42 protein-coding genes (1 of these 42 running past the window's edge) are annotated in these 44,322 nt (G+C 68.3%); 12 read left to right on the plus strand and 30 right to left on the minus strand.

Going from position 1 to position 44,322, the window contains the following annotated elements:
- Positions 1-70: the 3' portion of a hypothetical protein gene (locus MYA_RS32385; protein WP_014726258.1), read on the plus strand. 125 nt of this gene lie to the left of the window's left edge; 70 of the gene's 195 nt are visible here — the last part of the coding sequence; its start codon lies beyond the left edge, outside the window; it ends in the stop codon at positions 68-70.
- Between the two features lie 118 nt (positions 71-188).
- Here MYA_RS32385 and MYA_RS28430 read toward each other — a convergent pair whose 3' ends face one another.
- The gene (locus MYA_RS28430) at positions 189-869 is read right to left on the minus strand and encodes a GntR family transcriptional regulator (RefSeq protein ID WP_011880625.1); all 681 of its coding nucleotides are present in this window, start codon (positions 867-869) and stop codon (positions 189-191) included.
- 525 nt (positions 870-1,394) lie between these two features.
- Between MYA_RS28430 and MYA_RS28435 the strand changes: the two genes are divergently transcribed.
- Positions 1,395-2,336, plus strand: a complete 942-nt coding sequence (locus MYA_RS28435; RefSeq protein WP_014726259.1) for a dihydrodipicolinate synthase family protein — start codon at positions 1,395-1,397, stop codon at positions 2,334-2,336.
- 90 nt (positions 2,337-2,426) lie between these two features.
- On the opposite strand, the gene MYA_RS28440 is transcribed toward MYA_RS28435, so the two are convergent.
- Both MYA_RS28440 and MYA_RS28445 read right to left on the minus strand, forming a co-directional pair.
- A complete protein-coding gene (locus MYA_RS28440; RefSeq protein WP_034194427.1) occupies positions 2,427-3,239 on the minus strand; it encodes an alpha/beta fold hydrolase in 813 nt (270 codons plus the stop codon).
- Between the two features lie 78 nt (positions 3,240-3,317).
- Positions 3,318-3,749, minus strand: coding sequence for a hypothetical protein (locus MYA_RS28445; RefSeq protein ID WP_014726261.1), 432 nt, complete (start codon positions 3,747-3,749; stop codon positions 3,318-3,320).
- A 175-nt stretch (positions 3,750-3,924) separates the two neighbouring features.
- Here MYA_RS28445 and MYA_RS31865 point away from each other — a divergent pair, with 175 nt between their 5' ends.
- Complete coding sequence (locus MYA_RS31865; RefSeq protein ID WP_050991264.1) at positions 3,925-4,209, plus strand: hypothetical protein; 285 nt, start codon at positions 3,925-3,927, stop codon at positions 4,207-4,209.
- A gap of 247 nt (positions 4,210-4,456) precedes the next feature.
- On the opposite strand, the gene MYA_RS28455 is transcribed toward MYA_RS31865, so the two are convergent.
- From MYA_RS28455 to MYA_RS28490, 8 genes are all read right to left on the minus strand, one after another.
- Positions 4,457-5,644: a YncE family protein gene (locus tag MYA_RS28455; RefSeq protein ID WP_041494415.1), complete on the minus strand. Its 1,188-nt coding sequence runs from the start codon at positions 5,642-5,644 to the stop codon at positions 4,457-4,459.
- A gap of 114 nt (positions 5,645-5,758) precedes the next feature.
- Positions 5,759-7,261 carry a M81 family metallopeptidase gene (locus MYA_RS28460; protein WP_014726264.1) on the minus strand — a complete coding sequence of 501 codons (1,503 nt, stop codon included), beginning with the start codon at positions 7,259-7,261 and terminating at the stop codon, positions 5,759-5,761.
- Positions 7,258-8,538 carry a Zn-dependent hydrolase gene (locus MYA_RS28465; RefSeq protein WP_014726265.1) on the minus strand — a complete coding sequence of 427 codons (1,281 nt, stop codon included), beginning with the start codon at positions 8,536-8,538 and terminating at the stop codon, positions 7,258-7,260. The genes MYA_RS28460 and MYA_RS28465 overlap by 4 nt, the downstream gene beginning before the upstream one ends.
- A 34-nt stretch (positions 8,539-8,572) precedes the next feature.
- The gene (locus tag MYA_RS28470) at positions 8,573-9,274 is read right to left on the minus strand and encodes an ABC transporter ATP-binding protein (protein WP_034194424.1); all 702 of its coding nucleotides are present in this window, start codon (positions 9,272-9,274) and stop codon (positions 8,573-8,575) included.
- A complete protein-coding gene (locus MYA_RS28475; protein ID WP_041494416.1) occupies positions 9,271-10,038 on the minus strand; it encodes an ABC transporter ATP-binding protein in 768 nt (255 codons plus the stop codon). The genes MYA_RS28470 and MYA_RS28475 overlap by 4 nt, the downstream gene beginning before the upstream one ends.
- Positions 10,035-11,075, minus strand: coding sequence for a branched-chain amino acid ABC transporter permease (locus MYA_RS28480; RefSeq protein ID WP_041494417.1), 1,041 nt, complete (start codon positions 11,073-11,075; stop codon positions 10,035-10,037). The genes MYA_RS28475 and MYA_RS28480 overlap by 4 nt, the downstream gene beginning before the upstream one ends.
- The gene (locus MYA_RS28485) at positions 11,072-11,932 is read right to left on the minus strand and encodes a branched-chain amino acid ABC transporter permease (protein WP_014726266.1); all 861 of its coding nucleotides are present in this window, start codon (positions 11,930-11,932) and stop codon (positions 11,072-11,074) included. The genes MYA_RS28480 and MYA_RS28485 overlap by 4 nt, the downstream gene beginning before the upstream one ends.
- Positions 11,933-11,999: 67 nt before the next feature.
- Entirely contained in the window at positions 12,000-13,208 is a 1,209-nt protein-coding gene (locus MYA_RS28490; RefSeq protein ID WP_014726267.1) for an ABC transporter substrate-binding protein, read from the minus strand.
- Between the two features lie 229 nt (positions 13,209-13,437).
- Here MYA_RS28490 and MYA_RS28495 point away from each other — a divergent pair, with 229 nt between their 5' ends.
- Positions 13,438-14,286: a FadR/GntR family transcriptional regulator gene (locus MYA_RS28495; RefSeq protein ID WP_011880639.1), complete on the plus strand. Its 849-nt coding sequence runs from the start codon at positions 13,438-13,440 to the stop codon at positions 14,284-14,286.
- A gap of 10 nt (positions 14,287-14,296) precedes the next feature.
- Here the strand turns inward: MYA_RS28495 and MYA_RS28500 are convergent, their stop codons facing one another.
- Genes MYA_RS28500 through MYA_RS28510 form a run of 3 tightly spaced genes read right to left on the minus strand, consistent with a single transcriptional unit; the run spans position 14,297 to position 18,622 of the window.
- Positions 14,297-15,721, minus strand: a complete 1,425-nt coding sequence (locus tag MYA_RS28500) for an aldehyde dehydrogenase family protein (protein ID WP_014726268.1) — start codon at positions 15,719-15,721, stop codon at positions 14,297-14,299.
- 36 nt (positions 15,722-15,757) lie between these two features.
- On the minus strand, positions 15,758-17,155 hold the full coding sequence (locus MYA_RS28505) for an aspartate aminotransferase family protein (protein WP_034194422.1): 1,398 nt from the start codon (positions 17,153-17,155) through the stop codon (positions 15,758-15,760).
- A 54-nt stretch (positions 17,156-17,209) separates the two neighbouring features.
- On the minus strand, positions 17,210-18,622 hold the full coding sequence (locus tag MYA_RS28510; protein ID WP_034194421.1) for an APC family permease: 1,413 nt from the start codon (positions 18,620-18,622) through the stop codon (positions 17,210-17,212).
- Positions 18,623-18,869: 247 nt separating this feature from the next.
- On the opposite strand from MYA_RS28510, the gene MYA_RS28515 reads away from it, so the two are divergent.
- A complete protein-coding gene (locus tag MYA_RS28515; protein WP_014726269.1) occupies positions 18,870-19,949 on the plus strand; it encodes an AraC family transcriptional regulator in 1,080 nt (359 codons plus the stop codon).
- 74 nt (positions 19,950-20,023) lie between these two features.
- On the opposite strand, the gene MYA_RS28520 is transcribed toward MYA_RS28515, so the two are convergent.
- The 6 genes from MYA_RS28520 to MYA_RS28545 form a co-directional block, all read right to left on the minus strand.
- Entirely contained in the window at positions 20,024-21,271 is a 1,248-nt protein-coding gene (locus MYA_RS28520; RefSeq protein ID WP_014726270.1) for an MFS transporter, read from the minus strand.
- A gap of 285 nt (positions 21,272-21,556) precedes the next feature.
- Positions 21,557-21,886 carry an H-NS histone family protein gene (locus MYA_RS28525; RefSeq protein WP_011880644.1) on the minus strand — a complete coding sequence of 110 codons (330 nt, stop codon included), beginning with the start codon at positions 21,884-21,886 and terminating at the stop codon, positions 21,557-21,559.
- A 373-nt stretch (positions 21,887-22,259) separates the two neighbouring features.
- Positions 22,260-23,204, minus strand: coding sequence for a dTDP-4-dehydrorhamnose reductase family protein (locus MYA_RS28530; protein ID WP_014726273.1), 945 nt, complete (start codon positions 23,202-23,204; stop codon positions 22,260-22,262).
- 171 nt (positions 23,205-23,375) lie between these two features.
- The gene (locus MYA_RS28535; protein ID WP_011880646.1) at positions 23,376-23,789 is read right to left on the minus strand and encodes a DoxX family protein; all 414 of its coding nucleotides are present in this window, start codon (positions 23,787-23,789) and stop codon (positions 23,376-23,378) included.
- A gap of 324 nt (positions 23,790-24,113) precedes the next feature.
- The gene (locus MYA_RS28540; RefSeq protein ID WP_014726275.1) at positions 24,114-25,157 is read right to left on the minus strand and encodes a lysozyme inhibitor LprI family protein; all 1,044 of its coding nucleotides are present in this window, start codon (positions 25,155-25,157) and stop codon (positions 24,114-24,116) included.
- Between the two features lie 173 nt (positions 25,158-25,330).
- Complete coding sequence (locus MYA_RS28545) at positions 25,331-26,224, minus strand: LysR family transcriptional regulator (RefSeq protein WP_011880648.1); 894 nt, start codon at positions 26,222-26,224, stop codon at positions 25,331-25,333.
- Positions 26,225-26,352: 128 nt separating this feature from the next.
- Here MYA_RS28545 and MYA_RS28550 point away from each other — a divergent pair, with 128 nt between their 5' ends.
- Complete coding sequence (locus MYA_RS28550) at positions 26,353-27,078, plus strand: pirin family protein (RefSeq protein WP_011880649.1); 726 nt, start codon at positions 26,353-26,355, stop codon at positions 27,076-27,078.
- A gap of 62 nt (positions 27,079-27,140) precedes the next feature.
- The gene (gene wrbA, locus MYA_RS28555) at positions 27,141-27,743 is read left to right on the plus strand and encodes an NAD(P)H:quinone oxidoreductase (RefSeq protein ID WP_011880650.1); all 603 of its coding nucleotides are present in this window, start codon (positions 27,141-27,143) and stop codon (positions 27,741-27,743) included.
- Between the two features lie 516 nt (positions 27,744-28,259).
- On the opposite strand, the gene MYA_RS28560 is transcribed toward wrbA, so the two are convergent.
- The 6 genes from MYA_RS28560 to MYA_RS28585 all read right to left on the minus strand — a co-directional run bounded on the left by MYA_RS28560 (position 28,260) and on the right by MYA_RS28585 (position 32,569).
- Complete coding sequence (locus tag MYA_RS28560) at positions 28,260-28,589, minus strand: hypothetical protein (RefSeq protein ID WP_011880653.1); 330 nt, start codon at positions 28,587-28,589, stop codon at positions 28,260-28,262.
- Between the two features lie 287 nt (positions 28,590-28,876).
- Positions 28,877-29,611 (minus strand): LrgB family protein, encoded by a 735-nt coding sequence (locus tag MYA_RS28565; protein WP_011880654.1) that lies wholly within the window; start codon positions 29,609-29,611, stop codon positions 28,877-28,879.
- Entirely contained in the window at positions 29,608-29,979 is a 372-nt protein-coding gene (locus MYA_RS28570; protein WP_011880655.1) for a CidA/LrgA family protein, read from the minus strand. The genes MYA_RS28565 and MYA_RS28570 overlap by 4 nt, the downstream gene beginning before the upstream one ends.
- 275 nt (positions 29,980-30,254) lie before the next feature.
- Positions 30,255-31,289, minus strand: coding sequence for an alpha/beta hydrolase (locus tag MYA_RS28575; RefSeq protein WP_011880656.1), 1,035 nt, complete (start codon positions 31,287-31,289; stop codon positions 30,255-30,257).
- 72 nt (positions 31,290-31,361) lie between these two features.
- Positions 31,362-31,787, minus strand: a complete 426-nt coding sequence (locus tag MYA_RS28580; protein WP_011880657.1) for an organic hydroperoxide resistance protein — start codon at positions 31,785-31,787, stop codon at positions 31,362-31,364.
- A 215-nt stretch (positions 31,788-32,002) separates the two neighbouring features.
- Positions 32,003-32,569, minus strand: a complete 567-nt coding sequence (locus MYA_RS28585; RefSeq protein ID WP_011880658.1) for a TetR/AcrR family transcriptional regulator — start codon at positions 32,567-32,569, stop codon at positions 32,003-32,005.
- A 201-nt stretch (positions 32,570-32,770) separates the two neighbouring features.
- Between MYA_RS28585 and MYA_RS28590 the strand changes: the two genes are divergently transcribed.
- Positions 32,771-34,624 (plus strand): ABC transporter ATP-binding protein, encoded by a 1,854-nt coding sequence (locus MYA_RS28590; protein WP_014726277.1) that lies wholly within the window; start codon positions 32,771-32,773, stop codon positions 34,622-34,624.
- Between the two features lie 58 nt (positions 34,625-34,682).
- Here the strand turns inward: MYA_RS28590 and MYA_RS28595 are convergent, their stop codons facing one another.
- The 3 genes from MYA_RS28595 to MYA_RS28605 form a co-directional block, all read right to left on the minus strand.
- On the minus strand, positions 34,683-35,141 hold the full coding sequence (locus MYA_RS28595; protein WP_041494478.1) for a hypothetical protein: 459 nt from the start codon (positions 35,139-35,141) through the stop codon (positions 34,683-34,685).
- Between the two features lie 76 nt (positions 35,142-35,217).
- Positions 35,218-35,877, minus strand: a complete 660-nt coding sequence (locus MYA_RS28600; RefSeq protein ID WP_014726279.1) for a hypothetical protein — start codon at positions 35,875-35,877, stop codon at positions 35,218-35,220.
- A 151-nt stretch (positions 35,878-36,028) separates the two neighbouring features.
- Positions 36,029-36,988, minus strand: a complete 960-nt coding sequence (locus MYA_RS28605; RefSeq protein WP_041494418.1) for a LysR substrate-binding domain-containing protein — start codon at positions 36,986-36,988, stop codon at positions 36,029-36,031.
- A 57-nt stretch (positions 36,989-37,045) separates the two neighbouring features.
- On the opposite strand from MYA_RS28605, the gene MYA_RS28610 reads away from it, so the two are divergent.
- The 3 genes from MYA_RS28610 to MYA_RS28620 all read left to right on the plus strand — a co-directional run bounded on the left by MYA_RS28610 (position 37,046) and on the right by MYA_RS28620 (position 40,084).
- Entirely contained in the window at positions 37,046-37,957 is a 912-nt protein-coding gene (locus tag MYA_RS28610) for a DMT family transporter (protein WP_034194413.1), read from the plus strand.
- Positions 37,958-38,540: 583 nt separating this feature from the next.
- Positions 38,541-39,695: a branched-chain amino acid ABC transporter substrate-binding protein gene (locus MYA_RS28615; RefSeq protein WP_014726283.1), complete on the plus strand. Its 1,155-nt coding sequence runs from the start codon at positions 38,541-38,543 to the stop codon at positions 39,693-39,695.
- Positions 39,696-39,781: 86 nt separating this feature from the next.
- Positions 39,782-40,084 (plus strand): hypothetical protein, encoded by a 303-nt coding sequence (locus tag MYA_RS28620; RefSeq protein WP_014726284.1) that lies wholly within the window; start codon positions 39,782-39,784, stop codon positions 40,082-40,084.
- Positions 40,085-40,179: 95 nt separating this feature from the next.
- Here MYA_RS28620 and ydiJ read toward each other — a convergent pair whose 3' ends face one another.
- Positions 40,180-43,230 (minus strand): D-2-hydroxyglutarate dehydrogenase YdiJ, encoded by a 3,051-nt coding sequence (ydiJ, locus tag MYA_RS28625; protein WP_014726285.1) that lies wholly within the window; start codon positions 43,228-43,230, stop codon positions 40,180-40,182.
- 153 nt (positions 43,231-43,383) lie between these two features.
- Between ydiJ and MYA_RS28630 the strand changes: the two genes are divergently transcribed.
- A complete protein-coding gene (locus MYA_RS28630) occupies positions 43,384-44,274 on the plus strand; it encodes a LysR substrate-binding domain-containing protein (protein ID WP_014726286.1) in 891 nt (296 codons plus the stop codon).
- Positions 44,275-44,322: the final 48 nt, after the last annotated feature.

Below are 44,322 nucleotides of genomic sequence, written 5' to 3' on the forward strand. Positions count from 1 at the left end.
GGTGGAAGGCCAGCCATGCACGGTATGCGGCGGCACCGGCAAGGTGTTACAGGGAATCGGCGGCGGCTAGGCGGCATCCCCCATACGCATCAGGCTGCGCCGATGCGCTGCGGGAGCGCTGTGGGAGACGAGCGCGGCGCTTCCATGCCGCGTTCGCGGCCCCGCTGCGCGGACCGTGCGCGGCTGCTTCAGCGGCCTAGGCGTCGTTCGCGCAGGAACGCGTTCAGTTCGCCGCCCGCGTGCTCGATGTGGCGCTTCAGCAGCGACGCCGCAGCGCGCCCATCGCCCTTGCGGCACAGCGCGACCAGTTCCGCATGCTCGGACTCGGCCACGTCGCGCGCGGCCTCCGACAGCGACAGCTGAACGCGCGTGTAGCGATCGGTCTGCTGCAGCAGCGATGCGACGATCGCGGCCGTCTTCGGCTGCTCGGCCCGCGACAGCAGCAGTTGATGCAGTTCGGTGTTCAGCTCGCCCCAGCGGCCGGACTGGCTCGCGTGCAGCACCGCGCTGTATTCGTCGAGGATCGCGTCGAGCCGCGCGAAGTCTTCCGCCGTGAGCTTCGGAATCGACTTTTTCAGCAGCACGGGCTCGAGCAGCGCGCGCAGCTCGAACAGCTCGGTGATGTCCTCGGGCGACAGCTCGGAGACGATCGCGCCCTTGTGCGGCAGAATTTTCACGAGCCCTTCGCTTTCCAGCTGCACGAGGGCTTCGCGCAGCGGGATGCGGCTGATCCCGAGCTCGGTGGCCAGCGCGTCCTGGCGAAGCTGGTAGCCGTCGACGTACTCGCCGGTCAGGATGCGACGGCGCAGTTCGTTCGCGGCGGCCTCGGCACGCGTGGCGTAGACGAGGGCGGGGCGTTTGTCGTTCATGTTGCGGTTCGGACCAGGGATGGCGGCAAGGCTTGCGCCGACGCGCCGGTGAATATTGCATATTTTCTACGATAGTAGCAGAGCGGCGGAGCGGCCAACGCGGCCGGCAGATCGGCTCGGCGAATCGCGCCGAATGCAGCTGGCGGCGGTCGCATGCCGACTGGCCGCGCGCTTACTTCATGCATCCCGGCGCACGCGGTGAAGGTTTGCGCGGAGGCGATCCGGTACGCTCCGCGCGCCCTTCCCCTCTCATTCCAGCCCATTCCCCCGCCCATTTCCAGCACGTTCCCCTTCCCTTCCTCACGCCCTTTTTATTTTATATTGTATAAAATATCCGAACTCACTAGAATGCACTCGTCGATGGCTGACTCTCGGGCGAAACGGGAGGCACCGTTTCGGCACCGACGCGAACGAGAGGCGGCCGGCCACGGTCCGGATCGGGCGAAGCCCCACGATCCGGCGCGCACGCGTACCGCCCAGGTTGCCAGCAATGGCAGTTCACCTATCTGAATGTGAGGAAACGAGATGAGCGAGAACATTTTCACCGGCACCATTCCGGCCCTGATGACGCCGTGTACCGCCGAGCGCCAGCCGGATTTCGACGCGCTGGTGAAGAAGGGCAAGGAGCTGGTGGCGCTGGGCATGCGCGCGGTGGTGTACTGCGGCTCGATGGGCGACTGGCCGCTGCTCACCGAAGCGCAACGCCAGGAAGGCGTCGCGCGGCTGGTCGCAGCCGGCGTGCCGACCATCGTCGGCACGGGCGCGGTGAATTCGAAGGAAGCCGTCTCGCACGCCGCTCACGCGGCGAAGGTCGGCGCGCACGGGCTGATGGTGATTCCGCGCGTGCTGTCGCGCGGCGCATCGCCGGCCGCGCAGAAGGCGCACTTCTCCGCGATCCTGAAGGCCGCGCCGAACCTGCCTGCGGTGATCTACAACAGCCCGTACTACGGCTTCGCGACGCGCGCCGACCTGTTCTTCGAACTGCGCCGCGAGCATCCGAACCTGATCGGCTTCAAGGAATTCGGCGGCGCCGCCGACATGCGCTATGCGGCCGAAAACATCACGTCGCAAGACGCAAACGTCACGCTGATGGCCGGCGTCGACACGCAGGTGTTCCACGGCTTCGTCAATTGCGGTGCGGCCGGCGCGATCACCGGCATCGGCAATGCGCTGCCGCGCGAAGTGCTGCAGCTCGTCGACCTGTGCAAGAAGGCCGCGCAGGGCGACGCCGTGGCGCGCGTGCGCGCGAAGGAACTCGAAGCGGCGCTCGCCGTGCTGTCGTCGTTCGACGAAGGCTGCGACCTCGTGCTGTTCTACAAGCACCTGATGGTGCTGAACGGCGACACGGAATACACGCTGCACTTCAACGAAACCGATGCGCTGAGCGACGCGCAACGCAACTACGCTGAAGCGCAGTACACGCTGTTCCGCAACTGGTACGCGAACTGGTCGAAGACGATCGCGTAAGTCGGGCGCCGCTGGTTCGGCGATCGAAGCAAGCCACGGCCCGTTCCGTGGCTTTTTCATTGGCGCGGGGATGAAGCGCCGCCGCCCGTGTCAGCCGGCCGTGCGCTCGAGAAACGCGAGCATCGCCGCATTGAAGCGCGCCGGCCGCTGCAGCGGCGCGAAGTGGCTGACGCCAGAGAGAAGCGTCAGCGTCGCGCCCGGAATCGTGTGCGCGAGGTATGCCGCATGTTCGGCGCGGATGAACTCGTCGTGCTCACCCTGCACGATCGCGACCGGCACCGTGATCGCCGCAAGCTCGGACGCGCCGTAATTCGGTTGCGTGCGCATCATTTCGCTGACGGCCGCGACGAACGCGTCGAAGTCGCCGGGTGTCGCGGACAGGCGTGCGTAGTCCTTGCGGTGCCGCGCGAAGCAACGGTCGATCAACGCGCTCGGCACGAATTCCTTCGTCCCGCTCGGATCCATGTTGCACGCGAAGAAGAAGACGCCCGCCGCCCGCTGCGGCGTGCGCGCGGCCAGCACCAGCGCGACGCATGCGCCATCGCTCCAGCCGACGAAGCGCGCGCGCTCGATGCGCAGCGCGTCGAGTACCGCGCGCACGTCGGATGCCATGCATTCGTACGAATAGGGGCGCGCATCGCGCGTGCTGCGGCCGTGGCCGCGGCTGTCGATCACGATCGCGCGGTAGCCGGCCGCGAGCAGCGCCGGCACCTGGTGGCCCCAGTTGCCGCCGTGGCCGAGGCCGCCGTGCAGCAGCACGACGGGCGGCCCATCTCCGAACGACGCGTGCCAGATGCGCGCGCCGTCATGGTCGAGCCATCCTTCGGCGTCGGCCGCGGGCAGCGGCGGCCCGCCCTGCTCTTCGAAACGGACGAGATCGTCGTCGGTGAAGTGCGCGCTCATCGTGGTGCCGTCCTTGGGGAGAGACGAGCTTGCGATTCTAATGCGCGAAGCCGCGCGTCGGCGCGGCGCGCGACGCATTCAGGCCTGCGTCGACACCAGCGAGCCCGACGTCGATCCGGACGACTTCTGGATCGCCTGCGCGAGCTGCGCGATCGCCGTCGACAGCGCAGCGGAGATCGTGCTCGCTTGTGCGCCGAGCGACTGCTGCTCGGTGGCTGCGGCGGGATCGTTCTTCGCGCGCTGCGCGACGGTCGCCATTTGTTGCTGAATCTGCGCGAGCTGTTTCTGCAGGCGCTCGATCAGCTGTTTCAGTTGCTTGACCGCGGGATCCTCGGACGACGACGACGACGCCGATGCGCTCGACGCCTGACCGCCGTTGGCCGGCGCGGCGCCGGCAGCGGCAGCCGTCGCGCCGCCCGTCGGCGACGATGTCCCGGCAGCCGTCGAGTTGGCCGTCGGCGTGGAAGCCGCAAGCGGGGTTTGCGCGGCGGAAGAAGGTTCGATCTGCATTGTGTCGGTCCGTAGTGGGTCGGCGATTGCCGTCGATTGAACAGGCGAATACCTTGCAAGCGGATAACGGCATTCGTCGTACCAAACTTTAGCCGCGCGACGCAAAGGGGCCAGACAGACGCGCCGGGTACGCTGGTAAAATTCGAGTCCTGCCTTCCGCCGGACCGCCGCTCGATTGCGTCTCGCCGCGGCCGGCCCGCAACCGCGTATCGAAGCCCGCCGTATCGCGCGCATCGGCGGCGTCGCGCCACGCGAGCGGCAGCAAGCGCCTCCACGGCACGGCGACGGTTACGCCCCCTTCATCACGTATCACGAGGAATCCACGATGGCCCGCATCGGCGCCTTCTGCCTGACGACTTGGCTCGCCGCCGCGATCCTGTATTTCGGCCAGCATTCGCTTGCGATGATCGCGCTCAGCGGCGTGGTCGTGTTCGGCGGATTCGATCTGCTGCGTCCGTAGCGCTTGCGGGCTAGCGGCGTGCGCCGAGATGCGCGTCGACCCGGCGTGACGCGCTGACCGACAGCTTCATCGCCGGACGACGCGCCGGCCCCAGCCCGTATCAGCCCGTATCAGCCCGTATCAGCCCGTCTCAGCCCGTCTCAGCCCGTCTCAGCCCGTGGAACGCGCGCCGCTCGAACCGGCTGCCGTGCCGTGCGGCCCGCGTGCGCGCGCAGGCGGGCGCATCGCCCGCCGCACGCTACCCCGTTCAACGCGGCAAGGTCCGCAGCGACGACGGCCCGCCCGACAGCGCGATGCGCGTGCCCGTATCGCGCAGCTTGCCGCCTTCCACCGCATACAGCGCGAGCTGCCGCTCGACGTTGAACTGCACGATCACGTGCCGGCTGTCCGCGGTGAACGCGATGCCCTGCGCGGCTTCGCCGCCCGGCGCCTCGCTCGTCTGCACCGCGCGGCCGGCGCGGATCTCGAACAGCACGACCTTGCCGCGCTTGTGGCGGCCGGGATTGTCGGGCGTCAGGTTCGAGCCGTCCATCGCCTGCACGGCGATCCATTTGCCGTTCGGCGAGATCGCGACGCCTTCCGGCAGCGACGGCACCGTCAGGTACTGCACCGTGCGAAACGGCGTGTGCGACACGTCGATCAGCGCAACCGAATCGGCGTCGCCCGCGAGCGTGCCCGTATAGCCGGGCAGCCCCGCGAGGCCGACGTTGCTGACGACGGCCCAGCGATCGTCGCTCGACACGTCGATCGTGTACGGCGCGACGCCGGTGCTCAGCCGCGTGCCGCTGTCGGTCACCTTGCCGTCGTCGACGTTCAGCACCGCGACGCCCTGCTCGTCGCGCAGCGACACGAGCGCATGCTTGCCGTCGTGCGTGAAGCTGATCCCGGCGAGGCGCTTCTTGCCGATCTTCAGGCCGCCGTCGAGCGTGACCTGCGTGCCGTCGATCCGCAGGATCGACACGCTGCCGTCGACGTTCGCGACCAGCGCGAGCCGGCCCGACCGGTCGATCGCGATACCCTGCGGATGCGTGCCGAGCTCGATGCGCGCGATCGTCGGCAGCGATGCGTCGAGCGTCACGACCTGCACGAACGTGTCGTACGCGAGCTGCTTCGCGGCCGGGTCGTAACGCGTGGGCGCACCGACCAGCGCGAGCTTCGCGTCAGGCGTGATCGCCACCGCCTGCGGCGGCCCCTGGATGCCGTTCTCGACGTCCACCTGCAATGCGATCTTGGGCGGAAACACGCTGGCGTCGAGCAGCGTCAGCGTGTCAGCGGGCGGCGACGCGAGATAGGTGTCGCGCCCTTCGATGCGCTGGTACTTGCCGTCGTTGCCTGACACGATCCAGTCGGCCGCATGCGCGGCGACGGCGGTCGTGGCGAGCGTCAACGCGGCGAGCAGGCGGGCGCGACGAAGGTGGAAGCGTTTCGAATGCATGGCGTTCGGTTCTCCGGTCGGTTGCAGACGCAAGAATGCGCGCGACCCAGCTGCTCGACGGGCCGGTGCAATCGCATGATGCATGAAGGCGCGCGCCGCCGTGCGCGCCGGTTCTCACGCGCTGCGCGGCCCCGCGCCGTCCCACCGGTCGACGCCATCGAGCGGATACACGGGCCGCGCGAGGCGCTCGTAGCGGAACAGCGCGTAGTCCGACCCGGTCAGGCCGCGGCTGTCGCATTCGACGAGCGCGGCCGCGATCGGCACGAACACCGGCCGGCAATACATGCGCGACTTCAGCAGCAGAAAGCGTGCCCGGCGCGGATCGATGCCGACGCTCTCGAACACGCCGAGATCCCACGGCTCGTGCGTGCGCTCGGTCACCACCAGCGTCGCGACGCCGATATCGAGCACGGCGGCGCGGCCCATGTAGGCGCGCTGGCCCGTATAGGTCGGCCCGGTGATCACGTATTCGCCGTCGGTGATCGCGCGCACGACGCCGGTCGCGCGAAACGGCGTGCGCCGCGCGCCACCATGCGACGGCATCCGGTTGCCGATCGGCACCGTGACGGTCGCGCCGACGCCCGCATCGATCAGCGCGGCGACCGCGTCGGGGTCGCACAGCGGCCCGCTGACGATCCCGTCGAGCCCTTGCGCGAGCGCGGCCTCCAGCAGGTCCATCGTGTCGCACGGGCCGCCCGACATGCAGTTGTCGCCGTGATCGAGCATCAGCACCGGCCGGTCCGCACCGCGCGCGAGCGCCGCGGCCTGCGCGACCGATTCGGCGAGCGGCGCGCTGCGATACACGAACGCGTCGCGCGCGTCCCAGATCTGCCGCGCAATGCGTTCGGCCACCGCGTCGGCCGCCGCGCGATCGCCGTCGCCGACCACGACGACGCTCACGCACGGCGCGGGAATGTCCGCGAGCGAGAAGCCCGCCAGCACCGACACCGCGAGCATCCCGTCCGCCTCGGCCGCGCGCGCGGCTTCGAGCGCGCGCCGCATCGCGCCTTCGGCGCTCGCGCTGCGCAGCGTCGACGTCAGCAGCGGCGGCTGCCGCCACGCGAGCACCGGCCGCGCACGGCCATGCAGTCGATCGAGCAGCAAACGCGCCGCGTGCTCGCCGGTTTCGTACATGTCGACGTGCGGATAGGTCTTGAAACTGACGATCACGTCCGCGTGGTCGATCATCTTCTGCGTGACGTTCGCATGCAGGTCGAGCGCGACCGCGATCGGCGCGGCGGGCAGCAAGGCGCGCACGCGCGCGAGCAGGTCGCCTTCGCCGTCCGCGCTCTGCTCGGCGACCATCGCGCCGTGCAGATCGAGCATCACCGCGTCGCAACCGGGCGCCGCGGCGACGATCGCGTCGCAGATCGCCGCATAAGCGTCGGCCGCGACCGGCCCGCTCGGGTTCGCCGCCGCCGACACCGGCGTGACGATCTGCGCGCCGGCGCGCTCGGCCGCGTCGATGAATGCGGCCATCGCCGTGCGCATCCCGCGGTTCGTGCGATACGCGTCGTCGCCCCAGTCGGGGCCGTTGCGGCCGAACGCGGCGAGCGGCGTCGGCACCGGCGAGAACGTATTCGTCTCGTGGTTCATCCGGGCGATCAGGATCTTCATCGCGTGCAGCCCTCCGCGAGGCCGGCTGCGGCGAGCATCGCATGGAGCAGCACGTTGCAGCCGGCCTCGAGATCGGCTGGCGCCGCGTCCTCGATTTCGTTGTGGCTGATCCCGTCCTTGCACGGCACGAAGATCATCGCGGCGGCCGCGACACGCGCGAGATACACGGCATCGTGGCCGGCCCCGCTGATCACGTTCATCGACGACAGGCCCAGCGCATTCGCGCCCGCGCGCACCTGTTCGACGAGCGCCGCGTCGAACGGCTGAGGCGCGAAATACACGACCTGCTCGACGTCGATCGGCATGCCGGCCGTCGCCGCGAGATCGTCACACGCGGCGCGCAGAGCCGCATCCATCGCCGCGAGCGTCGCATCGTCGGCCGCGCGCAGATCGACCGTCAGCGTCACGCGGCCCGGAATCACGTTGCGCGAATTCGGATGCACGTCGATCCAGCCGACCGTGCCGCGCCCGTGCGGCGGGTGGGCGAGCGCGATGCCGTTCACCGCGCGCACGAGATCGGCCGCCACCAGCAGCGCGTCGCGCCGCAACGCCATCGGCGTCGGGCCGGCGTGCGCCTCCATCCCGTGCACGGTGACGTCGTACCAGCGCTGCCCGAGCGCGCCCTCCACCACGCCGATCGTCGTCGCATGCGCCTCGAGCACCGGCCCCTGTTCGATATGCGCTTCGAAGTACGCGCCAACCGCATGTGCATCGCGCACGTCACCCGCATAGCCGATCGCTGCGAGCGCATCGCGCACGGCGATGCCGTCGCGATCGCGTTGCGCGAGTGCATGCTCGAGCGTGAACGCACGCGCGAACACGCCGGACCCCATCATCACCGGCACGAAGCGCGAGCCTTCCTCGTTGGTCCACACCGCGACCTCGAGCGGCGCGCGCGTGCGCACGCCCGCGTCGTCGAGCGTGCGCAGCACTTCGAGGCCCGCGAGCACGCCGTAGTTGCCGTCGAACTTGCCGCCGGTCGGCTGCGTGTCGATATGGCTGCCCGTCATCACGGGCGGCAGGTCGTCGCACGCACCCGCGCGGCGCGCAAAGATGTTGCCGATCGCATCGATGCGCACCGTGCAGCCGATCTCCTTCGCCCATCCGACGAATAGGTTGCGCGCGTCTCGATCGCGCTCGGTGAGCGCGAGGCGGCAAACGCCGCCGTTGGCGGTCGCGCCGATTTGCGCGAGCCGCATCAGGCTGTCCCATAGCCGCGCGCCGTCGACGCGCAGCCCGAGCGCCGCAACGCCCGGTGTCGAATCCTGAACTTGCATCGGTGGAATTCCTCGCAATGAACGGGCACGGCGCTTATGCGACGCCGACGCCCAAGTAACGATCCTTCACGTCGTGATCGGCGGTGAACGCCGCGTTGCTGCCTTCGTAGACGATCACGCCCTGTTCGATCACGAAGTGACGGTCGGCAAGCTGCGTGCACACTTCGAGGTTCTGTTCGACGAGCAGGATCGACACGCCGGCCGCCTTGATCAGCTTGAGCTGCGCGACGATCTCCTCGACGATTACCGGCGCGAGCCCTTCGACCGGTTCGTCGAGCATCAGCAGCCGCGGGTGATTCATCAGCGCGCGGCCGATCGCAAGCATTTGCTGCTCGCCGCCCGACAGCTGCGCACCGCCGTTGCGGCGGCGCTCCTTCAGCCGCGGGAAGATGCGATAGATGTCGTCGAGCTGCCACGGCGAATCGCGACGTGCGCCGAGCCGCAGGTTTTCCTCGACCGACAGCAGCCGGAAAATCCCTCGATGCTCCGGCACGAAACACAGGCCGCGTGCGGCAATCCGGTGCGCGGGCTGACCGGACATCACCCGGCCCGCGAACGTCACCGTGCCGCCGCTCGGCGCGACGACCCCCGCGATCGTCTTGAGCGTGGTCGATTTGCCCGCGCCGTTACGCCCGAGCAGCGTCACCGTTTCGCCGTCCCGCACGTTGAGCGAAACGCCCTGCAGTACGTGGCTCTTGCCGTAGCACGCGTGCACCGCCTTCACGTCAAGGATCATGCGCGGCCTCCGGTGATCATGTTGCCGAGATACGCGCTGCGCACGCGCGCGTCCCCGCGAATCGCCTCGGACGTGCCTTCGACCAGCACGCGCCCCTGCTGCATCACCGTGATCGTGTCCGAGATGTCCATCACGATTCCCATGTTGTGTTCGATCAGCACGACCGTGTAATCGTCGCGCAGGCGGCGGATCAGCGTTTTCATGTCGTCGAGGTCGTCGATACCCATGCCGGACGTCGGCTCGTCGAGGAAGATCGCGCGCGGCCGCGCCGCGAGCGCCATCCCGACTTCGAGCCGGCGCTGCTGGCCGTGCGACAGCACGCCGGCCGCCGTGTCGGCGAACCGCTGCAGGCCGAGCCGATCGAGCACGTCGTCGACGACACCCTGATGTGCCCGCGCGCCAAGGGGCGGCGCCCACGGATTCAACGCGCGCCGCGACTCGACGCCTTGCGCGGCGACGCGAAGGTTCTCGCGCACGCTGAGGTTCGCAAACAGGCTCGTCACCTGGAACGAACGCGCGATACCGCGCCGCACACGCTTGTGATCGGGCTCGCGCGACACGTCGTGACCGTCGAACAGGATCGAGCCGGCGGTGATCGGCACGGTGCCGGTCAGCGTATGGAACAGCGTGGTCTTGCCTGCGCCGTTCGGGCCGATCACCGAATGAATGGTGCGCGGCATGATCCGCAGATCGACGCCGCCCAGCGCCGTGAACTTGCCGTAGCGCTTGACGACGCCGCGCGCTTCCAGAATCGCTTCGCTCATCGCTGCTCCCCGGCCGCGGCCTCGGTACGCCGGGCGCGCCGCAGCGATGCCGCGACGCGTTCGCCGACTCCCCACAAGCCGCGCTGCATGAACAGGCTCACGGCGATCAGCACGAGCCCGAGCAACAGCAGCCAGCGCGGCCATAGCGTCGACAGCCAGTCGGCGAACAGCACGTAAGCGGCCGACCCGAGCACCGACGCGAACAGGTTGCCGGTGCCGCCGATCACCGTCATCACGAGGATCATCTCGCTCGTGTGATAGTCGATGTTCGACAGCGGCGCGATGCCCGTCATCAATGCATGCAGCGCGCCGGCGAGGCCGGTGACCGCGCCCGAGATCACGAACGCCGCGAGTTTGAAGCGCCGCACGTCATAGCCGGCCGCCGCCGCGCGCGCCTCGTTGTCGCGGATCGCGAGCAGCGTGCGGCCGAACACCGAGCGCGACACGCGCAACAGCAGCCAGAACACCGCGACGAACACGACGGCGACGAAACCGTAATAGCGCCACGGCGAATCGAGCGGCACGAGCGGATGGCCGAATACCGACAACGCGGGGCGCGGAATGTCGAGCAGCCCGTTGTCGCCGCCCGTCACATCGGGCGTCGTATAGGCGACGAAGTAGAACAGCTGCCCGAACGCGAGCGTCAGCATCACGAAGTAGGTGCCGCGCTGCCGGATCGAGAACCAGCCGACCAATGCGGCCGCGGCGGCGCCGAGCGCGGCGGCCGCAACCAGCGCCGCAGTCACCGACTCGACGCCGTGCGTCAGCACCACGCCCGCCGCGTAGCTGCCGAGCCCGAAGAAGATGCCCTGGCCGAACGACAGCAGCCCCGTGTAGCCCAGCAACAGATTGCAGCCGAGCGCGGCGAGCGCGAACACCAGCACCTCGGTCGCGAGCGAGCCCGAGTCGAGCGCGAGCGGCAGCGCGCCGGCCACCGCCACCGCGAGCCAGCCTTCCGGCCGCTGCAGCGCAGCGCGCCACGGCGGCACACGCGGCGACGCCGCATCCGACGGCAGCGATTTCGACGATTCGATCATGCAGCCCTCCCGAGCAAACCGTTCGGACGCAGCAGCAGCACGGCCGCCATCGCGACATAGATCATCAGGCGCGCGCCTTCGGGCCACAGCGTGCTCATCAGGCTCTGTACGATGCCGACGAGCAGCCCGCCCACCAGCGCGCCGAGAAAATTTCCCATCCCGCCGACAACGACCACGACGAACGCGACGCCGAGCGCCTCGATCCCCATGAACGGATCGACGCCGCGGATCGGCGCGGCCAGGACGCCCGCGAGTGCGGCCGTCGCCGCGCCGAGCGCGAACACGAGGCTGAACACGCGCGTCACGTTGATGCCGAGCAGCGACACCATTTCCGACGACTCGCTGCCCGCGCGCACCGTGCTGCCGAGCCGCGTGCCGTCGAGAACCCACCACAGCAGCGCGGCCAGCACTGCCGTGAAGCCGATCACGAACAGCCGGTATTTCGGATAGACGAAGCCGCCCCAGATCACGACGCCGCTGAGCGCGTCGGGCGGCGGTACGTTGTCGCCAAGCGGGCCCCACGCGAGGATCGCGCACTCCTGCAGCACGAGCGCCAGGCCGACCGTCGCGAGGATGTGGAATTCGTGTTGCTGTGCATACACGTGACGCAGCACGAGCTTTTCGACGATCCATGCGAACGCGCCGACGACGAGCGGCACGACCGCGAGCGCGGCCCAGAAATTCGCCGACCATTGCAGCGCCTGATAACACAGGTACGCGCCGAGCAGATAAAACGCACCGTGCGCGAAATTCACGAAGCGCAGCAGGCCGAACACGATCGACAGGCCGACCGCGAGCAGGAAGTACAGCATGCCCACGCCGATGCCGTTGACGATCTGCAGCAGATAGACGTTCATGGCTTCCGTATCGGTAAGGAGGAGGAACGGTGGTCGGCGCGCAGCCGCCGCGAACGCGGCCGGCGCGTCACGCGAGCTTGCAGCCGGTCTTGTCGACGGGCAGGAACGACTGCCCGGAGCTGACCACGTCCGCGTAGTCGTCCGCGTTCTTCATCCGGCTTTTCGGCTTGCCCTTCAGCAGGTAGTAGTTCTTCAATACCTGGTGGTCGCCCTTGCGGATTTCCTCCGGACCCGTGAGCCCGTCGTACTTCATCCCCTCCATCGCGGCGATGACCTTCTTCGGCTCCGCGGTGCCGGCCTTCACCATCGCGTCGAGCAGGATCTTCGAGCAGATGTACGAGCCCGCGAGGCTGTAGTTCGGATTGGCCTTGAACGCGGCGTTCGCGCGCTTCACGAGATCGCGGTTCAGCGGCGAATCAATGCCGTGCCAGTACTGCGCGCCGAAATACACGCCGTCGCAGATGTCGGGGCCGAGCGCCTCGAACTGCTCGAGCCCCGACGCCCATGCGAGCAGGATCGTGCAGTTGCGCTTCATCCCGAAGCTCACGGCCTGACGCAGCGTGTCCGATGACTGCGAGCCGAAGTTCAGGATCAGCAGCACGTCGGGCTGCGCGGCGGCTGCATTGGTCAGATAGCCGCTGAATTCCTTCTCGGCGAGCGAGTGATAGCTGTTGCCCACATGCTCGATGCCCTTTTCCTTGAAGATCGCCTTCGCGGCCGACAGCAGCCCGTCGCCGAACACGTATTGCGGCGTGATCGTGTACCAGCGCTTCGCTTTCGGCAGCATGCCGATCAGCGGGCGCACCGTCTGCTCGATCGCGCCGAAGGTCGGCACCGACCAGCGAAACGTCGCGTCGTTGCAGTCCTTGCCGGTGATCTCGTCGGCGCCGGCCGTCGTGATGAACACGCCGCCCGCCTTCTGCACTTCCTTGCCCATCGCCAGCGATTCGGATGACAGAATGCCGCCCGCGAAGAAGCGCACGCCCTTCTGCTGCGCGATCTCCTGCACGCGCCGCACGGCCGTCGCCGGCTTGCCCTCGGTGTCGAGCGCCGTGTATGCGAGCGGTGCGCCGAGCACCTTGCCGTATTGCCTGACGACGAGCTGCATGCCGAGATCGGCGTACTTGCCGTTCGCGGCGAACGGCCCGGACATCGGCACCGGGCAGGCGAGCTGGATGGACGAACCCTGTGCGAACGCGGCGCGGGACGCCATGCTGCCGAGCGCCCCCGGCACGGCCGACAGCGCGGCCAGTTTCAACAGTTCTCGGCGATTCAAGTTGACGCTCCTTGGTGAAGGGGACACACGCGATGCGACCGACTGCCAAACCGTGCCTGCGCGCTGCAGGATGCCCGCCGCCGGTTCATTCTATTTATCATGATAAATAGAATGAACCGGATGCTAGAGTTGATCAAAATTGGTGTCAATCAGGCAAAATTCCGTACCTCGCGCCGGAACGGATCGTCGACGATGACGCGGCGCGCAGTCAGACAAAGGAGTCTTCAAGATGGTCATGGGCCGAGCCAGGGCGGGCGTCGCGGTCGCAATCAAGCAGCCGAAACGGGCCGATCTCGTCGCCGAGGAGATCAAGCGGCTGATCACGGAGAAGGATCTGAAGCCGGGCGACCGCCTGCCGCGCGAAGCCGAGCTCCAGCAGCTCTATGCGGTGAGCAAGAGCACGATCCGCGAGGCGCTGAAGTCGCTGGAGGTGCAGGGGCTGATCAAGGTCACGACGGGGCCGTCGGGCGGCGGGATGGTCGTCGAGGTGCCGCTCGACCGCACGCTGCAGTTGCTGCAGAACTACCTGTTCTTCAAGGACGTGACGATCGACGACATTTATACGGTGCGCAAGCTGCTCGAACCCGAGCTCGCGGCCGGCGCCGTGCCGCACCTGACGGAGCGCGACTTCACGGCGCTCGAAGCGAACATCGCGTGCTGCGACGGCGCGTCGGGCGTGCACGATCGCGGCCACATGCTGCGCCAGCGGCAGGAGGACACGACGTTCCACGACATCCTCGCGGCTGCGAACCCGAACCCGTTCCTGCGCTTCAGTTGCGAGCTGATCAACGAGATGATCCGGCAGTTGATCGAGTTCCGGAACGACACACCGCTCACCGAGCACAAGCGCTTCGGCGAGGCGAACGTGTCGATCCACAAGGCGATCCTGCAGGCCGCGCGCGAGCGCGACGTCGAGCGCGTGCGTGCGCTGATGGTCGAGCACATGACCGACGCGCCGAAGCACGTGAAGCGGATGAAAGGCAAGCTGCGTGGGCGTCTGATCCTCGATTCCGAAATCCGTCGGCGGGCCGCGTCGCCCGTTGCGAGTGCGGACGCGGCCGGTTCCGACGACGACTGACCGCCACCCCTCACGCGTACCCCGTCGTGCCCTTCGTTTCCAGGTATTCGACGAGGCCGAACTCCGCATACTCGCGCCCGTTGCCCGAACGCTTGTAACCGCCGAACGGCGCGGCCGGGTTCCACGCCGGATAGTTGATGTGCACGTTGCCCACGCGCAGCCGCGCGGCGATGCGGCGCGCGCGCTCGAGGTCCTTCGTCTGCACGTACGCCGCGAGCCCGTAGACCGAATCGTTCGCGAGCGCGACCGCTTCGTCTTCGGTCCGGTAGGTCAGGATCGACAGCACCGGCCCGAAGATCTCCTCGCGTGCGATCGTCATGTCCGGCGTCACGTTCGAGAACACCGTCGGCTTCACGTAGAAGCCGTCGCCGAGCCCGTCGGGCCGCCCGAGCCCGCCGGCGACGAGCGTCGCGCCTTCGTCGATGCCGCGCTGGATCAGCTGCTGGATCCGGTCGAACTGCGTGCGGCTGACGACCGGCCCGATCTCCGTCTCAGGCGAGCGCGGATCGCCCACGACGGTGCGCGCGGCCTCCCGGCGCGCCGCCGCCTCGGCCGCGGCCAGCTGATCGACGTGCACGAACATCCGCGTCGGCGCGTTGCACGATTGCCCGCTGTTGCTGAAGCAGCTGCGCGCGCCGAGCGTCACGGCGGCGTCGATGTCCGCATCGGGCAGGATCAGGTTCGGACTCTTGCTGCCGAGTTCCTGGTGCACGCGCTTCACGGTATCGGCCGCGGCCTTCGCGACCTCGACGCCCGCACGCGTCGAGCCGGTGAACGACACCATGTCGACGTCCGGATGCCGCGACAGCGCATCGCCGACCTCGTGTCCGTAGCCGTGCACGAGGTTGAATACGCCGGGCGGCACGCCGGCTTCATCGAGGATCTCGGCGAACAGGATCGCGCTGAACGGCGCGATCTCGCTCGGCTTGAGCACCATCGTGCAGCCGGCCGCGAGCGCCGGCGCGACCTTGCACACGATCTGGTTGATCGGCCAGTTCCACGGCGTGATCAGCGCGCATACGCCGATCGGCTCGTGCGACACGAGCAGCGAATCGACCTGCGTGCTGAACCGGAACGCGCGCAGCGCACGGATCGTCTGCTCGAGGTGTGCGGTCCCGACCGCGGCCTGCGCCGCGCGCGCGAACGCGAGCGGCGCGCCCATCTCCTGGCTGATCGTGCGCGCGACTTCCTCGTAGCGCCGCTGATAGATGTCGAGCACGCGCTGCAGCAGCGCGACGCGCGCGTCGACGCTCCAGCGCGAGTAGGCGTCGAACGCCTGCTTCGCCGCGCCGACCGCGCGGTCGACGTCGGCCGCACTGCCGATCGCGAGCCGTGCATACGGTCGCGCGGTCGCGGGATCGATCACGTCGATGGCGCGCGCGTCGGCCGGGTCGAGCCACTGCCCGGCGATATAGCTCTGTTCTGAGGTTCGCATCGAATGCTCCTGGGTCAGCAATAGCGGGCGCCGCCGTCAGCGCATCGCGCGCGCATAGGTGTCGGCGAGGATGTCGCGAATCTTCGCGACGAACCAGACTATCTCATCGCGCGACATCACGAGCGGCGGCGAGAACTGCACGATCGGCGTGCCTTCGTGGTCGACGCCCGCGCGGCACAGCAAGCCCGCTTCGAAGATCGCCGGCGCGAGCAGCGTCGACACGAACGCCTGCGCGCCGATGCCCGCGGCCCAGCGGCGCGCGGCCTTGTCGGTGACGAGCTCGAGCGAATAGTGGTAGCCGTCGCCGCGCACGTCGCCGACGCACGGCAGCTCGAGCAACCCGTCGAGCGTGCGGCGGAATACGGCCTGGTTGTCGCCGACGTTTTCGAGCACGCGTTCGCGCTCCATGATCGCGAGGTTCGCGAGCGCGGCCGTGCACGCGACCGGATGGCCGCCGTAGGTCGCACCGTGCAGGAACATCTGCTGCGGGCCGGCGAGCACCGTATCGACGACCGCGTCGCTCGCGATCACCCCGCCGAGCGGCACGTAGCCCGACGCGATCCCCTTCGCGAACGTGATCAGGTCCGGCTGCAGCCCGTAGCGCGTCGAGCCGAACCATTCGCCGAGACGGCCGAACCCGCAGATCACTTCATCGGCGACGAGCAGCACGCCATGCCGGTCGCACAGCGCGCGCAGCCCTTGCGCATAGCCGGCCGGCGGCGTCAGGCTGCCGCCCGCGTTCTGCAGCGGCTCGACGACGATCGCGGCGACGGTGTCCGGCCCCTCCTGCACGATCAACGATTCGATCTCGTCGAGCAGATGGCGCGTGAACTGCGCTTCCGTCTCGCCGTCCGGCCGCCCGTAGCGCTTCGTGTTGCTCACGTGCCGCACGCCCGCCATCAGCGGCTCGAAATGCTTGCGGAAGTTGGTCATCCCGTTCAATGCGAGCGCACCGAACGACGTGCCGTGATACGCGACGCGCCGCGCGATGAACTTGCGCCGCTGCGGCTCGCCGCGCGCCTGGTGATACTGGCGCACCAGTTTGATCGCCGACTCGTTCGACTCGGAGCCGCTCGACGTGAAGAACACGCGGTTCAGGCCGTCCGGCGCGAGCGTCGCCAGCTTGTGCGCGAGCCGGATCGCCGGTTCGTGGCCGTAACCCCAGTTGGTGGCGAACGGCAGCCGCCCCATCTGCTCGCGCATCGCGTCGCCGATCTCGGCGCCGTGGCTGTAGCCGAGCTGCACGCAATACAGCCCGGCGAGCCCGTCGAAGTAGCGCTTGCCGTTGCGGTCGACGAGCCAGCAGCCTTCGCCGCGGTCGAATACCGTCAGCGCCTGGTCGCGATACGCATCGGCGTGCGTGAAGTGCATCAGCAGATGGCGCTTGCCGAGCGCCTGCAGGTCCGCTTCGAGACCGACGTCGATACCGTTCATGGGTCATTCCTCCTTCAGGGTTGCGAAACCGGCGGCGGCGAGCCGCGCGGCCGTTCAGTTCATCGACAACGTCGGCGCCGGCCGCGTGAAGCCGCGCGTGAGCCACAGCAGCTGGCAGAACCCGAGCGCGAGCCAGCCGAGGCCGACGTAGAAGGTCTGGCGCGACAGGCCCGACCACAGCCACACGTTCATCGCGAAGCCGAGCGCCGGCAGCACGCCGTACCCGATCCAGCCGGCGACGCGGCGGTGTTCCGGGCGCACCAGGTAGCTGCGCATCACGCACAGGTTCACGACCGCGAACGCGACGAGCGCGCCGAAGCTGATCATCGTCGACGCGAGATCGAGCGTGATGAACAGCGCCGACAGCGACACGGCGCCGACCGCGAGCGTCGCGCGCACCGGCGTGCGCAGCCGCGCATGCAGTTGCCCGAACACGCGCTCGGGCAGCACGCGGTCGCGGCCCATCGCGAACAGCACGCGCGTCACGCTCGCCTGACCGGCCATCGCGCTCGCGAAGCAGCCGGCCACGTAGACCGCGACGAACAGCGCGGACAACGCGCCGCCGCCGATGCGCCGCATCAGTTCGAAGCTGGCCGAATCGAGATCCTTGAACGCATGCCAGTCGGGAAACACGACCTGCCCCGCATACGCGATCAGCATGAACAGCAGCCCGCTCGCGAGCGTGCACAGCAGGATCGCGCGCGGCACCGTGCGGCGCGGCTCGCGGGTTTCCTCCGACAGCGTCGATACCGCATCGAAGCCGAGGAACGACAGGCACAGGATCGCGGAACCGGCGAAGATCGCGTGCGCATCGCCATACGCCGGCAGCGCGAGCGCCGGCTCCAGCCCCGCGCCGGCCGCGACATGCGCCGCGGCCGCGACGAACACCGCGATGAACACGAGCTGGCTCGCGATCAGGATCAGGTTCACGCGGTTGACGAGCCGGATGCCGACGATGTTCAACCCCGTCACCAGCACGATGCTCGCGACGATCCACACGCTGGCCGGCACCGCGGGGAACAGCTGCTTCATGTAGATGCCGATCGCGAGGTAGCTGATCATCGGAATGAACAGGTAATCCATCAGCAACGCCCAGCCGACCATGAAGCCCGCCGACGTGCCGAAGTTGCGGCTCGCGAACGTGTAGGCGGAACCGGCGCTCGGCATCAGCCGCACCATGTGGCCGTAGCTGCGCGCGGTCAGCAGCATCGCGACGAGCGTGACCGCATACGCAATCGTCAGATGTCCGTTGGTCTCGCGTGTGACGATTCCGTAAGTCGTGAACACCGTCATCGGCAGCATGTACGCGAGGCCGAAGATCACCAGCGCGAACAGGCCGAGCGCCGGGGCGCCGGGCCGGCCGGGCGGGCCCGCGTCGGTGTCGGTGTCGGCGTGCCCGTTCGCGTGCGCTCGCACGTCGTCCGTCACTGCGCTGCGCGCATGCTGCGCTGTCCCGGTGTCTTCCATGGTGTCCTCACTTGGCTGTCGTTCATGACCTCAACACACGTGTCGTCGGCAATGCGGCATCGCAGGCATTGCGCGATTCGGAAACGAGTGTGGTGCGCCAAAAACTCGACGACGAATGAGAAAAGCGGACGTAATCGGGGGATATTTCCGGACGCGTGGCAACGGCCCATTGCGGGCCGCGCAGCGCTCTGGCGTTTCGCGGGCATTCCCGCTATCTTCTATGCGAACCCGTCGCCGCCCCCGCACCATGGACAGCCAGTCCCATCGACATCGACGCCGCGCCGAGCGCGGCCTGCGTTCGGCCGCCAGCCAGGACGACATCCCCGCCACCGTGCACGCGATCGCGGTCACGCTCGACGAATGCCGCGTCCGGCATCTCGACATCGCCGCGGTGCTCGACGGCACGGGCCTCGGCGCGGCCGAAGTCGCGTCGCCGAACCTGCACGTGAATCGCGGCCAGGAGCAGCGTTGCTTCCGTAACCTGCTGCGCTGCAGTGGCCTGCCGTCGATCGGTCTCGCGATCGGCGCGCGACTCCATGTGTCGACGCTCGGCCTCGCCGGCTACGCGATGCTGATCAGCGGCTCAGTGATGCAGGCATTCGGCTGCATGGGACGGTTTCCGCTGTTCATGGGGCTGTATTTCGACGTGCGCGGGCACACGCATGCGGACGGAATGAGCGTGACGATCGAGCGGTACAACGGCGAACCCGACATCGAGGTGTTTCAGACCGACATGTGCCTGTCGAGCCTGCGGCTGATCGTGTCCGATCTGGTCGGCAAGCCGGTATGGCCCGCGCAGCTGCATCTCGCGCGCCGCACGCCGCGCAACGCTGCGGACTACGCGCGCCACTTCCGCTGTCCGGTCGCGTTCGGCGCAGGCGAAAACCGCCTCGTGTTCACGAGCGTGGACGGCTCGGAAGCGCCGCGGCTCGCGAACGAAGTCAGCTTCAATGCGCTGCATCAGCAGTGCGAAGCGCTCGAGCAGCAGTGGGCCGCATCGCTCGGCACGCGCTTCGCCGATCGCGCGAAGGCGTTGATGGCGCGCGACCTCACGCGCTTCAAGTCGATGACGTCGCTCGCGGATGCGCTGTACGTGACCGAGCGCACATTGCGGCGCCGACTCGACAAGGACGGCATCACGTTCCAGTCGCTGCTCGACGACGTGCGCCATCAGGAGGCGGTGCGCCTGCTCGACGAGCCGACGCTCAGCGTGGCGGCCATCGCAGAGCGGCTCGGCTACAGCGAACCGCGCAGCTTCCGGCATGCGTACCGGCGCTGGACCGGCAGCACGCCGCGCGCACGCGCGGATGCGGACGGCGACGCCTGACGCGCAGCGCGTGACCGCGCGCAGTTCAGCGCATCATGCGACCACGCGCAACGCAACGCGCGATGGCGCGTGCGTCATTCGAGTTCGACGCCGTTGAGTTCGGGGATCAGGAACAGCGTCGCGGCCATGTCGAGCACATAGAGGCCGGCGAGCAGCGCGATGGCCGTCTGAAACGAGTAGTGCGCGGCGAGTGCGCCGACCGCCACCGGCCCGAAGCCGCCGACCGCGCGGCCGATGTTCCACAGCACGTTCTGCGCGGTGGCGCGCGCGGCGGTCGGATAGCCTTCGGACATCAGCGTGCCGTAGCCGCCGACCATCCCGTTCACGAACATGCCCATCAGCGCACCGGCCCACAGCATCGTCGTCGGGTCGGACAGCCGGGCGTACGCGATGACGGTCGCGACCGCGCCGAGCTGGTACAGCAGGAACGTCGGCTTGCGGCCGATGCGATCGGCGAGCTGCCCGAAGGTCCAGACGCCGATCATCATCCCGACGACGGTGACCGCCGTCCACAGGCCGGACTTCGTCAGCGAAAAGCCCATCTGCTTCGACAGGAAGGTCGGCAGCCAGATCATGATGCCGTAGTAGCCGAAGTTCTGGACCGAGCACAGGATCGCGATGCCGACGCTCGTGCGCGCGGTGCGCGCGTCGGCGACGAGCATGCGGAACGCGTTGGTGCGCGGCTGCGTAGCACGCTGCATGAACGCTACGGGCTCGTGCAGCCGGTTGCGCAGCGCCCATGCGAGCAAGGCGGGCACCACGCCGAGCGCGAACATTCCGCGCCAGCCGATATGGCCCAGCAGCAGCGGCGTCAGCAGCGCCGCCAGCAGCACGCCGGCCTGCCAGCCGAGCGCCACGTAGCACGACACGCGCGCGCGTTTGGCGGCCGGCCACGCTTCGGCCGCGAGCGCCATGCCGATTCCGAACTCGCCGCCCAGGCCGATGCCGGCGATGGTCCGGTAGACGAGCAGGTCGCGAAAGCCCTGGGCGAATGCGCACAGGCCGGTGAAGATCGCGAACAGCATGATCGTCCAGGTCAGCACGCGCACGCGGCCATAGCGGTCGCTCAGGGCGCCGAACAGAATGCCGCCCGCCACCGCGCCGATCAGCGTCCACGTGACGAGCGCCCCGCCCTGCGCGGGCGTCAAGTGCAACGCCGCCGTGATCGCCGGCAGCATGAAGCCGAGGATCAGCAGATCGAAGCCGTCCATCGCGTAGCCGATCGCGGCGCCCGCGAGCGCCTTCCACGCGTAACGCCCGGCCTCCTCGACGCGCGGCGACGCCGCGTCGCCGAGCGACGAAGGTTCAAGGTTGGCTGCCATGGTGTCCTGCCGCAAAGGTCCGGGCGACAGTCTGAGGCCGGTTCGCGCGCGCGACGGCGCGGTGACCGTGCGCGGACGGAAAGGGTCGCGGCTGCCGGCTCACCGAAACGGAAACGGGCAACCGCGGGTAATGGAACTGAAAGACGGAACTGAAAGACGAAACTGAACGACGTCGATGCCGGCGGCGGCGCTGTCAGGCGGCACGCCGACGGCAAGGGATGAAGCATGCGAGCCGCGGCTCGCGTGGGCCGGACGGCGCCGGCACGCGACCGGCGCCGCGCGGCGTCAGCCCTGATCGTCGCCGGGCCACCAGGTTTTGGCTTCGCGATCGACGAGCAGCGCGTCGAGGTCCTTGCCTTCGAGCCATTTCGGCCGCGGGCCGCGACCCGACCACGAGCGGCCGGTCGTCGGATCGTAGTACTTCGCAGGCGCCTTGCGTTTTCGCTGCACGATGTAGCCGAGCGCGCTCAGCACTTCCTGCTGCGTGATACCCAGCAACTGAACCTGCTCCCTGAATGCCGCGAGCGCGGCCTGCTTTTCTTTCTGCCTGGCTTCCGACAGCTTGATGTTCAGGTCCCGAAGTTGTGCTTCGAGGTCCTGCAGAGCCTGAGTCATGTATTCATCCTCTTTGGGCATGTTTTTATTCAAAGAACCTCCGATGGCCGAACCGGCCGTGAAGTTCCGCCGATCCGTATTGCGATATGTGGATCGCCAGACCGGAGCCGCAAGGTCTGCGATGTCCACCGGCGGCTATGCCATCGTCGAACGCTGCGGTCGCGGCACGCGACGCGCGGTACGCCGCGCTCGAACGCGCGACGAACGGTCGATGGCGACCTCCTCGCCACCGGTCGCCGCGCCTCGTACGGGCACGGCATGGCGCGAATGATAGCAGCGTGCATGCTCGGTGTTTGAGGACTTTTGCGCGGCGACGGCGCGGCGCGGTCCGGCGTCGAACGTCACGGCGTCGCGACATCGCGGGGCGCGACGCTCACGGCAGCGGCGGCGCGTCGGCCAATACGGCGAGCAAGCCGGCGTCGAACGGCGTCGCATGGTCGATGCCGAGCGCGCGCACGCGCGACGCATCGAGGTGGCAATCGTATGGGCGCGGCGTGGCATCGGTCGGCGCATGGATCGGCGCGAGCGCCGCGCGGTGCCCCAACGCGGCCGCGAGCCGTTGGGCGATGTCGTATTTCGTCATCGGCTCCTCGGCCGACCAATGACGGATGCCGGTGACCGGCGCGCCGGCCAGATGGCGCAGCGTCAGGTCGCGGATGACCTGCGCGACGTCCGGCGTGTACGTCGGATAGCGGATCGCCCACGCATCCATGCGCGCCGGCTCGGCGCCCGGCTGCGCGGCCGCGACGATCGCCGGCACGAGGCTCGTGACCGCCGACTCGCGCCAGTCGACGATCGGCCCGTACAGCAGCGGCAGCCGCAGCACACACGCGAGCGGCGACGCGGCGAGCAACGCCGCCTCGCCGTCGAGCTTCGTGCGGCCGTACACGTTCAGCGGATTCGGCGTGGCGTCTTCGCGGTACGGCGCGGCCCGGCCGTCGAACACGTAGTCGGTCGAGATGCCGAGCGTCCATGCGCCGTAGCGCGCGGCGAGCGCGCCGATGCGCGCCGGCGCGTCGACGTTGATCGCACGCGCGGCGGCCGGGTCGTTCTCGCATACGTCCGGACGACGCTCGGCCGCGCAGACGATCACGGCGGACGGCCGCCGCGCATCGAACAGCCGTTCGAGCGCGGGCTGGTCCAGAACGTCGAGACGGGCGGTGTGTTCCGGCGGCAACGCGACCCGCCGGGCGCCGGCGGTATCTGCGTTCCGGATGGTCGCGACCAGCGTCAGCGACGCTTCGCGCGACAGCGCGGCGGCAACCGCACGGCCGAGCAGGCCGGACGCGCCGATGAGAAGGATGGTCGGTTGCGACACGGTAGCCAACGATGAATGGAAACGAGGCCCACCAATCTATACGAGAACCTGCGTCGGATGGCGATTTCGCGCGCAACGCGCAACACGCGGCGGCGCACGACGAAAAAAAGCCCGGTGCGCGATTGCTCGAACGCACCGGGCCCGCCATGCGGCAGCGACTGCCGCGCCAGCTTACTTGCGGTCGAACGAATACCGCCCCGGCCCGGTGAGCGCGAGCAACAGCAGGCCGCCGATGATGCTGACGTTCTTGTAGAAGTTGATCATCGCGACGTACTGATCCATCCCCTGCAGCGCCCAGTAGCGATGCCCGATCAACGCGGTCGCGAGCGTGTACGCCGCGAACAGCAGCGCCAGCGGCCGCGTGTAGAAGCCGACTGCGATCAGCGCGCCGCCGACCAGTTCGACCGCCACCGCGATCACCGCGGACAGCTCGGGAGACGGTGCGCCCGTCGACGCCATGTATGCGACCGTACCGGAGAAACCGGTCAGCTTCTGCCAGCCGAACAACACGAACAGAATCATCATCAACACGCGAGCGGCCAGCAGCAGCTCGTCCTTCTTCGACTCCAGCGATACGTAACGCATAACAATCACCTTGAATTGACGGTTCGACGCATCCGGCACCGACGGCCGCCGAAACGGCGAACGCATGGATCGGTACCGAACCCTCCTCGCGCGATCGGTGCGGGCGCCCCTGCCCGCTTCCGACGAATCCGTCCGGTGGCGCGATCTCGGCGCTGCGGAGCGGTTCAGGCGAAGCACGGGTGCAGTCTACTGTCTCAACGGGAATCATCAATCCGTCAAAACAAGATTCGCTGTCACCCTCCGGTGGACAATTGTCACGTGACAAACGCAGCGTGTCGGCCGCGTGGGCCGATTGCCGCATCGCTTACCGCGTCACTTACCAGGTCACATCAGGTCGATTGGATAGCTGCTGTCGAGCTTGTCGTGCCACGCGCGCAGCGTTTTCGGCACGGTCTTTTTCCACGCCGGGACGTTCGTGTAGTAGCGCATCCGCACGTCGTTGTGGGCGTCGAACACGAGGAGCCCGATCCACAGATCGGTGCCGCGGCGCATCACGATCGCGGCGTTCGTCGTCGCGATGCCGCGCACCCAGTACGACGTCACTTTCGCATTCAGGCCGTCGAGGTCGCGCTCGTCGTCGCGGTTATTGATCGTGTCGACGAGCGTCTGGTAATCCGCGCCGAGCAGCTTGTGCGCGATCGCATCCTGCCGCGCGTCGTCCAGCACCTTCAACGTGACGAGATCCGCCGGCGGGCTCGCCTGCGCCTGCGACGCCGTCACGTAGTCGCCCGAATAGACGACGCCCGCGCCGGCACCGCAATCGGCGTCGCTGCCCTGCTGCGTCACGCGCACGCGCGATCCGTGACGGCTGAAGTCGAGCCGGCATCCGTCCTGCCGAAACGTGCCGGCGTCGCCGTGCAGCGCGAGATCGCCGGCCAGATCGCCGGTGTTCGCGCCGTTGTTGCCGCTCAATTCGAAGTGAAGATGCGGCGCCGTGCCGGTAATCGTCAGCACGCCGCCGAGGGACGGGTTGGCGCTGTCGCGATACCAGGTCTGCTGCCGGCGGTCGGGCGCGAGCGGCGCGCCGTTCAGGACCGCCAGGCGCTCGCGATAGCGATCGGCGATGCACGAGGCGTCGCCGCCGCAGCGATCGCGCTGCGCGAGCCATTTCAGTTGGGCGGCCTTCAGCGCGGCCGTATCGCCGCCTTTCGCGCGCGCCTTCTGCCATGCGGTCGCGAGTTGAGTGTCCAGCGCGGACAGGCGTGCGTCCGCGCAGATTGCGTGTTCGGTCGGCGAAGCGGCCTTCGCACAGTCGAAACCGGCCGCATGGGTGGCCATCGGCAGCGCGGTCAGCCATGCGGCCGCCGCGAGAACGTGCGGAATCGCGTGGCGCGACGCGCGGGCGGGAAGCGCTGCGCTCGCGCGCATGCCGGCGTGAGGATTCGATCGGTTCGGAAGGATCATGGCGTTGGATCGTCGCTGGAGCGCGGGACCGCTGAAACGCCGGCCCGCCGAGTTCGGGGAAAGGCGCGCGACACACGATGCGACGTGCGCAACGCGGGCCCCAGCGTAACGCGAACCGGCCGCGCCATCCAGCTGCGCTATGCAGCCGATACCGCGTGTCCGAGCCGCTCGGCGAGAAACCCGATGAACGTGCGCAGCGTCACGAAGCCTTCCCGATGCTGCGGGAACACCGCGTTCAGCGTGAGCGGCGCCGGCGCATACGCATCGAGCACCGGCACCAGCGCGCCGCCGTCGAGCGCGGCGCCGACGATGAACTCCGGCAGCAGCGCGATGCCGAGCCCGGCGGTCGCCGCATCGCGCACGACCTCGCCGTTGTTCGCGACGAGCGGGCCTTGCACGTCGAAGGTGCGCGCCACGCCGTCGACCCGGAATTCCCAGCCGACGCGCCGCTCGCGCCCGTACATCAGGCACGTATGGCCGGCCAGCTCCGCGGGCGACGCGGGCGTGCCCTGCCGCTCCAGATAGGCGGGGCTCGCGCACGCGATCATTTTCCATGCGCCCAGCGGACGCGCGATCAGCGTCGAATCCTCGAGCGCACCGATCCGCAGCACGAGGTCGAAACCTTCGCCGATCAGGTCGACGCGCCGGTCGGTCAGGTCGAGGTTCAGCCGCACGGCCGGATGCGCGCGCAGGAATTCGGCGATCAGCGGCGACACGTGCGTGATGCCGAACGACAGCGGCGCGCTGATCTTCAGCGACCCGTGCAGCTCGGTGCTGCGCACCGACATCGCCTGCTCGGCGTCGGCGACTTCCGCCAGGATCCGCTGCGCGCGCGCGTAGAACTCGTGACCCGACTCCGTCACCGCGAGATTGCGCGTATTGCGATGCAGGAGCCGCACGCCGAGCGACGCTTCGAGCGCCATCGTGCGCCGGCTCACGAACTGCTTCGACAGCATCAGTTGGTCGGCCGCGGCCGTGAAGCTGCCCGCGTCGACCGTCGCGACGAAGATTCTCAGATCGTTGAGTTCCATATTGTCCACTCCAAGGTGACAGTCATTATCATCACGGCCATTTATTTGTCAAATCGATTGACCTAAGATTCATCTCAACGAACGGCCGGCCCCACTTCCGAGGGCCGGCGACACCAAGGACACGCATCATGATCGAGACTCGTGCAGCAAACCAACGTGGCCGTGCCGAGCATGGCTGGCTCAGCTCCCGTCATACGTTTTCGTTCGCGAATTACTACGATCCGAAGCAAGTCGGCTTCTCCGACCTGCTGGTGATCAACGACGACCGCGTCGCGCCGGGCCGCGGCTTCGGCACCCACCCGCACCGCGACATGGAAATCCTGTCGTACGTGCTCGAAGGCGCGCTGGAGCACAAGGATTCGATGGGCACCGGGTCGGTGATCGTGCCGGGCGACGTGCAGCTGATGAGCGCCGGCACCGGCGTGCGTCACAGCGAGTTCAACCACTCGCCGGAAACGCCCGTGCACTTCCTGCAGATCTGGGTCGGGCCTGCCGAGAAGGGCGCCGAGCCGCGCTATCAGCAGACCAATATCGCGGCAGCGGACAAGCGCGGCAAGCTCACGCCGATCGTGTCGCCCAACGGTGACGCCGGTTCGCTGAAGATCCGGCAGGACACGCGGATCTACGCGGGCCTGTTCGACGGCGACGAGCGCGCGACGCTCGAGCTCGCGCCGGACCGCTATGCGTACGTCCACGTGGCGCGCGGCAGCGTGACGGTCAACGGCGTGACGCTCGGCGAAGGCGACGGCGCGCGCATCCGCGACGAACGGACGCTGACGTTCGCCGACGGTCACGACGCCGAGGTGCTGGTATTCGACCTGCGCCCGGTCGAAGTGACGGCCGACTGGGCATGACGCCCGTTCGGAACATCCGGCCCCGCCGCGCGCGGGGCCTTTTCTAATCGGAGATTCGCAACATGGCCAAGGTACTCGTCCTTTACTACTCGTCCTACGGGCACGTCGAAACGATGGCGCAGCACGTCGCGGAAGGCGCGAAATCGGTGCCCGGCGTCGAGGTCACGCTCAAGCGCGTGCCGGAGACCATTCCCGTCGACCAGGCGAAGGCGATCGGCGTCAAGGTCGACCAGGCCGCGCCGGTGGCTACCGTCGACGAACTCGCGAACTACGATGCGATCATCTTCGGCACGCCGACCCGCTTCGGCAACATGGCCGGCCAGATGCGCACGTTCCTCGACCAGACCGGCGGCCTGTGGATGAAGGGCGCGCTGGTCGGCAAGATCGGCAGCGTGTTCGCGTCGACCGGCACGCAGCACGGCGGCCAGGAAACGACGATCACGTCGTTCCACACGACGCTGCTGCACCACGGGATGGTGATCGTCGGCGTGCCGTACGCCTGCAGCGGGCTCGTCGACATGAAGGAAATCACCGGCGGCACGCCGTACGGCGCCACGACGCTCGCCGGCGCGGACGGCAGCCGCCAGCCGAGCGCGAACGAACTGGACATCGCGCGCTATCAGGGCAAGCACGTCGCGCAATTGGCGGCGAAGCTCGCGGCCTAATGCTGGCGGGGGTGCGGCTGCGTGGCTGCATCGCTGCGTGGCTGCCCGCCTGTAGCACACCGTAGCTCGGAGCTCGGGGTTTGGGCTCGTCGCTTGGCGCTGGTAACTCGTAGCTCGTAGCTCGTAGCTCGTAGCTCGTAGCTCGTAGCTCGTAGCTCGAGTGTGTAGCTCGCAGCGCGTCACTTGCAGCCCGGAGTGCGTAGCTCTCACCGTATCGCTTGCAACCCGGAGGCCGGAGTGCGTAGCTCGCAGCGCGTCACCTGCAGCCCGGCGCCCAGAGGGTGCAACTCGCAGTGTGCCGCTTGCAGCCCGGAGTGCGGAGCTAGTAGCTCGCAGCTCACCGGTCATAGCCCCCGCCCGCCGCGCGTACCGCGTCGCTCGGTAGCCGGTGCCGGTAGCGCCATAGCCCGTAGCCGCGCGCCTCCGTACGCGCCGCCCAAGCCGCATACGCAGCGCATACAAAAACCAACGGCGCCGGTTTCACCGGCGCCGTCTCCTTACCTCGCTCCCCGCCCGTTACTGCCCCGATGCCGGCGCGGCCGGCACGCTCTTCGTCGCGGGCGCCTTCTCCACCGCGTTCTGCGGGTAATTGCTCTGATCGTTGGTCAGCCGGTAGCCGCTGCCCGTTCCGATCGCCTTCAGGTCCTTCGCGTGGCGCGCGCGCGCCGCCTTGCGGGCGGCCTTCTTCTGCGCCTTGTCGAGCTGCTTCTGGGTCGGCGCGGATGCCGAAGCCTGCAGCGGCGCCGACGCCGCATCCTGTGCATATGCGGCCGGCGCGGCGGTCAGCAACAGACCGAACGACGCCGTGATTGCCGCTGCCACCGAAACCACGCGAGACTTCGTCATGGCCGGAACTCCTTGTCGATTGTTGGTTGTGGGTCGAACGCCCGCGTGCGATGCCGGCGCCGATGCAACGTTAGCCGATCGCCGGAAAAATGTCCGTGCGAGTTTCTGAATTCTCCTGATAACGGCCGCGATACGTCGGCGGCCCGCACATTGTCCATGCCGGCCCGAGGCGCTTGCCGCCGCGCCGCCGATTCGCACCGCGTCGCACGACACGCCGCATCGCGGCCTGGCCGCCGTGCGCGCAAACCTCGCGAAAGCCGCAGCCGGCGAGCCGCCGCCGCCCAGCCTCAAATCCACCGCGACAACACCGGCAGCAGGATCGGCACGATGAACGCGGTGAGCACGCCGTTCAGCCCCATGCCGAGTCCCGCGAACGCGCCGGTTTCCTCGCCGATCTGAAACGCGCGCGCGGTGCCGATCCCGTGCGACGCGACGCCCAGCGCGAAGCCGCGCACGGCCGGCTCGTCGATGCGCAGCACGTTCAGGATCGCGCGCGCGCACACCGCACCGAAGATGCCGGTCGAAATCACCAGCACGGCGGTGAGCGACGGAATTCCGCCGATCTGCTGCGCGACGGCCATCGCGATCGGCGTGGTCGCGGATTTCGGCGCGAGCGACGCAATCGTCTGATGCGACGCGCCGAACAACGCCGCAACGCCCACCGCGGAAACGATCGCGGTCAACGAGCCGGCCAGCAGCCCGACGAGCAGCGGCAGCGCGGCGCGCCGCAGCTTCGACCACTGGCGATACAGCGGCAGCGCGAGCGCGACGGTCGCCGGGCCGAGCAGGAAATGGACGAACTGCGCGCCCTCGAAATACGTCGGATACGGCGTATGCGTGACGGTCAGCAGCCCGACGATCAGCGCGACGGCGATCAGCACCGGATTCGCGAGCGGGTTGAAGCGCGAGCGCGCATAGACGGCCTGCGCGATCAGGTAGGCGATCAGCGTGATGGTGAGGCCGAGCAGCGGCGTGGCGGCGAGATAGACCCAGATCGCGCCGAGTTTCGGGAAGGCCGTCATCGTGCCTCCCCCGCCGTGCCGGACGCGGGCCGCTGGCGCCGCAGCAACGCGCGCGTGACGAGCGCCGTGACGGCGATCGCGAGCGTCGTGCTCACCGCGAGCGCGACGACGACCGCGAGCGCATCGCCGCGCACGCGGGAAGCCGACACCATGATGCCGACGCCGGCCGGCACGAACAGCAGCGACAGATGGCGCAGCAGTTCGAACGCGGTCGGCTCGATCGCGTCGGCCACCTGCGGGCGCAGCATCACGAAGCCGAACAGCAGCAGCATGCCGATCACCGGGCCGGGCACCGGTATGCCGAACAGATAGGACACGCCTTCCCCGAGACACTGGAAGGTCAACAAGACCGCGAACGCCTGCAGCATCAAACACTTCTCCCGAACGTGGCCGCGCCGGCGTGCCGCCGCGCGCGCGATGGGCCGGCCGCACCCGGCGCCGGCATGAACGATACGCGCGATCGTACCAACAATGAATGCGCCGCGCCCGCGCGCGGGGCCGTCACGCTGCCGGTTCGATCCGCTTCGCGATGCCGCGCCTCGCCGCACGCGTCCCGCCCACGCAAAAAAGCGGCGGGCCGAAGCCCGCCGCTGTGCCGATCGGCTTAGGCGTGTTCACGCCGGCGCGAATGCCGCTCGCCGCGTTACTTCAGCCGCGCCGCGATTTCGTTGCCCATCGCCTTCATCGCGGCCTTCGTCGGCGCGTCGTTGGCGAGCGCGTTGAGCAGGCCGAAATCGTGGATCGTGCCGTCGTAACGCGTGGTCGTGGCGTCGACGCCCGCTGCGTCGAGCTTGCGGCCGTACGCTTCGCCTTCGTCACGCAGCACGTCGAACTGCGCGACCTGGATCAGCGCCGGCGGCAGGCCCTTCAGCTGCGCGACGCTCGCGCGCAGCGGCGACGCGTAGATCTCGTCGCGTTGCGCTTCGTTCTTCGTGTAGGCGTTCCAGAACCACTTCATCAACGGCCGCGTCAGGAAGTGTCCCTGCGCGTATGCGCCGTACGAGCCGGTGTTGAAGTCGTGATCCGTGACCGGCCACAACAGCCCCTGGAAACGGATCGCCGGGCCGCCCTTGTCCTTCGCCATCAGCGCGACGACCGCCGCCATGTTCCCGCCGACGCTGTTGCCGACCACCGCGAGACGGCTGCCGTCGACGCCGATCTCCGCACCGTGCGCCGCGACCCATTTCGTCGCCGCATACGCCTGGTTGATCGCGACCGGGTAATGCGCTTCCGGCGACGGCGTGTAGTTGACGAACACCGCGACGGCGCCCGATTGCACGACGAGATCGCGCACGAGGCGCTCGTGGGTCGGGAAGTCGCCGAGAATCCAGCCGCCCCCGTGGAAGAACATGAACACCGGCGGCGTGCCGCTCACCTGTTGCGGCCGCACGATCGTGATCGGCACCGACAGCCCGTCCTGCTCGATCGTGCGATTCGACACGTCGATGCCGGACAGATCGACCTTCACGCCGCTCTGCGCATCGACCAGCACCTGACGCGCCTTCTCGGGGCTCAGTGTCTCGAGGCCCGGCCCCTTCTGGCCGTTCAGCACGGCGAGGAACGCGCTCGTCGCGGTGTCGGGGCGAACGGCTTGCGCGGATGCCGCGGTGGCGGCCGATGCGCCGGACCACGTGGCTGCGACGACGGCGGCGATCAACAGCGGCTTGACGATCTTCATGATGAAACTCCCTGGCTCAATCGGTATGCAACGGATGGACGGTGGACTGCGTGGTAGCGGAATCGGGCGCGATCAGACGAGCGTCAGCGTGACGTCGATGTTGCCGCGCGTCGCGTTCGAGTACGGGCAGACGATGTGCGCGCGATCGATCAACGTTTGTGCGGTTTCGCGGTCGAGGCCCGGCAGCGAGATCTTCAGTTCGACCTCGATGCCGAAGCCGTTCGGGATCGCGCCGATCCCGACGCTGCCCTCGATCGCGGCATCCGCGGGGATCGCGATCTTGTCGCGCGCCGCGACGAACTTCATCGCGCCGATGAAGCACGCGCTGTAGCCGGCCGCGAACAGCTGCTCGGGGTTCGCGCCCGCGCCGCCCGCACCGCCGAGCTCGCGCGGCGTGGTCAGCTTCAGGTCGAGGCCGCTTTCCGGCACGGTCGCACGGCCGTCGCGGCCGCCGGTGGCTTTTGCATGAGCGCGGTAGAGAACTTTTTCGATCGACATGACAGACTCCTTTTCAACGATGAGTGAGTGAACCAACTTGCAAACCGGGGCCGCGCGCCGGCGGTGTCGCCGCCGGCATTGCGTTTGTTTATCTACTCATAGATAGATAAACCAGCCCAAAAAGTGCGGATGCTTCGTCCATCCGCTTCAAAAAACTATCTACTACAAGATAGACAACCAACCGCAACAAAAAGCGGTGCAAACATGCCCGGCGCTCAAGCCCGGACCTTCCACACCGCCTCCACATCTTCGAGGCGCGCCCGCGTATGAAACAGCCGGCTGGCCAGCACGCTGCCCTGAAACGCCGCGAACAGCGTGCGCGCCGCCGATTCCGGCTTGCCGCTGAACTGCAGCGTGCCTTCGGCCGCGCCCTGGGTCAGCAGCTCGGCGAGCCACTTTTCGTTCGCCTTGAAGAACGCCTGCACCGCTTGCCGCACGTTGTCCGGCAACGATTCGATATCGGCCGCCAGCATGCCGCAGAGGCAGATCCGGTCGCCGTCGCCGAGCGTGCGCCCGAACAGCTTCGTGTACAGGCTCAGCTTCACGTCGGCCGGCAGCGCTGGATCGATCGTCCGGATCGCCGCGAGCACGTCGTCGCTGTAGGCCGCTACCGCTTCCAGCACGAGGTCGTCCTTCGACGGGAAGTAGTAGTGGATGCTCGACGTCTTCACGCCCACCAGATCCGACAGGTCTCGATAGCTGAAGCCGTTGTAACCACGCAGCATCATCAGCGTGATCGCATGATCGAGAATCTGTTCGCGGACGGTCGGTTTCGTTTCCATGGATCGAACTTTATCTACTCATAGATAGATAGTCAAGCACTTTTTCACGGGTGCGGCGGCGGTGCGGCGCTTCGCTTCCTTACGACCGGCCTGCAGCGTCGGCGAATCGGTGCGACACTCGCTGCCGGACGACGCGGTCGCAACGTATGACGCTCGATCGACGTCGGATCGCGTGGCCGAATCACCGGAGGAAAAAGATCGATGTTTTCGTGGTTTGAACGACGCCTGCCCACCTTCCCGCTCGACGATCCCGTCACGCCGCCGAAGGGATTCTTCTCGTTCGTCTGGGCGTGCACGAAAGGCGCGCGCGGCTGGCTTCTGCTGATCGCGCTCACGTCGGCCGTGCTCGCCGGCTACGAGGCCGCGTTGTTCGCGATGATGGGGCGCGTGGTCGACTGGCTGTCGTCGGCGACGCCGGCCGACTTCGGCGGCCGCCACTTCGGCACGCTCGTCGGGTTCGCGGCGATCCTCGCGGCCAGCGCGCTGCTGATTGCGCTGCATACGCTCGTCAAGCACCAGGTGCTGGCGATCAACTTCCCGATGCGGCTGCGCTGGCTGTTTCACCGGCTGATGCTCGACCAGAGCCTGTCGTTCTATGCGAACGAGTTCGCCGGCCGCGTGACGACCAAGATCATGCAGACCGCGCTCGCGGTGCGCGATGCGCTGTTCATGTCGGTCGACGTCGTGATCGGGGTCGCGGCTTACCTGATCGGCATCCTCGCGCTCGCGGCCAGCTTCGACTGGCGGCTGATGATCCCGCTCGCGCTGTGGGCGCTCGGCTACGGCGCCGCCTGCGCGTTCTTCGTGCCGCGGCTCGGGCGCGTCGGCAGCGAGCAGGCCGACGCGCGCGCGCTGATGACGGGCCGCATCACCGACGCCTATTCGAACATCACGACCGTGAAGCTGTTCTCGCACACGCGCCGCGAAGCCGATCACGCGCGGCACGCGATGGAGGCGTTCAAGGCGACCGGCGACGCGCAGATGCGTCTCGTCAGCGCGTTCGAGATCGTCAACCATCTGTTGTCGACGCTGCTGCTGGTCGGCTCGACCGGCCTTGCGCTGTATCTGTGGCTGCACGGCGAGGCGAGCGCGGGCGTGGTCGCGGCCGTGGTCGCGATGGCGCTGCGCCTGTCGAGCTATTCGCACTGGATCATGTGGGAGATGACCGAGCTGTTCGAGAACGTCGGCACGATCCAGGACGGCATCAACACGCTGACGAAGGTGCGCAGCGTGCGCGACGCGCCGGACGCGAAGGCGCTCACCGTGCCGCGCGGCGAAATCGTGTTCGACAACGTGCGCTTCGCCCACGAAGAACACGACACGCCGGTGTTCGACGGGCTGAACCTGACGATCCGGCCGGGCGAGCGGATCGGTCTGATCGGTCGTTCGGGGGCCGGCAAGTCGACGCTGGTGAACCTGCTGCTGCGCTTCTACGACGTCGACGGCGGCTCGATCCGGATCGACGGGCAGGACATCGCGCACGTGACGCAGGACAGCCTGCGCGCGGCGATCGGGATGGTGACGCAGGATACGTCGCTGCTGCATCGGACGATGCGCGAGAACATTCTGTATGGGCGGCCCGACGCGACCGAGCGCGAGATGCGCGAAGCGGCCGTGCGTGCGGAGGCGGCCGACTTCATCGCGCAACTGCGCGACCGGCACGGGCGCAGCGGCTACGACGTCGAGGTCGGCGAGCGCGGCGTGAAGTTGTCCGGCGGCCAGCGGCAGCGCGTCGCGATCGCGCGCGTGATGCTCAAGGACGCGCCGATCCTCGTGCTCGACGAAGCGACCAGCGCGCTCGACTCGGAAGTCGAGGTCGCGATCCAGCGCAGCCTCGACAGCCTGATGAGCGGCAAGACGGTGATCGCGATCGCGCACCGGCTGTCGACGATCGCGGCGATGGATCGGCTGATCGTGCTCGATGCGGGGCGCATCGTCGAGGTCGGCACGCACGCCGAGCTGCTGCAGCGCGGCGGCATCTATGCGGCGCTGTGGGCGCATCAGAGTGGTGGGTTCCTCGGCGAAACGGCGGAAGCGCAACGCGAGACGCAGTAATGCGCAGGCGGCGGCGCGGTGGGTGCCGCGTCGCCGCAGCACGCCACCGTGCGCCGTGCTATCGACGACGCAACGCGCAATAAACGCCCGCGGCGCTCGCGCCGAACACCAGATGCGCAACCAGCGTGATCGCGCCGCGCACCTGCGCGAACCACGGAAACACCGCGGTGAACGCGTACAGGTTGACGCCGTAGAGAACGAACCCGAACACGGCGCCTGCGCACAGTGCGGCGCCGCGCGACAGATTGCGCACCAGCGCCGCGAGCATGGCTGCGTACGCGAGCGACAGCGCGGCGTGTACCAGCGTCGCCACGCCCATGATCGTCGGATCGAAACCCGCGGACGATCGAAGCGCCGTGCGCCCCAACGCGATCGCCGCCGTCAGCCGCGCGTCGCGCAGCAGGTTGCGCAGGGCATCATCGCCGGCAAGCGGCCAGAGCAGCAGTTCGATCACGGTCGACGCAAGCGCCGCCGCGCATGCCGCGTACAGGATCGGGACGGGACGGAGCCGGTTCACGTGGGTCGCCTGCCATGTATGACGGCTTGCCGCGCGATCCGCGCCGCCGCCGTGCGTGTACATGCGCGTGCGCGGACTACAGAGGACGATCGCAATCGGTCCAGTACGCGAACGGATCGCGATGGCGCGGATAGTGCGAGTCGAGCCATTTCAACAACGTCGCACGTGCGTTGTCGAGATCGGCCTTAGACGACGACGTCGTCAACTCGTGCAGCTCGACGGACTTTTCCCGGTCCATCACGTAGCAGTTCCAGTCGGGGCCGTCGAGATCCGGATCGTCGGAGGCCTTCGAGGCCTTGCGCCAGCCCACGCCCTTGCGCGCATCGATGTAGTAGCGTGGATACACTTTCAGGTAAGACATCTCGCCGCCCTGCAGGCTGCTTTCCGCACGCAGCACGTCGCGTTCGTCGACGATCTGCGTGACTTCGGGCAGCCGGCGCGCGCGCCAGCCGACCGGCAGCGTCGCCGTTGCGCGCACCGCGTCGTACGCGCCCCACGTGAGCCCCCACGCTTGCGCCATGCGCTGCATGAACGCATCCGCGCCCGGATAGCCGCGCAGCTGGATGCGCGTCGACAGCGTGACTTCGACGCGGCCGTCCGCGCCGGTGGCGTCGTCGGCTGCTTCGAACGGGTTGCCCGGGCGCGACGCGCTCGGGCGCGCGTCCGCGGGCGCCAAGCCCGAAAACAGCTGGTCCAGCGCAGCACGCGCCTTCGACGACTTGTCTGGTCTATTCATTACTCGTTCCCTTTACATTCGAGCGGCTCGAACCGCTCGATTTCCGTATTTTCGTCCATCTGTCGAATCCCGCGCTTTTTCCGCGGTCGCATTGTCGGCGATCGGCCGGCCGCGGTCGAGCGGCAACGACGCCGACGCACGCGCGGCTGGCCTATCCGAGCGCCGCGCGCATCCGCTCCATCAGCGCCAGCACTTCGGGGCGCGCCTCGCCCTTTGCATGCACGAAGTGATAGCTGAGCGGCGACTCGACCTCGTGCCTGCTCACGCGCACGAGCGCGCTGCGCTCGAGATACGCGCTAGCAAGCGGCGTGCGCGCCAGCGCCACGCCGAGCCCCGCTTCGGCCGCCGCCAGCACGAGGTTGTAATCCTCGAAGCGGCGGTCCTGCGCGCGCGGCTTGAACGCGATGCCGAGCGCGGCGAACCACGTGCGCCAGCCGGTGACGTCCGAATCGTGCAGCAGCGGCATCTCGAGCAGCGCCGCGTCGCCGCCGCGCCGGCGCAGCGTGGCGAGCTGCGCGGCGAGCCGCGGGTGCGCGACCGGATGCAGCTTCTCCGGCATGAACTCGCGCGTTTCCAGATGACGCCAGTTGCCGCGCCCGTAGCGAATCGACAGATCCGCTTCGCCCGCTGCGATGTCGACGTTGCGCAGCTCGATGCCGAGCTCGATGCGCAACGCCGGCGCCTCGCTCTCGAGCGCCTGCTGCCGCTCGAACAGCCAGAGCTGCGCGAAGGCGGGCACCACGCTCATCCTGACGAGCCGCGGCGCGCGCGGCAAGCGCCACTGATCGGCCGCGCCGTCGATGATCGCGAACGCCTGCTCGATCCGGCCGACGAAGCGCTGGCCGTCCGGCGTCATGCGCACGCCGCGCGCATGACGTTCGAACAACGTCATGCCGAGCCAGTTCTCGACCGCAGCCACGCGGCGGCTGATCGCGCCGTGCGTGACGCCGGACACCTCGGCCGCCGCCAGAAACGAGCCGTGACGCGCGACCGTGCAGACGGTCTCGAGGCTCGCGAGCGGCGGTCGCGAGCCCGGCTGCGGCAGCGCACCCGGCTGCGAGTGCGCCGGACGGTCGCCACGGCGGCGCGCCGAGCTGTGAGCCATATTCATATCCGGATGTCGATCTGTGCGCTAGCTTAACATCTCGCGACACTGCACCATGGCCGCATGAACACGCTCTCCTCCTCTCCCCCCTCTTCGGCACGCGACGCGCGACAGCGGCTCGTCGCGGCCGGCGCGGTGGCGTTCACGATCGTCTCGTGGGCCAGCGCGTTCCCGTTCATCCGCATCGGCCTGCACGGGCTGACGCCGCTGCAGCTCGCCGCCGCGCGCTTCGCCACCGCGGCCGTGCTCGCGCTCGCATGGCTCGCGTGGCGGCGGCCGCCGAAGCCGAGCCGCGGCGACGCATTGCGCTTTCTCGCATGCGGCCTGCTCGGCATCGCGCTCTACAACGCGCTGCTCAACACCGGCGAGCAAACCGTCTCGGCCGGCGCGGCCAGCTTCATCGTCAACACGCTGCCGATCTTCACGGCACTGCTTGCCGCGGTGTTTCTGCATGAACGCTTCAATCGCTGGGGCTGGCTCGGCTCGCTGGTCAGCCTCGCCGGCATCGCGGTGATCGCGCATGGTCAGCCAGGCGGCCTCGTGCTCGGCTCCGGCAGCACGCTGATCCTCGGCGCGGCGCTGTGTTCGGCCAGCTATTTCGTGTTGCAGCGGCGGCTGATCCCCGTGTACGGCGCGCTGCCATGCACCGCGTACACGCTGCTGGCCGGCGCGGTACTGCTTGCGCCATGGTTGCCCGGCGCGCTGGCGGCGCTCGGCGACGGTGCGTCGCACGAGACGGTGTCGGCCGTCCTCGTGCTCGGCATCTTCCCGGCGGCGCTCGGCTATGCGGCGTGGTCGTTCGCACTCGGCCATTTCGGCGCGGCGCGCGCGTCCAGCTTCCTGTATCTGACGCCGGCGGTCGCGACGGCGATGTCGATGATGCTCACCGGCGAACGGCCCGGCATCGGCACCGTGGGCGGCGGCCTGCTGGCGATCGTGGGTGTCGTCGTCGTCGCATTGCGCGGACGCGCGTAGCCGCGCGGCGACGTCGCACGCGGAGGCCGCGTCGAGTAAGCGGATCACCGCACGCTCCGGAGCCGGCTACGATTGCTGCAAAACCGACGAGCGACTCGGCAAGCAAGCGAAGCGCGCGTCGATTCGCCGGCGCCAGCGGGCTTGACCGTTAGTTGCATCGAATCGGAGGAGGCGTTGCCGCGCCGATGAATCGAAGTGTGCAGACGAATCGACCGAACAGTTGCTGACTGATTGCATCGCACTGTCCATGGCTTCGGAATCCGGCCCGTCGAATAATCAGGGCCATTGACGGCGCGACACGCGCACGCGCCGATCGCGCGACGGCCGTGCGGCCGCATCACATTTGCGCAAGCTCGGACAATTCGCCGAGACGGGCGCAAGCGCGTTCAGATATATTCAGACGAATTGCGTGTCGTCCGATCAAATCGCATGCGCCGCGGCACCACGGCGTACTCGACGATCGGCGACAGGCAAGCCGAACCCATCGCGGGTCGCGGAGACTCGCCCGGCTCGCCGGCCGCCTCACAAGGGCGTGCGCGATCGAACGGGCGGCAACAGCACTATCAATCAACGGAGATGGCAGATGGAACGAAGCACCGTCGGCATGCGCTGCAAACCCCTGGTCACCGTCGCACTGGCAGCCGCCGCATTCGCGGCCGCCTCGAGCGCGATGGCCGACCAGGTCGTGAAGATCGGCAGCGTCGAACCGACAACGGGCGGCATTTCGCACCTGGGCAAGGACAACGAGAACGGCGCACGTCTCGCCGTCGAAGAGATCAATGCGAAGGGCCTCACGATCGGCGGCAAGAAGATCACGCTGCAGCTCGACGCGCAGGATGACGCGGCCGACCCGCGTCAGGCGACGCAGGTTGCGCAGAAGCTGGTCGACGACAAGGTCGTCGCCGTCATCGGCCACCTGAACTCGGGCACGTCGATCCCGGCGTCGAAGATCTACAGCGATGCGGGCATCGTGCAGATCTCGCCGTCGGCCACCAACCCGACCTACACGCAACAGGGCTTCAAGACCACCTATCGCGTGGTCGCGACCGACGCGCAGCAAGGCCCCGCGCTCGCGAGCTACGCGCAGTCGAAGGGCGTGAAGAGCGTCGCGGTGATCGACGATTCGACCGCGTACGGCCAGGGCCTCGCGAACGAATTCGAGAAGAAGGCCAAGGCGCTCGGCCTGAAGGTGCTGTCGCACGACGCGACCAACGACAAGGCCGTCGACTTCCGCGCGATCCTGACGAAGGTGAAGGGCGAGAACCCGGACGCGATCATGTACGGCGGCATGGATGCCACCGGCGGCCCGCTCGCGAAGCAGGCGAAGCAGCTCGGCCTGCGCGCGAAGATCCTGTCCGGCGACGGCGTGTGCACCGACTCGCTGGCGCAGCTGGCCGGCCCCGCGGCCGACAACGTGCTGTGCTCGCAAGCCGGCGCGGCGCTCGAGAAGATGCCGGGCGGCGCGGCGTTCGTCGCGAAGTACGAGAAGCGCTTCAACCAGGGCATCAAGTTCGATGCGCCGTTCGCCTACGACGCGGTGTATATCGCCGTCGACGCGATGAAGCGCGCGAACTCGACCGATCCGGCCAAGATCGTCGCCGCGATGCCGTCGACGAAGTATGAAGGCGTGATCGGCACGACGACGTTCGACGCGAAGGGCGACCTGACGCACGGGATCATCTCGATCTACGGCTACAAGGGCGGCAAGAAGACCTTCCTCGATCAGGTGAAGATGTAATTCCCCGCGATGCCGGCGCGACGGGAACGCCACCCGTCGCGCCGGTGCCGCGCGGGCCGGTTCAGGCTTTGCGGAGATGAAGTGACATGTGTGCAATGGCGTATGCGGAATTTCAGCAGGAGTTGAAGAAGGCGCAGCTGACGGCGCGCGAATTCGCGCGGCTGATCCGGATGAACGAAAGCTCCATCACGAACTATTCGAGCAAGGGCACCGTCCCTTCGCACCTCGCGGTCATCGCGACCCTCATCGGCGCGCTCGCGGCGCACGAGATCGATTTCCGGCACGTGATCGGCAAGACGGCGATCGAGCCGAAGCGGCCGCGCGGCGGCGGGGTGTTTCCCGCCGGCGACAAACCGCGCGCGCGGAGGACCGTCAAGGTCGGCTCCTGATGCATCGAATTCACCGGTAGCGGCGTCCTCGTCCGCGCCCATGGAGCGGCCGATCGAACCCGTCAGTCGGCGGCGCCTGCGACGCCGTCCGCCCGTCAGTCTGCCGCTCGCACCTGATCGAGCAACGCCTGCAACGGATGCCGCAGTTGCTTCGACGACATGCGCTTCACCTGGCTGCGGCACGAGTACCCGGTCGCCAGCGCCTCGCCTCGTTCCGCGGAACCATCTACGTGCGCCGCCCACGATTGCGCATAGATCGCCTTCGACGTCGCGAGATTGCGCGCCTCGTGCCCATAGGTGCCCGACATCCCGCAGCAGCCGGCCGCCTCGACCGTCAGGCGCAGACCGCGCCGCGCGAATAGCTGCGCCCATTGCCTGCCGCTGTCCGGTGCGTTGGTCCGCTCGGTGCAGTGCGGCAGCAGCCGAAGCGCGGCGCCCGATGCGCGGCCCGCGCGGGCTTCCGGCAACGCATCGAGCAGCCACTCCTGCGGCAGCGCGACCTGCGGCAGGTCGACGAGCCCGGTCACCTTCAGGTATTCCTGCCGATACGTGAGCGTCATCGCCGGATCGAGGCCGACCAGCGCGACGCCCGAGCGTGCAAGCGCGGCGAGCTGCGTCGCGTTGCGGATCGCCGCCCGCTCGAACGCGCGCAGAAAGCCCTGCACGTGCAGCGCCTTGCCGTTCGGCGCGAGCGGCGCGAGCCATACCTGGAAACCGATGCGCGCGGCCAGTTCGATCAGCGTCGCCAACTGCTCGGTGTCGAAGTAACGCGTGAACGTGTCCTGCACGATGACCACACTGCGCGCGCGCTGCGCGTCGGTCAGCGCGGCGAGCGCGTGCGGATCGGCCGGCCGCACGCGCCATTGCCGCAGCGCGGCCGCGAGATCGAAGCGGCTCAGCAGCGGGCTGTCGACCATGCCGACCTGACGCTCGAGCAGCGTGCGCACCCACCCGGCCGCCATCATCCGGTTGTACAGCGCGGGCACGCGTGCGAGCCACGGCATCGTGAATTCGAGCGAGCCGATCAGATAGTCGCGCAGCGGCCGCTGATAGCGCTGGTGATACAGCTCCAGAAAGCGCGAGCGGAACTCGGGCACGTTGACCTTGACCGGGCACTGCCCCGCACACGACTTGCACGCGAGGCAGCCGGCCATCGCGTCGTACACCTCGTGCGAGAAGTCCGCTGCGCCGTTGCGCGCGGCGCGGCTGTTGCGCCAGCGCGTGACGATGCCCGTCGCCCACGGCTGCCGCACACGCGCCGCCGCGACGACGTCGACGCCCGCCTGTCCTTGCAGGCGCAACCATTCGCGCATCAGCGAGGCGCGCCCCTTCGGCGACTGCACGCGCTCGCGCGTCGCCTTCCACGACGGACACATCGCGTCGTCCGGGTCGAAGTTGTAGCACGCACCGTTGCCGTTGCAGTGCATCGCGGTGCCGTAGCTGCGCCACACGCGCTCGTCGATCTGCCGGTCGTGGTCGCCGCGCGTCGGCACCTCGTCGATCTTCAGCAGCCGCAGCGTGCGCAGCGGCGGCGTCGCGATCTTGCCGGGATTCAGCTGGTTGTGCGGATCGAACGCGGCCTTCAGCTGCTGCAGCGACGGATACAGCTCGCCGAAGAACGCCGGCGCGTATTCCGACCGCACGCCCTTGCCGTGCTCGCCCCATAAAAGGCCACCATGCCGCTGCGTGAGCGCGGCCACCGCGTCCGACACCGGCCGCACCAGCGCCGCCTGCTTCGGGTCCTTCATGTCGAGCGCGGGGCGCACGTGCAGCACGCCGGCGTCGACGTGGCCGAACATCCCGTATTGCAACCCGTGAGCATCGAGCAGCGCGCGGAATTCGGCGATGTATTCGGCGAGGTTCTCGGGCGGCACCGCGGTGTCCTCGACGAACGGCTGGGGGCGCGCCTCGCCCTGCACGTTGCCGAGCAGCCCGACCGCGCGCTTGCGCATCGCGTACACGCGCTTGACCGCTTCAGCGCCGCTCGCGAGCGTGTGGCCGAGCCGCTCGACGCTCGTATCGGTGCGCAAATGCTCGACGAACGCATGCACGCGCGCATCGACGTCATGGGCGTCGTCGCCGCTGAATTCGATCAGGTTGATGCCGAGCGTCGGACGCCCGTCGTCCTGCGGGAAATACTCGGCCACGCTGCTCCAGACGAAATCCTTCATCGCGAGCATCAGCACCTTCGAGTCGACCGTTTCGATCGACAGCGGCCGATGGGCGAGCAGCGCGCGCGCATCGCGCAGCGCGTCCATGAAGCCGCCATAGCGCACGTTGACCAGCACCGAGTACTTCGGGATCGGCAGCACGTTCAGCTTCGCTTCGACGACGAAGCCGAGCGAGCCTTCGGCGCCGCACAGCACGCTGTTGAGATTGAAGCGGCCGTCGGCTTCGCGCAGGTGCGCGAGGTCGTAGCCGGTCAGGCAGCGATTGAGCTTGGGGAATTTCGCGTCGATCAGCGCCGCCTGTTCGTCGCGGATGCGGCGCGCGGTGCGATACACGTCGCCGACGCGGTCCTGCCGCGCGCAGCGGCGTTCGAGTTCGGCTTCGTCGACGGCGTCGCTGCGTAGTTGCTCGCCGCCGAGCAGCACGAAGTCGAGCGCGAGCACGTGGTCGCGCGTCTTGCCGTAGGTGCAGCTGCCCTGCCCGCTTGCGTCGGTGTTGATCATCCCGCCGATCGTCGCGCGATTCGACGTCGACAGCTCCGGCGCGAAAAACAGCCCGTGCGGCTTCAGCGCGGCATTGAGCTGATCCTTGACGACGCCGGCCTGCACGCGCACCCAGCGCTCGTCGGCGTTGATTTCGAGAATCCGGTTCAGGTTGCGCGACAGGTCGACGATCACGCCGTCGGTCAGCGACTGCCCGTTGGTGCCGGTGCCGCCGCCGCGCGCCGCCACCGCGACGCCGCGATGCTCGGGCTGCGCGAGCACGCGCGCGAGCAGCCGCACGTCGTCCGCATGCGCGGGGCTGATGACCGCTTGCGGCAGGCGCTGATAGATCGAGTTGTCGGTGGCCTGCACGGTGCGGTTCGCGTGGTCGGCGCGGATTTCGCCGGCGAAACCGCCAGCCTGCAGCGCGGCGAGGAAGTCGCGGTAACGGGCCTCGAGCGGGCTGACGGGACGGGACAACGAAGCGATCGGCATGGAATGGCAGCGCAAAGTGATGGGAGCCGTTGCGCGGCCTCGATTAAAACCATGAGTTTTGAGCAAGTTTTCACGCGCGCGGGAAATCCAGTATCTTGCGGAACGGTCCGACGAACAAACGAATTCTGCCCCATCAACGCTTGCATAAAACTCATGAATTATCGCCGCCTGACCCCGTCGATGTCGCTCTTGCTGGTGTTCGAAGCCGCCGCACGGCACGAGAGCTACACGCGTGCCGCCGACGAGCTGTCGCTGAGCCAGAGCGCGATCAGCCGGCAGGTGCAGACGCTCGAGGCTCAACTCGGCGTCGCGCTGTTCCGGCGCGAGGGCCGCTCCGTGAAGCTGACCGAGGTCGGGCGGCGCTACTTCGCCGAGGTGAGCGGCGCGCTCGGGCGCATCCGCGGCGCGACGCTGCAGGCGATGTCGCATCAGGCCGGCGCCGGCACGCTGCGGCTCGCGACGTTGCCGACCTTCGGTTCGAAATGGTTGCTGCCGCATCTGCACGGCTTCTACGCCGCGCATCCGGGCGTGACGGTGCACCTGCATTCGCGGATCGGCGCAATCGACTTTCACACCGACGACGTCGATGCGGCCATCACGGTCGGCACCGGCGACTGGCCGGGCCTGCACGCGCACCGGCTGTCCAACGAATTCCTGATCGCGATCGCCAGTCCCGCCGCTGCCGGGCGGCGCAACGCCAAGGCACGGGCGCCCGCCTGGGCGGCCGGCCAGACGCTGCTGGGCGTGACCAGCAATCAGCACGCGTGGGCCGAGTGGTTCGCGCATTTCGGCCTCGATCATCGCGACATGCGGGTCGGGCCGAGCTTCGAGCTGACGTCGCACCTGATCCAGGCCGTGCGGGCCGGCATCGGCATCGGCCTGGTGCCGAAGGTGCTGGTCGAAGACGAGCTGACCCGCCACGAGCTCGTGCCGATCGGCGACGCGATCACGAGCCGGCGCAGCTACTATCTCGTGTATCCGCCGGAAAACGAAACGCTGCCGTCGCTGGCCGCGTTTCGCGAATGGCTGCTGAAAGCGTGCTGACAAATCGTGCGGACGACGACACGCTCGCGCGGCGCGAGCCGCCATGCG

The organism is Burkholderia sp. KJ006 (assembly GCF_000262695.1).
Lineage (GTDB): Bacteria > Pseudomonadota > Gammaproteobacteria > Burkholderiales > Burkholderiaceae > Burkholderia > Burkholderia vietnamiensis.

Bases quoted from the DNA above. Each gene is read 5' to 3' on its own strand.
- MYA_RS28430 (WP_011880625.1), bottom strand. From the start codon at position 869: ATGAACGACAAACGCCCCGCCCTCGTCTACGCCACGCGTGCCGAGGCC.
- MYA_RS28435 (WP_014726259.1), top strand. From the start codon at position 1,395: ATGAGCGAGAACATTTTCACCGGCACCATTCCGGCCCTGATGACGCCG.
- MYA_RS28440 (WP_034194427.1), bottom strand. From the start codon at position 3,239: ATGAGCGCGCACTTCACCGACGACGATCTCGTCCGTTTCGAAGAGCAG.
- MYA_RS28445 (WP_014726261.1), bottom strand. From the start codon at position 3,749: ATGCAGATCGAACCTTCTTCCGCCGCGCAAACCCCGCTTGCGGCTTCC.
- MYA_RS28455 (WP_041494415.1), bottom strand. From the start codon at position 5,644: ATGCATTCGAAACGCTTCCACCTTCGTCGCGCCCGCCTGCTCGCCGCG.
- MYA_RS28460 (WP_014726264.1), bottom strand. From the start codon at position 7,261: ATGAAGATCCTGATCGCCCGGATGAACCACGAGACGAATACGTTCTCG.
- MYA_RS28465 (WP_014726265.1), bottom strand. From the start codon at position 8,538: ATGCAAGTTCAGGATTCGACACCGGGCGTTGCGGCGCTCGGGCTGCGC.
- MYA_RS28470 (WP_034194424.1), bottom strand. From the start codon at position 9,274: ATGATCCTTGACGTGAAGGCGGTGCACGCGTGCTACGGCAAGAGCCAC.
- MYA_RS28475 (WP_041494416.1), bottom strand. From the start codon at position 10,038: ATGAGCGAAGCGATTCTGGAAGCGCGCGGCGTCGTCAAGCGCTACGGC.
- MYA_RS28480 (WP_041494417.1), bottom strand. From the start codon at position 11,075: ATGATCGAATCGTCGAAATCGCTGCCGTCGGATGCGGCGTCGCCGCGT.
- MYA_RS28485 (WP_014726266.1), bottom strand. From the start codon at position 11,932: ATGAACGTCTATCTGCTGCAGATCGTCAACGGCATCGGCGTGGGCATG.
- MYA_RS28495 (WP_011880639.1), top strand. From the start codon at position 13,438: ATGGTCATGGGCCGAGCCAGGGCGGGCGTCGCGGTCGCAATCAAGCAG.
- MYA_RS28500 (WP_014726268.1), bottom strand. From the start codon at position 15,721: ATGCGAACCTCAGAACAGAGCTATATCGCCGGGCAGTGGCTCGACCCG.
- MYA_RS28505 (WP_034194422.1), bottom strand. From the start codon at position 17,155: ATGAACGGTATCGACGTCGGTCTCGAAGCGGACCTGCAGGCGCTCGGC.
- MYA_RS28510 (WP_034194421.1), bottom strand. From the start codon at position 18,622: ATGGAAGACACCGGGACAGCGCAGCATGCGCGCAGCGCAGTGACGGAC.
- MYA_RS28515 (WP_014726269.1), top strand. From the start codon at position 18,870: ATGGACAGCCAGTCCCATCGACATCGACGCCGCGCCGAGCGCGGCCTG.
- MYA_RS28520 (WP_014726270.1), bottom strand. From the start codon at position 21,271: ATGGCAGCCAACCTTGAACCTTCGTCGCTCGGCGACGCGGCGTCGCCG.
- MYA_RS28525 (WP_011880644.1), bottom strand. From the start codon at position 21,886: ATGACTCAGGCTCTGCAGGACCTCGAAGCACAACTTCGGGACCTGAAC.
- MYA_RS28535 (WP_011880646.1), bottom strand. From the start codon at position 23,789: ATGCGTTACGTATCGCTGGAGTCGAAGAAGGACGAGCTGCTGCTGGCC.
- MYA_RS28540 (WP_014726275.1), bottom strand. From the start codon at position 25,157: ATGCGCGCGAGCGCAGCGCTTCCCGCCCGCGCGTCGCGCCACGCGATT.
- MYA_RS28545 (WP_011880648.1), bottom strand. From the start codon at position 26,224: ATGGAACTCAACGATCTGAGAATCTTCGTCGCGACGGTCGACGCGGGC.
- MYA_RS28550 (WP_011880649.1), top strand. From the start codon at position 26,353: ATGATCGAGACTCGTGCAGCAAACCAACGTGGCCGTGCCGAGCATGGC.
- wrbA (WP_011880650.1), top strand. From the start codon at position 27,141: ATGGCCAAGGTACTCGTCCTTTACTACTCGTCCTACGGGCACGTCGAA.
- MYA_RS28560 (WP_011880653.1), bottom strand. From the start codon at position 28,589: ATGACGAAGTCTCGCGTGGTTTCGGTGGCAGCGGCAATCACGGCGTCG.
- MYA_RS28565 (WP_011880654.1), bottom strand. From the start codon at position 29,611: ATGACGGCCTTCCCGAAACTCGGCGCGATCTGGGTCTATCTCGCCGCC.
- MYA_RS28570 (WP_011880655.1), bottom strand. From the start codon at position 29,979: ATGCTGCAGGCGTTCGCGGTCTTGTTGACCTTCCAGTGTCTCGGGGAA.
- MYA_RS28575 (WP_011880656.1), bottom strand. From the start codon at position 31,289: ATGAAGATCGTCAAGCCGCTGTTGATCGCCGCCGTCGTCGCAGCCACG.
- MYA_RS28580 (WP_011880657.1), bottom strand. From the start codon at position 31,787: ATGTCGATCGAAAAAGTTCTCTACCGCGCTCATGCAAAAGCCACCGGC.
- MYA_RS28585 (WP_011880658.1), bottom strand. From the start codon at position 32,569: ATGGAAACGAAACCGACCGTCCGCGAACAGATTCTCGATCATGCGATC.
- MYA_RS28590 (WP_014726277.1), top strand. From the start codon at position 32,771: ATGTTTTCGTGGTTTGAACGACGCCTGCCCACCTTCCCGCTCGACGAT.
- MYA_RS28600 (WP_014726279.1), bottom strand. From the start codon at position 35,877: ATGAATAGACCAGACAAGTCGTCGAAGGCGCGTGCTGCGCTGGACCAG.
- MYA_RS28605 (WP_041494418.1), bottom strand. From the start codon at position 36,988: ATGAATATGGCTCACAGCTCGGCGCGCCGCCGTGGCGACCGTCCGGCG.
- MYA_RS28610 (WP_034194413.1), top strand. From the start codon at position 37,046: ATGAACACGCTCTCCTCCTCTCCCCCCTCTTCGGCACGCGACGCGCGA.
- MYA_RS28615 (WP_014726283.1), top strand. From the start codon at position 38,541: ATGGAACGAAGCACCGTCGGCATGCGCTGCAAACCCCTGGTCACCGTC.
- MYA_RS28620 (WP_014726284.1), top strand. From the start codon at position 39,782: ATGTGTGCAATGGCGTATGCGGAATTTCAGCAGGAGTTGAAGAAGGCG.
- ydiJ (WP_014726285.1), bottom strand. From the start codon at position 43,230: ATGCCGATCGCTTCGTTGTCCCGTCCCGTCAGCCCGCTCGAGGCCCGT.
- MYA_RS28630 (WP_014726286.1), top strand. From the start codon at position 43,384: ATGAATTATCGCCGCCTGACCCCGTCGATGTCGCTCTTGCTGGTGTTC.